Here is a 57671-nt window from a genome sequence, read left to right on the forward strand (position 1 = left end):
AATAAAAAAGCAACCCAAAACTGAGTTGCTTTAATTTTTTGCGTGAGCTTAGGATTACTTTCTGATTCCTAGTTCAGCTATGATTGCTCTATATCTGTTGATATCTTTTTTCTTCAAATAATCTAAAAGAGCTTTTCTTTTACCTACTAACTTTACAAGAGATCTTTCTGTGTTGAAATCTTTGTGGTTAGCTTTCAAGTGCTGAGTAAGGTGGTTGATTCTAAAAGTGAATAGAGCAACCTGTCCTTCAGCGCTTCCTGTGTCTTGTGCAGATTTACCGTGCTTTGCGAAAATTTCTGCTTTTTTTTCTGTTGTTAAATACATTCCAATATTGTTTAATGATTATTATGTAATTCGGGTGCAAAGATAGGAATATTTTCCGGATTAGAAACTGTAAATCAAAAAATTATCACCTCTCCTCTATCAGATAGTTTTTCACGGCTTCAAAATCAACTGGAAACTCTACAGATTTCTTTTCTTTTTTATTAAAAGCTTCCAATTTTTCAGGAATTTCAACTTTATCTTTCAGAACATCTTCCACCACTTCTACAAACTTTGCGGGATGAGCAGTTTCCAACAAAACACCAATAAAATCCCCACCTTCTTTGTCACTTTTGTCATCCTGAGCGGAGTCGAAGGACTGTCGAAGAGTTTGCAATCCAAGATAAGCAACAGCTCCGTGTGGGTCAAGCGTATAATCAAATTTATTCTTAATTTCTCGCATTGCATTTTTAGTTTCTTCATCTGAGAAAGAATAAGCTTCAATCTCTTTTTTGAATTCCGAAACATCATTATTGAATAAGCTTTTCATCCTTTCAAAATTACTTGGATTCCCAACATCCATTGCATTACTAATTGTTTGTTTGGAAGGTTTTGATTCATAATTACCCGTTTGTAAAAACTTCGGAACAACATCATTTTCGTTAGTCGAAGCTACAAAGTGATGAATTGGCAATCCCATTTTCTTAGCAAAAAGTCCGGCTGTTAAGTTTCCAAAATTTCCACTTGGAACCGAGAAAACAATCGGTTTTCCTAATTTCTGTAATTGTGCAAAAGCCCAAAAATAATAGAATGATTGAGGAATTAATCTCGCAATATTAATACTATTGGCTGATGTTAAAGTAAATTTCTGATTCAGTTCTTCATCAGATAAGATTTGTTTTGCAAGAGCCTGACAATCATCAAAAGTTCCGTCGATTTCCAAAGCTTTGATATTTCCGCCCCAAGTTGTCAATTGTTTTTCCTGCAACGGACTCACTTTTCCCTTTGGATAAAGAATATAAACTTCAATTCCCGGAACTCCGAAAAATCCTGAAGAAACCGCACTTCCTGTATCGCCGGAAGTTGCTGCAATCACTTTCATTGGTTTTCCTTCCGAGAAATAGGACATCATTCTCGCCATAAATCTCGCACCGACATCTTTGAAAGCCATAGTTGGACCGTGGAATAATTCTAATGAATAAATATCCTCTGAGATTTTGACTGTTGGAATTTCAAAATTCAAAACCTCATCAATGATTTCTTTTAAGTTTTCATCAGAAATGGATTCGCCAAGAAATTCTTTTGCTACTATAAATCCAATTTCTTGTAATGTTAGATTTGGTAAATTTTCAAAAAACTCAGCTTCTAACTGTGGAATATATTCTGGCATAAAAAGTCCGCCGTCATCCGCCAAACCTTTTAGAATGGCTGTTTTTATATTAGTTTCTTCTTGTTGTCTTGTTGATATGTATCGCATTATAATTGATAAATGATGATTGATAAATGATGATTGAAAATCTTCTGACTTCGGTCTTCCTGCTTCCGACTTTTAAACAACTCTCGCTCCTTCGTCGTTAATTTTCGTCACAAACGCTTCGCTTTCTATATTTTTTTGATTGAGTAATTCTTTGATTTTGAATGAAATTTCTTCCGCAATTTCTTCCTTTTCACATAATGCAAAAACCGATGGACCAGAACCGGAAATCCCAAAACCAATTGCACCATTATCCAAAGCCAATTGTTTCATCTCATAAAAATATGGAATCAACATCGCACGAACAGGCTCTATAATGACATCTTCCATACTTCGACTTACCAAATCCAAATCGTTGGTGCAAAATCCAGCGACCAAACCTGCGACATTTCCCCATTGCTGAACCGCAGATTTCAGGCTGATTCTTTCCTTAATGATTTTCCTCGCCTCACCTGTCGGAACATCTACGTGCGGATGAACGGAAACCACTGATAAATCTTTTGGGTAAGGCAGTTTGAGTGCATCTAAAGGTTCATAACTTCTTACCAAAACCAAACCGCCCAAAAGCGCCGGTGCAACGTTATCTGCGTGTGCATTTCCGCAGGCAATTCTCTCGCCTTCCATCGCCAATGGTAACAATTCTTGTTTTGTGTAGGGTTTTCCCATCAGCTCATTGATTGCAACCAAAGCAGCAACGCTACTCGCCGCACTAGAACCCATTCCGCTGTTGAGCGGCATTTTTTTATAAAGTTCAATATCAATTCCTTGATTGGAGTTGATTTTTTCCAGAAATAATCGGATAACGTGCGAAACAACATTCTTATTCGGGTCTTTCGGAAGTTTACCGTTATCGCCTTCGATTTTTGTAATGATGATTTGATTAGAATCGTTCTTTTTCAAGATAATTTCATCGCCGGGTTCTTCTATCGCAAAACCGAGAACATCGTAACCGCAAACGACATTAGCAACTGTAGCTGGAGCAAAAACTTTTATAGAATCCATTTTTAATAATTGATAAATGATGATTGATAAATGATTTTATTAAAACGATGAATTGCAATCAACTATCAATTATCGTTTATCTTTTATGATTATTGCGCTGTAACTCTTACCAAATCTGCAAAAACACCTGCAGCTGTAACTTCTGCACCTGCGCCAGGACCTTTTACAACTAACGGCGTATTTTTATACCTTGAAGTCGTGAACGAAATGATATTATCACTTCCCGACAATCCGAAAAATGGATGATTAGCATCTACAATCTGAACTTCGATGTTAATTTTTCCGTCTTCAAGAACACCGATTAATCTCAGTTTTCTTCCAGAATTTTCTGCTTCATTTTTGAATGATGAAAAGTAAGGTTCGTGTTTTTCCAGTTCTTCATAAAAGGCAGGAATTGATTCAGCTTTGAGGCAAGCTTCCGGAAGGAAATCTTTGATATTAACATTTGACATTTCCAACGGCAATCCAATCTCTCTTGCCAGAATCAGCATCTTTCTGGAGAAATCCATTCCATTCAAATCATCTCTCGGATCCGGCTCTGTGTAACCTAATTCTTGCGCCGTTTTCACGACTTCGGCAAAGGTTTTATCGCCAACGTAATTATTAAAAATATAAGAAATTGTTCCCGATAAAATGGCTTCGATTTTCAGAATTTCGTCACCTGAAATCCAAAGGTCATTTAAAGTTTTAATGATAGGAAGTCCGGCTCCAACATTAGTCTCATATAAGAAACTCACATTGTTCTTTTTCGCCAGTCTTTTGAATTTACTGTATTGCTCATAAGACGAAGAGTTTCCTTTTTTGTTGCAAGTTACAATCGAGATATTATTATTGAATAACAACGGATATTCTGCAACAACGTCCTCACTAGAAGTATTATCAACAAAAACTAAATTAGGTAAATTTTTACTTGAAACAAGACTTATAAATTCTTTTAAATCTGATTTTTGTAAATTATTATTAAAGTTATTATTTAAGTCAAAATCAGATTCAGGGTTGTCAAAAATTTTCATTTCCCGACTGTTGGTAATTCCTACAACATTGATTTTAATCTGATGATTTTCTTCAAGATTTTTCTGTTCTCTTTCCAACTGACGGAACAATTCTTTCCCGATATTTCCGGTTCCAGCGAACATCACATTGAAGGTTTTAACTGGTGAAAGCAACAGCGAATCGTGAACGACATTAAGCGCTTTTGAAAGTTCATTTCTTTCAATTACTGCAGAAATATTAAGTTCCGATGAACCTTGAGCAATGGCGATAATATTGATTCCGTTTTTGCCCAAAGCACTGAAAAACCGTCCGCTGATTCCTCTGGTTTTTTTCATATTCTCGCCTACGACAGAAAGAATACTTAGCTCATTATCGAACTGCGGTTCATCAATTTTATTGGCATTAATTTCGAAATCAAATTCTTCATAGATTGCTTTTTTCGCTTTTTTCTCATCATCAAAAGAAACTACAAACGAAATACTGTGTTCAGAACTTGCCTGCGTAATGAGAATTACATTGACTTCATATTTAGCTAAAGCATTGAATAACCTTCCACTGAAACCTTTCATTCCAATCATTCCGTTTCCGGTAATATTAATCAAACAAGTTTTCTCGATAGAAACAATTCCTTTGATTAAACCTTTTGAAATTTCAGATTTTTGATGAATCAAAGTTCCTAGATTTTCCGGTTTGAAAGTATTTTTGATGTAAATCGGAATCTGACTTTCAATAGCAGGAATCATTGTTGGCGGATAAATCACTTTTGCCCCGAAATATGACATTTCCATCGCTTCCTGATAACTCAATTCGGATTGAGAAAATGCATTCTTTACTAATCTTGGGTCAGCTGTTAGGAAACCGTCAACGTCTGTCCAAATCTGGATTTCATCAGCTTTTAAGCCTGAACCTAAAATGGCTGCGGTATAATCTGAACCTCCTCTTCCTAAAGTTGTTGTATCATCATTTTTATCTTTGGCGATAAAACCTGTTACAACATAGATTTGATTTTCCAGTTTCCAGTTTTTGAGATTTTCATTGGTGCTTTTAGAATCGACATTGGCGTTTCCGAAGTGAGAATCTGTTGAAATCAATTCTCTTGAATCTTGGAAAACTACTGGAAAGTTTTCGGATTGAAGGAAAGCAGAAACAATTTTGCTTGACATCTGTTCTCCGTAAGAAAGCAGTCTATCCTTGATTCTGTCTGATAATTCGCCCAAATTTTTAACACTGAATAAGATATCTTCAATCTCATTGAAACTCACTTTCACCATCATCAACAATGGATTCTGAACTGTTCTTGGCAATAGTTCTGAGATAATCTGATAATGCTTTTCTTCCGCCGTTTTGAGTATTTCTGAGAAATCATTTTGCTTCAAAGCTTCTTCTGATGCTGATAAAAGAGCGTTGGTGATTCCTGATAAAGCGGAACAGACAACTATTAAAGGTTCATTTTTATTAAATTCTTTTTCTACAATTAGCTTTACATTCTGTAATGCTTCCACACTTCCAACCGAAGTTCCACCGAATTTTAAAATTTTCATTATTTATTTTTTACTTTTTTTACAATTTCCATTAACAGATCACTCCTACGGAGTTCTCATTTTTGCACTAATATCTTTCTATTATCAGCATTCTTCACTGGAGCTTTTTTAATTAGTATATTTTAATTTTTCAAAACAAAAAGCCTTTCTGCAATCAGAAAGGCTTTTGTTAATTATTTATATTTCGCAATATCACAAACACACCTTTCTGCAACTACTAATTGTAGTTGTTGTAGAAATCGTTGTTGTTGTGAATATTGAAATCATTGTCTTGTAAAATCTTTAACGAAATTATGAAAACTTTTTTCATTCGCAAATTTTATTTGGATTTATTTGAAATTAATTTAAAAATCAGCCACTTCCTTTAATTCAGCAATTTTAACTTAAAAAATAAACATAAATTTTAATACTGATAATCAACACCTTAAATAATTATTTTAAAAATATTTACTACTTTGTATTGCATAATACCATTCTATTTATATATCTTTGCAATGTAAAGTTAGAGAAGCAGATTCGAAGTTCACTAAAAATGATGACACCAGACTTTACCTCAATCGATTAAAACCAAACAATTAATATGAATACCGAGAACACAAAAGCGCAAATGCGTAAAGGGATTCTGGAATTCTGTATTTTGAGCCTGATTCAGCAACGTGAAATGTATGTTTCTGACCTGATAGAATCTCTCAAAAAAGGAAAACTGGATGTGGTGGAAGGAACTCTTTATCCTCTACTCACAAGATTGAAAAACGGCGAATTTCTGGCTTACAGATGGGAAGAATCTACAAGCGGACCGCCAAGAAAGTATTATCAGATCACTGAAAAAGGAAGTCTCTTCTTAAAAGAATTGCAAGCAACCTGGCAGGAACTGACAGACTCTGTAAACCAAATCACATCAAACTCTCACTCTCAAAACTAATATTATGAACAAGACATTATCTATAGCACTCGCAGGGTTCTCTTTTATGATAGACGAACACGCTTATATCAAGCTTAGCGATTATCTGACTGCTCTGAGAAATTCTCTGGACGTTCAGGAAGCAGATGAAGTAATGCACGATATTGAAATCCGAATGGTCGAGATTTTCAAAGAAACTCTTGCCAAAAGAGAAGTAATTAACGATTCTGATGTAGAAAAAGTAATTGCACAGATCGGAACACCTGAACAGATCGATGAGCAGGAAGAAGCTTATTTTTCTGAAGGCAAACAAAATAAATCAAAAGCTTCTGCTGGTTATGGTAGTTATAGCAGCAATACACAGAAGCAATTGTTCCGCGATCCTGAGAGACAAAAAATTGCCGGAGTTTGTGCAGGCTTAGCCGCTTACTTCGGAATGGATATCACTTGGATGAGACTAATTTGGGTAGGTGCTTTTTTATTCCTTTGGGTTGCTCCTGGTTCATCTTTCTTAGTTGTAATACTTTACTTCATTCTGTGGGCTGTTTTACCAAAAGCGGAATCAGCGTCTGATTTTCTGAAAATGAAAGGAAAACCTTTAAACTTCGATAACTTAAAGGAAGAGTCCAGCAAAATAGTGCAGTTTGCCAATGAGACAACTACAAGAGCAGGAGAAATCTATAACGAGAATCGTCCAAAAATCGGTTCTGCAGGAGATTCTTTCTTGAAAGTTCTGAAGTATTGTCTTGCTATTTTGCTAGCGTTGATGGCAGCAGGATGCTTCATCGGATTGTTCGCAATGATGTTTGCTTACGGTTCCGATAAGTTCGGGATGAATGACAACCTTGGATTTTATCTGGAAGAAAACAATCTCGGTTACCTTTTATTAGGAATAGCAGCATTACCGGTAGTGATCATAGGAGTAGGCGCATTATTGTTATCCATCAAATTATTCTCTCCAAAGACTAAATTCAATTACGTAGGACCGGCTTTGGGTACATTAGGGATTATCTGGATCATATTGATTGCAATTCTTGCTGCAAGTGCTTCCAGACTCAACTTCCGATATACCGGAGACAATGAAGACTATGAGAATGTATCCATCACAGCTCCAAATGACACCATTTATCTTGACAGTAAGAAAATACAAATCCCTGAGAACTTCAAACCTTATGTCAATAACATCTATTCAGACAAGATAAAGATCTTCAAAAGAGATTATCCAAGTGTTGAAATTACAAGAAAAGATGACATCAAAACGCCTTATTTAATTATTAAAAAAGAAGCGGACGGTTATAACCAGCCTATGAAAATGAAAGTTCCTGTAGATGTTGTCGGAAACAGAATTTTCCTTCCAAATTACTACGAGATCCCATACGAATACAGATTCAGAGATTACAGATTGGATTATGAGATAGTGGTTCCATCTAAAATGAAGATCATTAACGAAAAAGAATATGAAGTAAGCACTCGTGGAGATGATGACGATGACGACAATGATGCAGTTGATAATAACCATCACGGAATCTCTGTTGAAGAAAATAAAATCAAAATCAACGGAACAACTATCGAGTACAATTCTGATGAAAGCGACTCTGTTAAAATCAATGGTAAAAATTACTCCAAAGATTCTGCAGATGTAGTTTTGGAAAGAATGAAATTGGATGAGCAGGTTAAGAAAAGCATCAAAGACCTGAACATCAATATCAAAGACGGAAAGAAAGAAATTTCTATCAAAACTAAATAAATTGAGAGTGGATTAGTTGAAAAGCGGGTCAAATGTCTTCGGACTTCCGCTTTTCTCCTAGTTCTCTAATCAAAGCCATCACAAAATATTAACTATGAAAACTTATATTATTCTACTTTTGATATTCCTCAACACTCTATCAAAAGCACAAACACATCGTTTTGTTTATCAATTTGATTACAAACCAGATTCAACTTCCGCTAATAAAAGACATACCAATATGGTTTTGGATGTTAATCCGGATGAAATCAAATTCTATGAATTCGGACATTTGAAAAATGATTCAATCAATAAAAGTGGAGGCAGAAGTTACAGTTGGAGCGGCGTTCCTGCTTTGAAACGTAAAAAAAACTCATCCGAAAACATCAATTATGAGATGATGAGAGATTATATGGCTTACACAACCATTGATAAGATGGATTGGAAATTGGAAAACGAAACCAAAACTTCCGGACAATACACTCTACAGAAAGCAACTACAAATTTCGGAGGAAGACATTGGACAGCTTGGTTCTGCAAAGATTTGAATATCTCAGAAGGACCTTACAAATTCCGAGGATTGCCAGGTTTGATTTTCGAGTTGAATGATGACAAAGACAATTTTAACTTCAAACTTGTGAAAAGCACCAAATTGCCAACGACTTATGAGACGTTTGATTTCCTAGAAAATTTTGGAAACAAAAAATCATTAACCGTTCCAATAGCTAAGTTCAAAAAAATGCAGTTAGATTTCTTTAATGATCCTTTAAGCGAAATGAAAGAGAAATTTGACAAAATAGAACCAGGAACTTTCCGAGTAGCAGGTGTTGAGGTTAGAAGTAAAGATCAATTCAAAGACCTAACAAAAAAGGTACAGGAACACATTTTAAAAACCTATAATCCTTTAGATTTGACTAATGCTATAAACTATCCGGTTTTAAATTAAAAAATTAATAAAATTTTAGCTTTTTAATTTAAAAAAATAACGAAATTATTATTAAATTTGTTCAAGAAATAAACTTCTAATCACAAAAACAACAAAAAATGATTCAATTAGTACTAGAAATCGCAATCAAGTTAGTTGATTTTATCAGCAACTTATTTTAGACAGACAAAGAATATCCAGATATTTCTTAAGAATAAACATATTTTGTAAATTTGTAAAGTATAACCTCCATTGGTTATACTTTATTTTTTTGTCTATGAAAAAAATCCTCGCAAAAATCATTCTGAAAATAGTTGGTTGGAAAGTTGTTTTACAAGGCGATGTCAATAATCTTGACAGATGTATTCTTGTTGTAGCACCACACACAGATAACAGCGAATATCTACTGGGAAATCTTGCTTATTGGTCTCTTGGAAAAAAACTGAAAATCATCATCAAAGATGCGCACACAAAAGCTTGGTATGGCGGGATTGTAAAAGCGATTGGTGGGATTGGGATTGACCGTTCACAAAAAAATGATTTGGTCAAATTTGTTGCCAATGAGTTCAAAAAAGATGATTTCAGTTTGGTGATTACACCAGAAGGAACAAGAAGCTGGGTTCCGAAATGGCGAAAAGGATTTTACAATATGGCTTTGGCGGCTAAAGTTCCAATTGTTTTAGCTGGTGGCGATTATAAAAGAAAAACAGTTAATTTGGGTTACATCATTCCGTACGAAAAGTTGGAGACTCATACTTATGAGGAAATTATGCAGGAGATTCAGGATTTCTACATCAAATATGATATCACGCCTAAAAAACCAGAAAACTGGAATCCACAGATATATTAATTCTAATTCCAAAATTTGGAGTCTGAATTATTAACTCTGAATTATCAATTCTAAAACCCAAAACCTGTAATGGACGAAGCTAAAAAAAAAGAAATACTAGACTATCTCAACAAAGCCAGCAAAAATACACTTGGTGAAACTTTAGACATTGTCTATACAGATGTTTCCGATGATTCTTTGACAGCAACAATGCCTGTAACTTCCAAGGTTCATCAGCCTTACGGAATAATGCACGGCGGTGCAAGCTGTGTTTTGGCAGAGACTTTGGGCTCTTGTCTTTCACTAATTAATATTGATACTTCCAAAGTTGTTCCGGTTGGAACTAATATCAACAGTAATCATTTGAGAGCAAAACGAGAAGGCATCGTGACTGGAACAGCAACTTTTATCCGAAAAGGAAATACAATGCATGTTTCTCAAATTGAAATCCGTGATGAAAAAGGAAATCTGGTCAATCACACTACGATGACGAATAATATCGTTCCTGTAGGAAAAGTCTAATTTCATTTTAGAAAACAATGCTCATTTTCAGATTACCCGATTCAGATGTTTTCCATACTTTGGAATCTTCTCAGGAAAAATTGGTTTCATTTGTCAGCTTCGATACCAAAACAGTTTTGGACTTTAAAGGAAGTATCAAAGAAATTTCTGTAGAAGATATTGAGAATCAAAATATTTCTCCAAAAAGTAAAAGCCAACTCATAGAAATAGCAAAAGAAAATCAGGAATCTTATGCTTTGAAGATTTCTCAAGCTAAAGATTTTATTGAGAAAAATGAGCTTAAAAAACTCGTCCTTTCCAGAAGGAAACTATTGATGTATCTCGATATCGATTCCGAAAAAAAATTATCATTAACCAAAAGTTTTCTCAAATTTTGTAACAGCTACCCTTCTGCTTTCTGCTATTTGTTTGAAAAAAACGGAGAAATCTGGATGGGAGGTTTTTCGGAAGTTTTAGGAAAATTCGATAAAAGAAACAATTCTTTTGAAACAATGAGTGTTGCGGGAACGCTTCCACTAGATGAAAACTGGACTGATAAAGAAATCGAAGAACAAAAAGCCGTTACAGAATATATCCAATCTATTCTTAGAAAATTTTCTTCTAATCTGAAGGTATCTTCAACAAAAGATTTAATTTCTGGGAATATCAAACATTTGAAAACTGATTTTTCGGCAGAAATAAGTCCTGAAAGTTTGGATAAAATTATTTCCGAACTTCATCCAACCCCTGCTGTTTGTGGTTTCCCAAAGGAACTTTGTGCACAAGGCATCAAAAGTATTGAGCATTTTAATAGAGAATTATACGCAGGTTACATCAAAGTTGAAACCGAAGATTTCATTTATTACTTCGTAAATCTTAGATGTGCCAGCTTCTTTAAAAATTATGCATTCTTATTCGTTGGTGGCGGGATCACATTAAAAAGTGATGCTCAAAAAGAATGGGACGAAACAGAACTAAAATCTCTGGCGATTCAAAACAATTTGGTTTTTGAATAAAATTCATTTTATTGATTTTAAATTAATTATTCAATTACAATAAAACACTAATATTGATAATTAATCAAAAAATATTTTAAAAAATTAAATTATAAACATTTAATTAGTATTTTTACAACAAATCAATAAATATGAATCAGCTTTTAAAGTTAATTCTGATAGCCGTTCTTATCTTGTGTTTTCTAAAAATGCCTTATTTATTTTACAGACTTTCTGGATATGGATTGTTTGCTGGATTTGGCTGGTTAGCTTATGATGCTTTCCAAAGAAAGGACTCCTTAGATGTTAAAATATTTGTTGTTCTTGCACTACTCTACAATCCTTTTCTTGGAATTCCAATCCCTAACTTTATACAAGTCATTATTAATATCATTGTCATCATAGGAATGATTTTGAATATCCTCTTCTCACAAGAAAATCCTTACGAAGACTACACAAAAAAAGACGACCGCTAAGTCATCTTTTTATTTTTATAATCCTACTTGAATTTTAAAGTCTGAATTAATTCTTATTTTCATTTGAGTTACAACTGGCTCCAACTCTGTTCCTTTTAATTCTAATGCAATAGAAACATCTTTGGACTTCAAATACTCCATCAACTCTTTATCTGCTGTTGGTGTAAAATTAAGCGCAGTTGGACTTACATTATTTACAACAGTAGCAATTTCAGTTTCTGCAAGAGTTGGTGTTTTAATATAGATCTTTGCATCTTGAACTTTATCTAATTTAATAGAATCTGAATTAGAAGAAGAAACAAAATTGACTACAAAACTAGACAACTTAGCTGATTTTACATTATCTATCGTTGCTCCATTAAATTGTGCTCTGATTTTTGCATCCAAATCAAGATTAAGAGGGATTGCTGGATATTTGATAGATTCTGTTGTTACAGCGAAAGGAATTTCAGTTTCAACATCAAACGGAATTGTAATCGGAACCGGAATCGTAATTTCATCTATTGTATCCTCAACTTTGCTGCAGCTATTCATACTACTTAGTCCTACAATTAAAGTAGAAACGGCTAAAGTACTTATGATTATTTTTTTCATTACTTTTATTTACTTAGATTATTATCAAATATTCGCCCAAAAATTAGTGGATGATATTTTTAACATCTTTCGCATTATGTTTATATCTAAAAACAATAGCAAATAAAACCCCAATTATCAAGGCGTAAATCGCGAAGATATACCAACTTATCTCCCAGCCTTTTAATTGTTCAATAATATCAGTTTTAGAAAAGACAAAATGATTAACAACTTCTCCAGCAACTAGCATCCCTAAAGTAGCACCAAAACCATTGGTCATCATCATAAAAACACCTTGTGCACTAGATCTGATCTCAGGTGAGGTTTCTTTATCGACGAATAACGAACCTGAAACATTGAAAAAATCAAATGCAACACCGTAAACAATCATTGATAATATAAACATCCAAACGTTGGAACCTGGATCGCCTAAACCGAAGAGGCCAAATCTCAAAAACCAAGCAAACATAGACATCAACATGACTTTTTTGATTCCGAATTTTTTTAAGAAAAACGGGATTAGAAGAATACAAAGTGTTTCCGAAACCTGCGACAGAGATATTAGCGCATTGGCATTGTTTGCTCCCCAAGTATTTGTATATTCTGGAATATCCTTAAAACTGGTTATAAAAGGATTAGCATAACCATTCGTGATCTGTAGAGAAACTCCTAAGAACATAGAAAAAATAAAGAAAATTGCCATCTTTCTTTCTTTGAACAATGCAAAAGCTTTAAGTCCCAGCGCATCAGAAATTGATTTCTTTTCTTTATTATTACTAATAGAAACATTTGGTAATGTAAAGGAATATAGAAATAAAAGTAATCCCAATATTGCAGAAACAAAAAATTGATTATAGTTATTCTGGAAACTTAAAAAATTCTTATCTCCCGCAAAGCTAATAGAAAACTGTCCATCCAAAGTTCCAGCAAAATTGACAAACAACATTGCACAGATAAAACCAACTGTACCTAGAGTTCTTATCGGTGGAAAAGCCTTAATGGTATCAAAACCATTGCTTACGAGTATGCCATAAGCAGATGAATTGGAAAGCGCAATAGTCGGCATATAGAATGCCACACTTACTGAATATAAAGAGAATAATGTAGAAAAATCAACATTGGAGCCGGAAGTCATTCCATAATAGCCAGCCGCAGCAAGAAAAACAGCAGCAACCAGATGACATATACCTAATAGCTTTTGCGCAGGAATCCATCTGTCCGCAATAATCCCCATTATCGCCGGCATAAAAATAGAAACAATTCCTTGCATCGCATAAAAAAGTCCAATTTTTGAACCTAGTCCTACTGCACCTAGATAATTACCCATAGATGTCAAATAAGCTCCCCAAACTGCAAACTGTAGGAAATTAAGTATAATTAATCGTAATTTTAAATTCATATCTTAAAATGATAATATATATTTATTCTATTTTTTTATTTCTGCGTTTGATTTCTTCCTGTAATCTGAGTGCTGTATCATAATCTTCTTCTTTTACGGCATCATTCAGCAATTGGTTTAGTTCTTCCAAAGAAACTTCGGAGAGATCGTTGAAATCTGTTGAAACTTCTTCCTCTTCTACTTCCATTTTTTGAGTTTCCTCGAGTTCTAATAAAATCCCAGCCTCGTTTAAAACATCTGAAGTTGTATAAATAGGTGCATCAAAACGAACAGCCATTGCAACAGCATCAGAAGTTCTTGCATCCAAAATCAGTTCTTCTTCTGTTAACGGATTTTTGAAATTAATATTGGAGAAGAAAACGCCGTCTTTGATTTGATAAATAATGACAGATTCTAATTTAAAACCTGTATTTTTCACAAACTGAGCGAAAAGATCGTGCGTCAAAGGACGTGGTGGATTGAGATCTTTTTCTAATCCTAACGAAATGGATTGTGCTTCAAAATTCCCGATAACAACTGGTAATTTAACCGATGTTTCTTCATGTTCCAATAACAGCGCATAAGCTCCAGATTGAGTCTGGCTGTAGGAGATTCCTCTAATGATTAATTTTTTATAATCCATTTAGCAAATATAAAATTTTTTGTTAATTTTCATTTAGGATTTGTAGATTTTTCCAACGTTTGCGTTATAAAATCATTATATTTTTGAGCATTTTCTTTTCCGAATCCTTAAAGCGTTGAATTGCAGCAGCCCGACTTGAGCGAAAATCCTTTTTACGCAACGTAGTGGAGTGAAAAGATTGGGAGCGGAAGGCGGAAATAGCTGCCCAAATAATGATACTTATTAAAACAAAAAACCTGAATCATTGACTCAGGTTTTATATTTGATCGAAAATCGGATTAAGCTTTCAATGCTTTGATTTTCTCTGTTAATGCAGGAATAATTTGGAAAGCATCGCCCACTACTCCATAATCTGCAGATTTGAAGAAAGGAGCTTCTGCGTCATTATTAATCACAACTATGGTTTTGGAACTGTTAACTCCTGCCAAATGCTGAATTGCACCGGAAATACCAACGGCAATGTAAAGATTTGGAGAAATTGCTTTTCCAGTTTGTCCAACGTGCTCGTTGTGTCCTCTCCAACCGATATCGGAAACCGGTTTTGAACAAGCTGTTGCGGCGCCAAGAACATTAGCAAGATCTTCGATCATTCCCCAGTTTTCTGGGCCTTTCAAACCTCTTCCCGCAGAAACTACAATTTCTGCTTCTTTAAGGTCTAATTTTCCTGAAGACTGCTCGTGATTAATCACTTTTGTATCTTCGTTTGCAATGCTTAATTCTTTCACTTCTTCTGAACCGGAAGCTGCATTTTCTTTAACACCGAAAGCATTTTGAGAAACTGTTACAATAACGCCAGCTGCATCTGCTTTTGCGTGCATAAAACCTTTTCCGGAGAATGCTCTTCTTTTTACCTGAAACGGTGCAGTGCTTTCTGGAACATCAATCACATTCGTAATCAATGAATAATTTTTCTGAATTGCCAACATTGGCGCTACAGAAGATGCATCTGTTGTATGTGGGAAAACGATGATGTTTCCATCTGCAATTTGGCTAACTGCTTCTGCATAAGCCTTAGCACTGAAGTTTTTAAGACCAGCGTCTTTTACATTCACCACTTTATCTGCTCCATATTTATAAAGCAAATCTGAAGAATCTGTTGGGTTGATAGAAATTGCAGTTACTGAATCTCCAGTTTTTGCTGCGATAGCTTTTGCGTAAGAAACGGCTTCAAATGCTGCTTTTTTGTAAACTCCGTTTATATTTTCTGCGTATACGAATACTGCCATTTTGTTTGATTTAAGGATTAAGAATTAAATTACTTTCGCTTCTTCGTGAAGTAGTCTTACCAACTCGTCTAGGTTATCTGCAGAAACTAATTTCACAGCCGCTCTTGGCGCAACACTGTCAAAAGAAACTGCTTCCACTTTCACTTCAGAATTGGAAGGTTCCACCACCTGAAGAGGTTTTGTTCTGGCAGACATGATACCTCTCATATTCGGGATTATCAAATCTTTTTCATCTACCAAACCTTTTTGTCCTGCAACAACAGCTGGTAGCTTAACCGAAATAGTTTCTTTACCACCTTCGATTTCTCTAACCGCAGTCGCTTCTGAACCATTCACTTCTAATCCAACACTTGCATTAACGAAAGCATAATTCAGTAATTGAGCAACCATTCCTGGAACTGCTCCTCCATTATAATCTATGGATTCTTTTCCTGTTAGAATCAGATCGTAACCGCCATCCTGAGCAACTTTTGCAATTTCTTTTGCTACAGAGAAACTGTCTTTCGCTTCTGTGTTTACTCTTACAGCATCATTTGCTCCGATTGCCAAAGCTTTTCTGATAACTGCTTCTGTACCTGCATCTCCAACATTCAGGACTGTAACGGTTGCCCCTTGAGATTCTTGTAACTTTATAGCTTTTGTTAAAGCAAACTCGTCTAATGGATTAATCACCCACTGAATTCCGTTTTTGTCAAAAGCAGATTTATCTGCTGTAAAATTAATCTTACTTGTAGTGTCTGGTACACTACTGATACAAACTAATATTTTCATCGTATTATTGATATATTTTGTTATATGAATGTCGCTAATTTATATAAAAAATACTATGCATGCATAATTTATTGTTATTTATTAAATAGTTTTCTGAAACGCTTTATTAATAGGGTATTTAGAATCTTTACAAATAATATTTACTATTAAAGTTGTATTAATCGATATAAATTAATGACGATTTCATTGACTGATATCACGAAATTTGAATTAATTAAATTATTTCTTTACCTGACTCGCTCTGAATTCAATTTTACTTGGCAAAACACGAGGATTCATATTCAGCATATCAAGGACAAGATTTCCCATATCTTCCGGCTGGATTTTCCATTCGTCTTTTTCTGATGGAACATTTCCGTTAAAATAAGTAGCTACAGAACCTGGCATTATGGTTGAAACTTTGATATTGTATTTTCTAAGGTCAATCATGGCTGCTTGTGTAAAGCCAATAACGCCAAACTTCGAAGCGTTGTAACCTGAGCCATTTTCAAAGAAATTAGTTCCAGCAAGACTTGCAATTGTAATATAGTAACCTTGAGATTTTTTCAATTCTTCTACCGAAGCTTTTAACGTGTAGAAAGCACCGGTCAAATTGGTTTCCTGCATTGCGTTCCAGTCTTCAATATTTAATTCGTCAACTGGTTTAAAAATCCCTAAGCCTGCATTAGCAATCACAACATCTAAACTTCCGAATCTTTCCACTATTTTGGAAACCGCATTTTCTTCATCTTCAAAATTTCTAACATCAGAACTTATTCCAAAAACACTTTCTGAAATAGTTTTAAGTTCAGAAACGGCTTTATCAAGATCTTCTTGTTTTCTTCCACTGATTGCTACTTTGTGACCATTTTTCAACAATACTTCTGCAATTCCGAAACCGATTCCTTTGGTTCCACCTGTGATATAAATAACTTTCGACATAATTTTTTTGATTTAATATTAATAAAAAAGACAGCCTAAACTGTCTTTACATTTTTATCCTTTTGCATAAAACTCAAAGAAATAAGGAATACTTTCGATTCCTTTATAATAGTTATATAAACCGTAATGTTCATTTGGCGAGTGAATCGCGTCCGAATCCAAACCGAATCCCATTAATACAGATTTAGCTCCAAGAACTTTCTCAAATAAAGATGTGATAGGAATACTTCCACCGCTTCTGTATGGCAAAACTTCTTTTCCAAAGGCTTTTTCCATTGCTTTTTTAGCCGCCAAAAATTCTTTGGTATCGCTTTCTAGAACATAAGGCATTCCACCGTGATGTGGTGTTACTTTTACTTTAACACTTTTTGGAGCAATTTTCTCAAAATATTGAGTGAATTTTTCTGTAATTTCTTCAGGTGTTTGATTTGGAACTAGTCTCATTGAGATTTTAGCAAAAGCTTTAGAAGCAATCACTGTTTTTGCGCCTTCGCCAGTGTAACCGCCCCAGATTCCGTTAACATCCAAAGTTGGTCTGATAGAAGCTCTTTCCAATGTCGTATAACCTTCTTCTCCCTGAATATCATTCAGATCAATTGATTTCTTATAAGCTTCTGGGTCGTCTTTCAGTTTGTTCATTTCCTTTCTGTCTTCGTCGGAAACAATTAGGACGTTGTCATAAAAACCATCAATAGTGATGTGTCCTTTGTCATCAATTAATTCGCCAATCATTTTTGACAAGACATTAATTGGATTCGGAACTGCACCACCGTAAAGTCCAGAATGTAAATCACGGTTTGGACCTTCTACTTCAACCTCAACATAACTTAGACCACGTAAACCTGTTGTAACAGTTGGCTGCTCATTAGAATAAATATGAGTATCTGAAATCAAAATAACATCACAGCTTAATTTTTCTTTATTTTCTTCAAGGAAATCTGCCAAACTTGCCGAACCTACTTCTTCTTCTCCTTCAATCAAAAACTTGACATTACAAGGCAAAGAATCTGTTTTCATCATCGCTTCAAAAGCTTTGACGTGCATAAAGAATTGTCCTTTGTCATCCGCAGAACCTCTTGCGAAAATTGCACCTTCTGGATGAAGTTCAGTAGTTTTAACAATCGGTTCGAAAGGATCGCTTGTCCATAATTCTAAAGGATCAGCAGGCTGAACGTCATAATGACCATAAACCAAAACAGTCGGCAAATTAGCATCAATGATTTTTTCTCCAAAAACGATTGGATAACCTTTTGTTTCAAGTATTTCTACGTTATCTGCTCCGGCAGCTTCAAGATGTTTTGCAACCTCATCTGCACATTTCAGAACTTCTGATTTATAAGCCGGATCTGCACTGATAGAAGCAATTCTAAGGATATCAAATAATTCATCAAGGAATCGCTGCTTGTTTTCTTGGATGTATGTTTGTGTTGTACTCATTTTATATGAATGATATAGTTTATTTTTAAACGCAAAGTCCGCAAAGATTTTTTTAAATTATTGAGGATATTTCTAAGTTCGCAAAGGTGTAAAACTTAGCAAAGAAAATATCGCTCAATATTAAATCTAATTATCTATTTGAGGTTCGTAAAAATAAAAAATGTCCTGCAAACGCAAGACATTTTTTATTATAATATTTTTATAAAATTCTTAGTGATGCTCAGCAGTAGCTTCAGCTGTTGCAGCTGGTTTAGCTTCCGAAGTTACTGTCTTTGCAGAATCTGCTACAACGTGAGAAACAGCTTTTGTAGAATCTGTAGTTGGATGATAAGTTCCGTGAGGCGCGTTTGGATCATCATATCTTACTACTTCATCCGTTTTTTTCAAACGTCCTTTGTTCCCGCCAGCAGGAAGATCACAAGACACAACTAAAATAGCAGAAGCCAACAATATTACAGATTTTTTCATTTTTTATTATTTAACGTGTCAAAAGTAGTGAAATTGAGATTTTCTGCAAAATTATTTTTCAATTTTAGAGTGTTTATAAATTATTTATGAAATCTGAGGAATGTTAAAGGTTCAAATTGATGACAAAACTACTTTTGAAAGACAAAATTTCTATCGTGCGAAGCGCGCCCCGACCTGAGTGGAGCTCTTTTTCTGTTATTGCGATTATACAATAGTACTACAGATTGCTTCACTTCGTTTGGCAATGACAGAAAAAAGCGGGAACGGAGGGCGGATAAAGGCGCCCAAATTATTACAAAAGAAAAAAACCTGACTCTGGTGAATCAGGTTTTGAAAATTATATTTCTGTAATTATTTTTTTCTTTCGAGAACTTCGTCTACCATTCCGAATTCTTTGGCTTCGGTAGAGGTCATCCAGTAATCTCTGTCAGATGCTTTTTCTACCCATTCGTAAGTTTGACCAGAATGGTTAGAAATGATGTCATACAATTCTTTTTTCAACTTCAACATCTCTCTCAAGTTGATTTCCATATCAGAAGCTACACCTTGTGCGCCGCCTGAAGGCTGATGAATCATTACTCTAGAATGCTTAAGAGCAGAACGTTTTCCTTTTTCGCCTGCTACCAAAAGAACTGCGCCCATAGAAGCAGCAATTCCTGTACAGATTGTCGCTACATCTGGCTTGATGATTTGCATCGTGTCATAAATTCCCAATCCTGCATAAACACTTCCTCCAGGAGAGTTGATGTAAATCTGAATATCCTTCGCAGAGTCTGAACTTTCTAAGAACAATAACTGAGCAGTAATGATATTCGCAACCTGATCATCGATTCCTGTTCCAAGGAAAATGATTCTGTCCATCATCAATCTAGAAAAAACGTCCATCTGTGCAACGTTCATTCTTCTTTCCTCCATAATGTAAGGTGTAAGATTGGTAGGGTTGAACATTCCCATATATTGGTCTGTAACAAGACCGTTATTTCCCATATGTTTTACCGAGAAATCTCTGAATTCTTTTTTAATGTCCATATTATATTTGGTTATTTTAAAATCTGTATTGAGTTTGCAATTTCTATTCCTTTGCTAAAGTAGGACTTTCTGTCACAAAATACGAAATAATTCGCTGTCTAATTTGTTTTTGAGTTGAGTCAAGAGAATTATTTTTTGATAAATATGTGTGTTATCTTGTTCATTAGCTGTTGTATTCTTGAGGTCATTGATTAACTTCACAACATATTCTCTTTTATGTCTTAAAACAATATCAGAAACTAATTTTGGAACCACTTCTTCCTCTGAACTGAAATAAATATTGAACTTGTTCCAATTACTTGTATGATAGTTTTCTATGAGTGCATTGGCTAGTTTCCCAGAGATTTCCTCATCCATCATATTGAAGAAAAAATTACCAGATCTTATTTCGTTTTGAAGAATCCCTTCTTTGATTTCGGAAATAATGGTTTTGTGAATGTCCAATTGAATTTCACATTCATCTTCTTCTAAATGATTTAGAATTTCTTCAATGACTGTAATTTTATAATCATTCCCTTCGGAGTCTTTTCTTTCTAAAACAAAATCGCCATATTTTAGCATCAAATCAACCAATTTTTCCTCCTGCAGCACCAATGGATTTACCGAAAAAGTACTTTCCTGAACGATTTCTAATTTTGGAGCAACCTTTTTCTCTTCAAATTTAGGTTTTGATTCCTGCTGTTGTGTAACATTAGTCTGAATCTGAAGTTCATTAAACAAACTTTGTTCGCTGAGTCCAAATTTATTAGAAACTTCTTTCAAATAAACTTCACGTTTCAGAGCATTTTGAACAAACGCAACCGATTTTACAATATCACGGATTGATTCAGCCTTTCTTATTGGATCATTGCCTGCGTCTTTCAGAAGAATTTCGGCTTTGAAATCGATGAAATCTTTCGCTTCTTTATCAATGAAATTTTCCACATATTCCTGTGGATGTTTTCTCGCAAAAGAATCGGGATCATCGCCATCTGGAAAGAGAAGAACACGGATATTCATTCCCTCAGAAAGCAACATATCGATGCTTCGGAAACTCGCTTTAATTCCTGCTTTATCACCATCGAAAAGGATGGTTACATTTTCCGTTAATCTTTTGATGAGTTTGATTTGTTCTGTTGTCAAAGAGGTTCCAGAACTCGCCACAACATTTTCAATTCCAGACTGATGAAGTGAAACCACATCCATATAACCTTCTACCAAAAGGCAAAGATTTTTTCTGGAAATCGCTTGTTTCCCTTGATTTAGACCGTAAAGAACGTTGGATTTATGGTAAATTTCTGTTTCTGGAGAGTTAAGATATTTGGCCGTTTTGACATTATTTTTGAGAATCCTTGCACCAAAACCCAAAACTCGCCCCGAAAAACTATGAATCGGAAAAACTACTCTATCACGGAATCTATCAATCCCTGAAGGCGAATTTTCCGGAAAAATAGATAGTCCTGATTTTTCTAAAATATCTTTGGAATAAGCTTTTTCTAGAGCAAACTCGGTAAAAGCATTTTTCTTTTCAGGAGAATAACCGAGTTGAAATTTCTTGATAATAACATCCCGAAGTTCTCTTTCTTTAAAATACGAATAAGCAATCATTTTGCCTTCTTCCGATTCCCAAAGCTGATTTTGGAAAAAATCATTTGCAATTTCGTGGATTTTATAAAGTAAATCTCGTTCGGTTTGTGACTGCTTTTCTTCTTCAGAATATTCGCGGATATTTTCTTCAATCTCAATACCATACTTTTTCGCGGCGTGGCGAAGTGCTTCGGGATAAGTAAAACTTTCGATTTCCATCAGGAAAGAAATGGCAGTCCCGCCTTTTCCTGTGGAGAAATCTTTCCAAATCTGCTTGCTCGGAGAAACCACAAAACTTGGCGATTTTTCCTCATGAAAAGGACTCAAACCCTTGAAGTTGGAGCCTGCTCTTTTCAGTTGAACATATTCACCAATGATTTCTTCTACACGGATGGTAGAAAATATTTTATCAATCGTCTCTTTCGTAATCACGATGTAAAGGTAATAATTAGTTTTAATTTTTATTCTGAAATAAAATCTGCAGAAACCTTATTTTTGTAAAAAATTTAAGATGCAATTTAGGATTCATCAGCTCGAAGAATGGAAAGATATTGTCAATCAAATCATTCCGACTCTTCAACATAACATTCTTCTTCTCAAAGGAAATCTAGGAGCTGGAAAAACAACTTTTTCTCAATTTTTGCTTAAAGAATTAGGAAGTTCAGACGAAATCTCTTCTCCAACCTACTCTATTGTGAATGAATATGATACACCGAAAGGAAAAGTTTTTCATTTTGATTTGTACAGATTAAAATCTGTGGAAGAAGCTTACGATTTCGGAATTGAGGAGTATCTTGATAATGGTTTTTTGTCAATTATAGAATGGCCAGAAATCTATATGGATGAACTAGAAGGTTACGATTTTCACGAAATGACCATCACTAATACAGAATCCGGAAGAGAAATCGAATTTAATTAACAAATACTGTAATTTGTTTTATCTTTGCCTAATGTTTTTGATTAATGTTTTGATTTTATGAGCAGCACATCAACCATATTTACGCCTTTTTCCGAAGAAGAGCTGATTCCGAAGGAAGAAAAACTGGAAGTGGTCAAAAAAGGAAAAACCTTCAGCATCGGTGTTCCCAAGGAAACTTGCCTGAGCGAAAAAAGAACGTGCATCATTCCAGATGCAGTTCAGATTTTGGTAAATAATGGACACAAGGTCATCATAGAAAGTGGCGCAGGAGAAGGCTCGCACTTTTCGGATATTTTATATTCTGAAGCTGGAGCTGAAATTACAAACGACCCAAAAGTTGCGTTTTCGCAGGACTTAGTTCTTAAAATAAATCCACCAACAGAAGAGGAAATTGATTATCTAAGACCGATGACTTATTTGATTTCGGCTTTACAAATCAACCTTCGTGACAAAGAATATTTCCTGAAATTAGCTTGTAAAAAAGTCAATGCTATTGCTTTCGAATTCATAATGGATGAGTACAAACAATTGTCATTGGTAAGATTAATTGGCGAAATCGCTGGAAGTGTTTCCATACTTTACGCCTCTGAACTTTTGGCAATGTCCAACGGATTGATGCTTGGTGGAATCACTGGTGTTCGCCCTACAGAAGTTGTGATTTTGGGAGCAGGAATTGTTGGAGAATTTGCTACCAAAGCGGCAATTGGACTTGGAGCAAGTGTCAAGGTTTTTGATAATTCATTATCGAAACTTCGAAGACTTCATACTTTGGTGGACAGCCGCGTTCCAACATCTGTCATCGACCCAAAAGAACTGACAAAATCGCTTAGAAGAGCCGATGTTGTTATCGGAGCTTTACCTAGACTTAATCTTCCACCAATCGTTACAGAAGATATGGTGATGAAAATGAAAAAAGGAAGTGTCATCATCGATATCACCATCGATAACGGAAAAGTGATTGAGACTTCTGAACTCACAACAACAGAAAAACCTTTTATTGTAAAACACGACGTTATCCACTGCGGTTTACCGAATTTGACTTCAAGAATGCCGAGAACGACGACGAAAGCTGTAAGCAATTTCTTCCTAAGTTATCTCTTAGGCTATGACGAAGAAGGCGGTTTCGAGAATATGTTGATTCATAAAAACGAAATCAAACAATCTCTTTACATGTACAAGGGAAGACATACGAAACAATTGATTTGCAACAAGTTTGACCTTCCTTATCACGATATCAATCTTTTGATTTTCTAAATTTCATTAATGCTAAAAAAATTAAAATTCTACGCTATCGGTCTGGTTCCAGGCTTGTTAATCGTATTTTTCATACTTAATCAAAAAGGGACAAGTTGTTCTTATTTCCCTAATGACAGAGTAATTGCGGAAACTTTGACCAAAGATTTTACCTATAGTCCAACTTTCAAAACGGAAATGGAACTTAACAAAATCTCAGAACAATTCTTAAAAGACAGCATTATTGCTGGTGGAAAAATTGATTTTGACCGAAGCAAAGCCCAAGAAAAACCTTGTCCAAAATATCTTTTGCTTTATCCAAAAAATAATCCTAGAATCGAGGTTAATTATACTAAATGCAAGGAAAACGCTGAGTTTACTGCCTTGAAAAAATTAAAATAATGGTCTGACAAAATATTCTTCTACCCGATTATCTATTATTTGGTGGGATTTTTGTCCTATTTTTTCTGATTGATACAAAAAGTCTTTGGTTATCTGATATTCAATCCACATTAATTGTTTCGAATCCATAATTTTTTTGAATTTTAGAAAATTAATTTCTATCTTCGTTTTGTGAAAACAATAAACAGAGCATATTATTACGTTATTCAAACCCTGAAGTAGGATTAGGATTCGTATGTACAAATATCAAAACCTCGTCCTGATGACGGGGTTTTTTGTTTTAAATTATTAATAGAAAAATATTATAGATGAAACGCTTTGCTTTCCATCTGACAGAATAATAAATAGGAATTTACAGATGAAAATAGGAATTATAGGAACCGGATTAATTGGAGGTTCCATTGCACTGAAATTAAAAGAAAAAAACTTAACAGACTTTGTTTACGGAATAGACCAAAATGAAGAAAACCTCAACAAAGCTATCGAACTCAATATCATTGATGAAAAAGCAGATTTTGAAGCAGGAATCAAGAATTCAGAATTAATTATCATTTCTATTCCCGTAGATTCTGCCAAGAAAATATTACCTGATGTTTTGGATTTGATTAATGAAAAACAGGTGGTGATGGATGTTGGCTCTACGAAATCCGGAATTGTAGATGCTATCAAAAATCATCCAAACAGAAAACGTTTCGTAGCTTTCCACCCGATGTGGGGAACGGAAAATTCCGGTCCAAAAGCTGCAACCAAAGACAGTTTTACAGGAAAAGCTGCTGTAATTTGCAACAAAGAAGAATCCGACGAAGATGCTTTGGAAATTGTAGAAAAAGCGATTGAAGCTTTGGAAATGCATCCCATTTATATGAATGCTGATGCTCACGATATTCATACAGCTTACATTTCACACATTTCGCATATTACTTCTTACGCATTAGCCAATACAGTTTTAGAAAAAGAACGTGAAGAGGATACAATTTTTCAATTGGCGAGTTCTGGTTTTTCAAGCACCGTTCGTTTGGCAAAATCTCATCCTGAAATGTGGGTTCCGATTTTCCGTCAAAACAAGGAAAATGTTTTGGATGTTTTGAACGAACATATTTCGCAGCTTAGAAAATTCAAATCTGCTTTGGAGAAGGAGAATTTTGATTATCTAGAAGAATTGATTTTGAATGCTAATAAGATTCGGGGGATTTTGGATAAATAGCTTTATTTGTCATTCCGAAGGAATCTAGACGTAGAAATTTTTACAGAATGACAATATTGCGTGTTTGTGTGAAAATATTGTTTTTATGTCTAATCTGCAGCCCGGCTTGAGCGGAGCTCTTTTTCTTTTTTCACAAAAAAGAAAAAAGCGGGAGCGGAAGACGGATTAAGCTGCCCAAATCATTCTATTTATCAAACTGATTCGGATGCTGTTTCTTGATGTCTTCAACTGTTCCAAGAACTTTATCTTTCAGCGAATCCTGATATTTTTGTAATCTTTCAGAAACTTGAGAATCGGAAGTTCCAATGATTTTCGCAGCGAGAATTCCGGCATTGGCAGCGCCATTCAGAGCAACTGTCGCAACAGGAATCCCAGAAGGCATTTGCAGAATCGATAAAACAGAATCCCACCCATCGATAGAATTGCTGGACAAAATAGGAACGCCAACAACGGGCAAAGTGGTACAACTGGCAACCATCCCGGGAAGATGCGCCGCTCCGCCAGCTCCTGCTACAATAACTTTCAGACCTCTTTCTTTCGCTGTTTTTGCATAATCGAACATACGTTCCGGCGTTCTGTGCGCAGAAACGACTGTTAGTTCGTAAGGGATTTCCAGAGATTTTAGAAAATCTGCAGCTTGCTGCATTATTGGCAAATCACTTTGACTGCCCATTATTATTCCGACCATTTCAATTTTTATTAGATGTTCAAAGATAAAGATTTATGCGCAAAAGCGAAGTTTTTGAAATATCTTTGTTACTTATATTTTCAGCTTTGAATTCCAAAATCATTATCGCTATTTGCATTGTCGCCATCGTTTGGGGAACTACTTTCCTCGGCATCAAAATAGGTGTAGAAACTGTTCCGCCTTGGTTTGTTGCGGGTTTTCGTCAGTTTTTAGCATCATTGATTTTATTACCTATCCTGATTTACTCCAAAAACCTGAAATGGATTGGCTGGAAAAACTTCAGAGTTCAAATCACGTTAGCTTCATTGATGTTGATTGGTGCCAATGGTTTGACAACGGTTGCAGAGAAAGAATTGACCAGTAGTTTAACGTCATTAATCAGTGCACTTTCCCCAGTTTTTATCTTCATCGGAAGTATGATTATCGGAATGGAAAAATTCACTATCAGAACTTTAATTGGTCTATTGATGGGATTTTCTGGCATTTTATTTATTTTCTGGGACGGAATCAACGATTTGATGATTCCGGAATACAGAAATGGATTATTAATTCTCATTTTAGCTATATTTTGCTGGGCAAGCGGAACGATTTACACGAAAAAACTGCACGTTCAAAACAACAATCTTTTCTTGAATCTGTTTTATCAATTCGCTTGGGCTGGGATTGTTCAGTTGATTTTCGCGTTCACATTTTCTGATACGATTGATGTTTCAGCTTGGTCTGTAAAAAGTATTTCTGCGATTGTTTATTTAGCAGTTTTCGGTTCTGTTTTGGCATTTTATGCTTACAATTATTTACTTAAAACACTTCTGCCTACGCAGGTTTCCATTTTGTCTTATGTCAATACAACATCAGTATTTTCCTGAGTTGGTTGATTTTGGATGAAGTTATTTCTGCAAAATTCATCACTGCCGCAGTATTAATTATTTGTGGCGTTTTCATTATCAATTATAAACCTGGGATGTTCAAGCAACAAAAAATTAATCATTCATAAAAAATTGGCAATTAAATTGATAAGTAAAAATTACAAACAACATTTATAAATTTCTTACTATGAAAAATTTAATGCTTACAGCTTCCGCAGCTGCATTATTGTTCGCAACATCTTGTACCAAACAGGAAAAAACGGTTGTTACAGATAATAACAACGATACAGTTGCGGTCGTAACTTCAGAAACTTCTACCCTATCAGAAACTGATGCAAAAGCAGCTGTATACAAAGCTCAAGCTGATCTAGACGCTGCCATAAAAAGAGGAGACAAACAAGCTGAAGCTGCTTCCAGAAAAGCTTTAGCTGATGCTAATACGGCTTGGGACAATGCAAAAGCAGCAATGGGAAATGCCGCCCAAGATGCTAAAGATGGAGTAGATCAAGCTGTAGACAAAACAAAAGTTGCCGCTGAAAATGCCAAACAAGACATGAAAGATGCTGCTCAGGATACCAAAGAAGCCATCAATAAAACAACGCAAGATGCAAAAGCAGCCAGCAAGAAAGCAGCAGATGATACTAAAGAAGCTTACAATAATACACTTGAGAAAATGAAAGCAAAATAATTTTCATTTTTTATAACAAAAAAAGCAAGGTCTAAAACCTTGCTTTACTTTTTTATGCAATAACTCGCACCAGAGATTTTATATGAATTAGTTTTTTCATCAACTCTTCCTTGGAATCTGCCAGAACATTAATGTGTCCCATTTTTCTTCCGGGTTTGGTTTCTTTTTTTCCATAAAGATGAACATAGGTTTTTGGAAGTTTGAGAACTTCTTCCAGACCTTCATATTTCACTTTTCCTGAATAATTGTCTTCGCCGACAAGATTCAGCATTCCTGAAAACCCGAAAACTTCTGTATCCGCTAAAGGCGAGTTGGTCACAACTCTATAAAATTGCTCAAACTGAGAATTTGAGTTACCTTCTTGTGATTGATGTCCAGAATTGTGAAGTCTTGGAGCCGTTTCATTGACCCAGACTTTTCCATTTTTGTCAAGGAACAATTCGATGGCGAAAAGCCCTGCAGAATCTGCACTTTTGATGAATTGATTCGCAATTACATCAATTTCTTTTTGGGTTTCATCAGAAATATCAGCTGGACAAATATTGAAATCAAGAAGATTCAGTTTTGAATCGGCAACCATTTCTGTCACAGGAAATGTTTTGATTTCTCCGTTTTCGTTTTTAGCAACAATCACGGATAATTCTTTATCAATATCAACAAGATTTTCCAAAACAGATTCTTGAGTCCAAAGATTTCTCCAATCGTCATTGGAACGAAGTAGCTGAACACCTTTTCCGTCGTAACCGCCTGTATTCAGTTTTTGGACAAATGGAATTTGGATTTTGATTTCATCTTCACTTCCATCCATAATTTCAAATTCAGGAGACGGAATTCTATTTTCCTCATAAAATTGTTTCTGGAGAATCTTCTGCTGAATAATTTTGATAATTTTAGAATTAGGAACGACTTTTACACCTTGATTTTCGAGTTCTTCAAGTGCATCTGCATTTACGTGTTCTATCTCGATTGTTACAACATCTTTGTCTCTTCCAAATTCCAAAACAGTGTCATAATCATTGAAATCACCTTTTGTGAAATGCGAAATATTTGCACAAGAACATTCTGGATTTGGGTCTAGAACATAGAATTCATCATCATATTTCAATGCTTCCTGAATGAACATTCGACCGAGTTGTCCACCTCCTAAAATTCCGATTTTCATTTTTTACTTTATTTTTAGATTTATTTTTAAACGCAAATTTCGCAAATTATTTTTTGACTAAAGTCAATTGATTTTTAAATTAAAAAATGGGCTAAAGCCCATTCCTATTGATATTATTTCCTACAATTATCTTTTCTTCTTGTATCGATGATGTATTGGATTTTCCATTCGCTATTCGATTTTACCAATTGAAAAGAATTGACTCCGCAATGCGAGAATTGGCTTTTGTAATAAAAATCATAAGGCGTCCAAACCGAAGCCAGATTTCCGTCAATCAAGATATTTGAAAATTTGATTCTTTCATCCAGACTTTGCTTTTCAGCTTTAGAAATACTTAACACAAAATCATTAATATTTTCATTTTTGACTTGGCCAGTCTTGGTTATCGTCTGCAAAACAGCATTTTTAGAAAACGATTTTCTAATCAATACAGAATCAGAAGTTTTCATTCCATTAAATAATTGATTAACCGTTGCTTTAACCCAATCCTCTTCTGAAGTCTGAGAAAACCCAAAAATGGGCAGAATACTCAATAACAAAAATCCGATTTTCATCTGTCAATATTTTCTACAAAAATAGAGATTTTTTTGCTGGTGTTGCTTGGTTTAAATGACATAAAATTGAAGCTAAAGTCTCTCATTTCATATGAATTTGGTAGAAATTATAGGAATCAAAAACATAGAAATTTATTCAATTTTAAGACAAAATTCTTCTCAAAGGTTTTATATTTGTCGGATGTCAGAAATCATAATTCTCTTTATTGGAGCGATTGCTGCCGGATTGATGGGTTCTCTTACAGGTCTGGGTGGCGGTGTCATCATTATTCCTCTTCTCACACTTGGTTTTGGTGTTCCGATGCATTATGCGATTGGCGCTTCTCTTATCTCGGTTATTGGAACTTCTTCTGGCGCAGCAGTGGCTTTTGTAAAAGAAGGTTTTACCAATATGCGAATCGGAATGTTTTTGGAGATTGCAACCACAACGGGAGCTGTTTCCGGAGCTTTGGTCTCAGGATTTCTAAATCCGAATACAATTGGGATTATTTTTGCGAGTATTCTAATTTTGACAGTTTTATTAAATCTTAAAGGAAAACCTGACCATCAGGAAGAATTAATCAAAGGTAGTTTGGCTGATAAACTCAAGCTTTATGGAACTTTCCCAGATAAAGACGGCATCAAACATTATGCTTCCCGAAATACAATCCCAGGATTTTTGATGATGGTTTTTGCAGGCGCAATGTCTGGGCTTTTAGGAATTGGTTCTGGTGCTTTGAAGGTTTTGGCAATGGATAATATGATGAAATTACCTTTCAAAGTTTCCACTACAACAAGTAACTTTATGATTGGTGTAACGGCTGTTGCTGGCGCCTTGATTTATTTTCAAAGAGGACAGATTATTCCAGTAATCGCCGCACCGGTTTTGATTGGTGTAGTTGTAGGAAGTTTTATTGGTTCTAAAACTTTAATGGTTTCTAAAACGAAGAAACTGAAAGTATTTTTCGCAATCGTAATCACGATTCTTTCAATTTATATGATGTACAACGGTGTCAATAAAAATTTCCATTAATGAGAACAAAACCATTTACAGACGTTGATTTAAACCGTTCCGTTGGAAATCTTTTAAGATTGGGCGTAATTCTTTCCGTAGTAACTTCTCTAATTGGCTTTATTAAACTCTTTTCAGAAGGTTTTGTGATGCCAAGAAAATACAGACTTTTGGAAATGGGAGATTCCTCCGAAAAAGTCTGGGGAAGCTTCTGGGATTCGCTTTGTAAAGGTGAAGGAATGGCGATTATTCAATTGGGAATTTTGCTTTTGATATTAACGCCATTAGTCAGAATTATCTTTGCATTAATCGGATATTTGAAAGAAAAAGATTACACTTATGTCATCATTTCTCTCATTGTTTTGACAATTATGGTTGTAAGTTTTCTAACTGGTTACGCTCATTAGTATAATTGATAATCGATAAATGATAATTGATTTTCAAAGTCTTTTATCTATCCGTCTATTATCTCAAGTTTAATTTTCATAAAACTCCAAAGGTAAATTATCAGGATCGGTTGTAAAGAAGAATTTCTTATCCGTAAATTCATCAATTCTGATTTCTTCGCATTCTAATCCCTTTGAAATTAATTCGTTTCTTTTTTCTTCTAAATTTTCAACTGAAAAAGCGAGATGACGAAGTCCACAACTTTCCGGTCTTGAAGGTCGAGCTGGCGGATTTGGGAAAGAGAATAATTCAATCACATAATGTTCTCCGATTGCTAAATCCAGTTTGTAAGACTGTCTTTCTTCACGATAAACTTCCCGAATATTATTAAGTCCTAAAACTTCTGTATAGAATTTTTTTGAAACTTCGTAATCTGAACAAATGATGGCGATATGATGGATTTTCATTTTATTTTATTTTGATTCCTCTTTCAATTTTTCCAAATAATCAGTTTCCAATTCTTTCAGCTGTTTGAAATAATTTCCCTTATCCATAAACAATTTCGGATTATAAGCATCTCCAGATTTATGTCTCTCGTGCAAATTGAATTGGCTTGCATGCGAAGCTACCCAAACATCAAAATCAAGTTTTTTCATTATTAATTATATTGATTTTAACTTCTGACTTCTAACATCTAGCTTCTGACTTCTTAAAACCTCATCACATCTTTCACTACTCCACCTTTCTGAGTCAATGGAATCAGTTCTGTTTTGATGAAATCTGTGATTCTGTCGTTGTCGATATCATTCGGGAAAAGAAGATGAACATTTGCACCTGCGTCTAAAGTGAAAAATAATGATAATCCTGTAATTCTTCTGAAATCCCAAATCTTATTAATAACTTCCAGAGTTCCCGTTTTCATCAGAATAAATGCCGGCTCGCTCATCATCATCATTGCGTGAAGTGTCAAAGCCTCGTGCTCGACCAATTTGATGAAACCTTCCATATCGCCAGATGAAAGAATAGTTTTTAGTTTGGTAAAATTCTCGTGTGCTTCTTGGAAACGTCTTTCTGCATATGGATTGGTGTCCATCAAACCGTGACCAACCGTTGAAGAAACCGATTTCTGACCTTCGTGAATCAGTAATACCCAATCGTTAAAGTTTTTGAAAATCGGATGAATCTCATCATTATTATAAGGAACTGCAAACAAATCTGAACTACCTTCCACTTCTTCAGTTTTTCCCCAAACAACCAAACCTTCATAAAGACTTCTGCAAGCACTTCCGCTTCCTAATCTTGCAAGAAAACTTTCTTTTTTCTCTTTTGTCAGGCTGAGGCTCTCGAAGCCTTCTTTATTAAAAATCTCATCCAGATTCATCAGACATTTTGCAATTGCTCCAAAACCGGAAGCTGAACTTGCGATTCCTGAGCTGTGGGGAAATGTATTTTCGGTTTTAATGATATACTTTCCTTTCAGAATCCAAGGCAGATATTGCTCGATGTTTTTGAAATATTTTTCAATTTTCTCAGCGAATTTTCCCTCTTCATTTCCCGCCAAAAAAGTTTGTACAGAAAAGTCTTCTCCAGCAAAAAACTCCATCGTCGTGTTGGTTCTGCAATGGTTCAAAGTATAGCTGATACTTGGATTGGCCGGAATTTGATTTTCGTATTTTCCCCAATATTTGATGAGTGCAATATTGGAAGGACAGCTTGCAGAAACGAGTTGATTGGATATCTGGAATTGGGAACTTCCCAAAAATTCTTGAGTCATAGTTTGGATTTTAGCAAATTGCTTTTGTAGCGCAAATTTAATTATTTTAAATTCGACTTTGGGGTTTTGAATACAAAGTCCACAAAGATTTTTTGAACTTATTAAAAATATTTTGTAGATAGCTAAGAATATAATCTCAAAGCAATGGGATTACTTCTACGGAGCTTTGACTATATCAGTTAACTCCTAAAGAGCTTGGATAAGCTCAAAACACATTTCGAAGAGTGGTTGATCCATTACAAAGTCTTGTTGATTAAGTTAGTAATGCCTTTGATTTAATTAGTTAACTCATTGATTTATTACGTTGAAGCGTTGATTCATTTCGTTAGGTCGTTGATTCATTACGTTGAGGCGTTGATTCATTACGTTGAGGCAAATGCACGGATTTCATTACAAATCAGCAAGTTGCAAAAATCATTAATTCTATTTTTTTATGATAAAAATTGATTAATGAATCCCAGTAAGTCGTAATTGAGTTTTGGCGTAATGATAAAGTACAGTTGAATTACAAAGTATTTATGTAACATTTTTGTCTTTTTTAAACTAATTTTGTGAGGTTTTAAAATCGTTGAGAAGAAAGACGAAACCTCAATATAGCCCCGATGGTAGCGGTATCCTTTTTTGCAAAAAAAAGATATAGCGGACAGCGGGTTGGAATAGTGAATCGAAGGACCAATCGTCTTGCTTCTAAAAAAATTAAAAAAATCTGTATGCTGAGAGCAGAACATATCAAAAAAACATACAACGCCGGGAAGAAAATTGCGCTTCAGGACTTTTCTATTGAAGTTCCAACTGCGAGTATTTATGGCCTTCTTGGACCAAATGGTGCAGGAAAAACGTCGTTTATCCGAATCATTAATCAAATCACTCAGGCTGATGAGGGAAATGTTTGGATTGACGGCCAAAAACTGAATCTAGAACATATCAAAAACATTGGTTATATGCCGGAAGAACGCGGTCTTTACAAGAATATGACGGTGGGCGACCAGCTTTTGTATTTTGGTGAATTGAAAGGAATGTCCCGACAAGAAGCACTTTCACAAGCGAAATTTTGGTTCGAGCAACTTAATATCGACCAATGGTGGAAGAAAAAACTGAGTGAACTTTCGAAAGGAATGGCACAGAAAATCCAGTTTGTGGTCACGGTTCTGCATCGTCCGAAATTACTGATTCTGGATGAGCCTTTTTCAGGATTTGACCCAGTGAATGCGAACCTCATCAAAGACCAGATCATTCGCCTGAAAAACGAAGGAACGACAATAATCTTATCGACTCACAGAATGGAAAGTGTAGAGGAAATGTGTGATTTTGTGGCGCTCATCAACAATTCTAAGAAAGTCTTGGATGGGAAAGTTTTTGATGTTCGAGAACAGTTTAAACAAAATGTTTTTTCTGTGGTTTTGTCGGATGTGAATTCTGAAAACCTGGAGGAACTGACGAGAAAGTATCAAATCGAAAATCTTGGAACTGCGAATGGTCTTTTCAATTTTGAATTGAAAAATACAGAGAATCAAAACATTCTTTTGCAAGACCTTCTGAAAACGGGAACGATAAGAACCTTCAACGAGAAAATCCCGAGTATGAATGAGGTTTTCATTAATGCTGTTCGTGGTTGATAGTTGACGGATTTTACATTTTACTTTTTACTTTTTACTTAATACATTTTACTTTTTACAAAAAGAATGAAAAATATATTCCTCATAACGAAAAGAGAATTTCTGACGCAGGTTAAGAAAAAATCTTTTATTATTTTGACGATTTTGGCCCCATTGATGATAGTGGGATTTGGTGCGTTAATTGGTTTTATGTTTAAAGCCAACGAAGCTGAATACAAATTTGAAGTGGTTGACAAAAGCGGAATTTTCGCTGGTCAATTGAAATCAACAAAAGATATTACTTACACTTTTGTATCAACCAACGTAGAAAATGCTCTAGTTAAAAGCCTGAAAGAAATGAAAGGTTCTGACGGAATCCTCATAATTCCAGAACTGAAAGATAAGAATTTTGATGCGCTGGAAAGTGGAACAAAACTACTAACGAATAAAAAAATTGGCATCGATACAAAATCTGCTATTGCGACAGACCTAAGCAATATTCTGAAAAAAGAAAAAATAAAACAACTGGGAATCTCCGAAGACAGAATTGTAAATCTTGATAAAAATTTCAAAATCATTTCTCAAAATGTGACGGAAAGTGACAGCCCAGAAAGTGATCTCGCTTTCGGAATTAAAACAGCGTTGAGTTTTGGACTAATGTATGTGGTTTTTATGTTCATCATCATTTACGGCGTTCGTGTGATGCGAAGCGTTTTGGAAGAAAAAAACAACCGTGTTGTGGAAATCATCATTTCGTCCGTAAAACCTTTTGAGTTGATGATGGGAAAAATCTTGGGTGTGACTTTGGTCGCTTTGACACAGTTTATTATTTGGATTGCGATGTCTGTGACTGCTGCACTTTTCCTTAATACAGGATTTGCTGCGATGCAAAAAAATATGCCTGCAGAACAAAGCGAGATAATGAAAAATATGGATTTTCAACAAATTGCAACCGAGGTTTCTCATATCCTTTTGGATATGAATTATGTAGGAATCATTAGCGTTTTTGTATTTTTCTTTTTGTTCGGTTATATCTTTTACAGCTCGATGTATGCAGCGATTGGAAGTGCAGTTGATAATGAAACGGAAACTCAACAGTTTACGATGTTTGCGATTGTTCCGTTGATGTTGGGACTTTACGGAAGTTTCACTATTATGAATAACCCAGATGGTCCGATGGCTTTTTGGCTGTCGATTATTCCATTTACTTCGCCAGTTGCGATGATTGCGAGAATTCCGTTTGGTGTTCCGCTTTGGGAGATTTTGTTATCGATTTTCCTATTGATTGCTTCTACGCTACTGATGGTTTATATTGCTGCGAAAATCTATAGAGTTGGGATTTTGATGTACGGAAATAAGGCAAATTTGAAGGAGATCTGGAAGTGGATTAGGAGTTGATTTTCATTATTAATCAATTTTTATTTTATTTGTAGAAAATTAATACCGTGAAAAAACTTATTCTATTTGCCTTAGCTTCACTAGCAATTATTTCTTGCAGAAAAGATGATGATAATGAAGAAACAAAACCTTCATTTGTAGGAACTTGGAAGCTTATTGATTACAGGTTTGTATCTGGAAAAGATGGTTCTATAATTTATTCCAATACAATTCCAGAGTCAGATTGTAGAAAAAAGTCCAATTACATTTATAAAACTAATGGAAAATTTATAAATGAATTTTTTCTAAATCCTATTACTGGAGAATGTGGCAATATCGCTTTCCAAGATGAAATGGATTACATCTATAATGAATCTACAAAAACAATGACCTATAAAGCTGATGGCTTAACCCGAGATATTGTTACTGTAAATTCTCTTTCCAAAACTGAACTTCAAATTGTCGTAAGTGACAAAGCCGACCAAAATTCGGATGGAATTATTGATAAAGTAATTGGTATTTATATCAAACAATAAAACTAAAGACGCCTCATAAAATCCTGAGGCATTTTTTTTATTTCTTTCTCTTAGCTTTTGACTTTGCTTTCTGTTGCGCTCTATTCGCTCCAAATTTCTTCGGTGGTTTTCTCTTACTTGGTCCTCCAAGATTAATTTTCTTGTTCTTATCCTTTTTCTCGTGGAAAGCAGATTCGCCTTCGTTGAGTTTTGCTGTGGTTAGGAATTTCATTTTCACTTCATCCTGTTCAGACGCGATTTTGACTTTAGAAATAGTAACTTCTTCTGGGAATTCGGTTTTATTGATTTCTTTATCCATCAATAATTCGATGTCGAGAAGTTGAGCTTCTTCTTTTTTGGTGTAGAAAGTAATAGCGATTCCGTCTTTATCTGCACGTCCGGTTCTACCGATTCTGTGAATGTACTGCTCCGGAACTTCAGGAACCTCGAAGTTGAAAACGTGAGAAATATCCGGAATATCCAAACCTCTCGCCATAATATCTGTCGTAATCACACCTCGCAATTCTTCATTACTGAATTCCTGCATTACTCTTAATCTGAAATTCTGAGATTTATTCGAGTGAATGACTCCAAATTCATCTGGAAATTCAACATTTAGTTTATCAAAAATTAAATCTGCGTGTTTTTTATTATTAGCGAAAATCAAGATTTTTTCAAGATTATCTTCGGTTTTCAAAAGATGAATTAATAGATTCAATTTGGTATTGAAATTATCTACAGGAATCGCAGACTGCGCAATTTTTTCCAAAGGTGTTCCCGATCTTGCCAAGGAAATCTCGATTGGAGAAGCGAAATATTCGTTCAATATTTCGTCTAGAGCTTCCGTCATTGTTGCGGAGAAAAGAATGTTTTGTCTTTTCTCTTTCATCATTTCGAAAATGTGCGTGAGTTGCGGACGGAAACCAAGATTCAGCATTTCGTCAAATTCATCAATGATTAATTTATTAACTTCTCTGAGAGAAATCGCATTATCAATCGACAAATCCATTACTCTACCCGGAGTTCCAACCAAAATATCACATCCGTCATTGAACAACAATTTCTGCGTATTGATATTTTTCCCACCATAAACTCCGATAACTCTTGCAGTGATATTTTCCGTCAGTTTTTCAAGAACTTCCGTCACCTGAACCACCAATTCTCTTGTAGGAACGAGAACCAAAACCGTCGGATTTCCCGTTTTGTTATATTTCCAAGTTTTGAGAACAGGAAGCAGATAAGCCAAAGTTTTTCCGGTTCCGGTCTGTGCAATTCCCATTACATCACGACCTGAAAGAATCGGTTTCAAACTTTTTTCCTGAATCGGCGTCGGTTCAAATAAATCTAAATCGGCTAGAACATCAAGAATCTTTTCCGGTAAATCGAAATCTGCAAAAGTGGTTTTATTCATTTTGCAAAGATATGGATTTTGAAATCAAAGGGAATTAGGATTATGTTAGACTTTTATTGATATTCAATTATTCAATCCTTGTTTACTATATCAATAAATTTAACTCTAATAATAAAATAAAATTGTATTTCTTAAATATATTAATACTAATTTTTTAATCATTTGACCTTTGAAAGGTTTTAATAATTTCATATTGAAATTCATTATAGCTTCCTTTATCGTAATTAATATTTAAAAAATATAAGACAATCAAGTTATCGTTGTCATAAAAATAAATATAATTCGCGAAATCATTGTGTTCCGCAATTTCATAGCTTAAAAAATTAATATTATTAGTTTTATAAAATTTAAAATCCGTCCTATTTGTCACATTATTATTTTTAATGTTTTTAATAATTTTTTCTTTAGTTAAATCATTTATATTTTCATTTAATCCAACATTAAAATTAATCTTCTTTTTAAAATACATAAATAAAAGACTAAAATTTTTATTTTTTGAAATTATATAAGCTTTGTTATCTATATCAAATTCTTGTTTCTTAAAATTTGCTTTGATAATATTAAATTCACTATCAGAAAAAGAAATTTCTTTAAATTCCTTAGGAATTCGAAATTGAAATCCATTTTCAAAAATAATTTTTTTAGATGGCGGTGGTGGTGGAGTATAAATAGGATAATCTTTTTTTTGAGAATAAAAAAAACAACAACAAATTAAAAAAAACATTGATAAAAATTTTTCCATATTTAATTTTTTAAATTATAATTTCAATATCATTTCTGCTCTTCCTTCAAAATAATCCTAAAAGTCGTTCCTTTTCCAAGCTCGGAACTTGCAATTCTCACATCGCCTTTGTGATACTCTGACACTACTCTTTTCGTTAAAGACAATCCCAAGCCCCAACCCCGTTTTTTGGTAGAAAATCCAGGTTTGAAGGCATTTCGGATTTGTTGTTTTGTCATTCCGCTTCCGGTATCGGTGACATCGATATAAACACTTTTATTTTTTTTGTAAAGTGACAATTCTAATTTTCCTTCTCCTTTCATTGCATCAACTGCATTTTTTACTAGGTTTTCAATCACCCAACTCATCAGGATTCTGCTGTGTGGAACAAGAACTGGTTCATAAGTTTTCCTTAAAGTGAATTCAACTTTTGTGGAAATTCTGGATTTCAAATAATCGAAATTTTGCTGAACAGTTTCATTGATATCCAAATCATTAAGCGTAGGAATTGAACCGATTTTAGAAAATCTTTCGGAAATGGTTTTCAGTCGGTTAACATCCATTTCCAATTCTTTCACGCCTAATCCGTTTTCATCTTCCAGCTTCATAATCTCGACCCAGCCAATCATTGACGACAATGGCGTTCCAATCTGATGTGCGGTTTCTTTTGCCAAACCTGCCCAAACGAAACCTTCGTCGGTTTTCTTCAGTAATCGTAGAAACCAAAATGAAAAAACGAGATATAATGAAATGAACAATGCTAATAGTAAAGGATAATAACGCAGATAATTCATCAAATCAGAATTATCATAATACAAATATTGATTGTTAAAATCCGGCAACTGAATCTCGAATGGCGGATATTTATTTTCCATTTCGTTAATTTTAGCTTTCAGTTTGGATTTGTCTGCTAAAATGTCTTCTGAAATTCCTCTACTTTCTAAAACTTCTCTTTTTTTATTGGTCAAAATGATCGGCAAATCCTCGTTTTCGCTAATGACATAAAGAGCTAATTCATTGAATCTCGGGTCTACATCACTATCCTGAAGATAACGCATTGCCGTCGCCAGAGATGTGATTCTCTCGGTTTCTTTGCCTCTAAGGTGTTGAATGAGGAAATTGGAAGAAATAATAATTCCTACAACAATGGAAGTCAGTATAATATATACGACCCAGCTATTGATGCGTTTCAGAAAATTAAGACCTTTCATTATTGCTTATTAAACGGCAATTTAGGAATTTATTATATAAAAATTAGATGTTAGATTTTAGACATTAGATATCAGCGTAAAATTTGAAGATTAATGTTGATATTTGTATTAGATAAATTAAAAAAATGATAACGATTCAAAATAATAAACTAAAAGCGACTTTCAATGAACTTGGAGCGGAATTGACATCTCTCATTAATCTAGAAACCGGAAAAGAAATAATGTGGAGCGGGAATCCTGATTTTTGGGGCGGACAAAGTCCTGTGCTTTTTCCAACTGTTGGCGCTTTGAAAAATGAACAATTTATTTTTGAAGGTAAAACTTATGAATTGCCTCGCCACGGTTTTGCAAGAAGACGCGTTTTTGAAATTAAAAATTCTTCTGAAACCGAAGTTATTTTTGAATTGAAGTCTGATGAAGAATCTTTGAAAATCTATCCTTTCGAATTCAGTTTGGAAATCAAATATACTTTGGTTGAGAACAAACTGACTGTTTCTTATCAAGTGAAAAATCTGTCTGAAAAAGAAATGTATTTTTCACTTGGAGCGCATCCTGGATTCGCCATCGACACAGAAAATGGTTTGACTTATAATGATTATGAAATTGCTTTTTCTGATGATGAAAAACTGGAAATCCATCCTTTGGTTGATAACCTTATCAGCAATGAAACAAAAACCATCGAACTTAACAATAAAACGTTGCCTTTATCTTACGAATTATTCTCAAAAGACGCTTTGGTAATGACCACAATGAAAAGTCGGGAATTGATTTTGAGAAATAAAAAGAATAATCATAAAGTGATTTTTTCTTATTCTAATTTTCCATATTTCGGGATTTGGGCAGCGAAAAATGCAGATTTTGTTTGTCTGGAACCTTGGCAGGGAATTGCAGATTTGGAAAACCACAATCAGGAATTGACGGAGAAATTTGGGATTTTGAAATTGGAAAAGAATGAAGATTGGAAAGCTGGTTGGGCTGTTGAGATTGAGTAATTTTTATTGCAAAGTCGCTAAAATTTTATTAATATCTTTTAAAAGAGTCGTAAAATAAAACCCCTACAGAATTTGAAACTCTGAAGGGGTTTTATTTTTCCAATGTAACTAGATTAATAAAAAAATGTGGAATTGAAAATCAGCAGCGAGAAAATATTATAAAATTTTCAATTTAGACTTTTAACCCCGTATTTTGCCAATACTATCTATGTGCAGTTCTTTTTACCAGAATTTCCATTTATTTTTCTTAGTTAAGTTCTTAATTGAGTTTTTATCATTCGGTTTGATATTTTCTTTTCTAGATTTTAGTTGCGTTTCAATGTCAAGTCTGAATTTCCCTAACGTTCCATTATAATAAAATCCACTATTATAATCATTCTCAGAGTAATTAATTTCAACTTTAATTTTGCCTATTATTTCAATTTCTTCTGTAATTTTTCTAAAAGAAATTTTGTAGCACCAACCAATATTGAATCTATTCGATGAATTTGGAAATTTGGAAAATAAAGCTTCTGCATTCTCAAAATCTGCAATTGTGGGTTTACTATTTTTATAAATGTTTGTAGCAACAATCAAATTCAATCCTAATTCGGTATCTCTAACTTCCTCTAAAACTATAAGTCCACCAAAGAAATTATTTTCAAGTTTTATAGAAATGCAATCACCTTTTTCGAAGTAAGGCTGTCTTATTATCTTTTTTTTTCTTGCTTTTGGTTTTTCTTTTTCTGTACTAAGAGTTTCAAGAAATTTATCAAGCAAGTTTTCTTTTCTTTATATCTTTTTCATTAGCACCAAGTTCTTTCCAGACAACAATGTCAGAGTCTGATTCAATGATTTCTTTTACTTTCTTGTATATTTTTGGTTCAAGTTTTTGACATTCCCATTGTGCTTTTGCTAATGCAAACCAAAAATTATTTGAATCTTCATTACTGTTAATTTCTTCATTGTAGCTAATGATTAGTTTTTCAGTTATTTCTGTAGTTTCTAATCCATCATTATATAGTTGAAAAAAATCTTGATATACATCTTGAAAAGAATCATTTGATGAAATTGAAGTTCCCCAAGCTCCCATTTAACACACGGTTTTTATAGAATTGCACATAACACTTCTCAATTATAAAGTTTCCTTCAGCCAATCAAAAAATTCTCTTTGCCAAACCAAACCGTTTTGCGGATGAAGAACCCAGTGATTCTCGTTCGGAAAGTAAAGAAATTTCGTTTTAAGACCTTTCAGTTTTGCTGCTTGGAACGCTTCCTGACCTTGCTCATAAGGAACACGGAAATCTATTCCGCCTTGGATAACCATAATTGGCTTATTCCATTTGTCTACAAAATTGCTTGGATTAAATTCTGAATAAGCTTTCGGCGTTGGTTTTTGCCAGTAATTTCCACCTAAATCCCAATTCGCAAACCAAAGTTCCTCTGTCGTTCCGTACCAAGATTTCATATCAAATAACCCATCATGTGCGATAAAAGTCTTGAATCTATTCTCGTGAACACCAGCTAACATAAACACAGAATAACCACCATAACTTGCGCCAACAGCTGCTACTCTGTTTCCGTCTACATAAGGTAGAGTTTTTGCAAAATCTGTCGCTGACAAATAGTCTCTGATTGGTTGTCCGCCCCAATCTCCACTGATTTCTTCATTCCATTTTACGCCCCAACCAGGCATTCCTCTCCTGTTCGGCGCGACTACGATATAACCGTTTGCTGCCATCAAAGCGAAATTCCATCTTGTGGAGAAAAACTGCGTCAATCCAGATTGTGGACCTCCTTGACAATAAACCAAAGTTGGATATTTTTTATTCGGGTCAAAGTTCGGTGGATAATGGAACCAAACGCCCATTTGTTTTCCGTCCGTGGTTTTTATCATTTTCAGTTCAGATTTTCCCTGCACCAATTTGGAATAATTATCTTTGTTAATGTCAGTAATCTGTTTCAAAGAACCTTTAGCATCAACCTCGAATAAATCAGCACTGTGATTGATATCGGTTTTTGTGACCCAAAGTTTTCCTTTGTTCTCCAAAACAACATCATTGATATCAAAATCTCCTTTTGTCAGTTGTTTAACAGTTTTATTTTTGACATCAACCGAGAATAACTGTTTTGTTCCTCTGAAAGCCGAAGTGAAATAAATCAATTTGGAATCCGAAGCCCATTTTACATCGCCCGTTACACTTTCGTCCCAAGCTTTGGTCAAATTGGTTTTAGCTTTGGACTTCCAATCCATAATTACGATATCATTTTTATCAGCTTCGTAACCATCTCTTTCCATCGAATTCCAAAGCAAAAATTTCCCATCATTACTGAATTTCGGATTAACATCGTAACCCATCATTCCTTCTGTCAGATTCGTGGTTTTTCCAGAAGCTAGGTTGTAAGCGAAAATATCTGTGTTGGTACTTTGAGCGTATTCCGCTCCTGATTTCGCTTTAGTCACATAAAGCAATTCCGAAGAATCTGGACTCCAGACAAAATCTTCTGCACCACCAAATGGTTTCTGTGGTGAATCAAACGCTTTTCCTTCTAACAAATCTTTCGCTTTATCCGCAGATTCTGTTGCATTAACCACAAAAACGTGATTGTAAGAACCTTCATTCCAAGCGTCCCAATGACGGTGGTTAAGGTCTGTATAAATTTGAGCTGTTGTTTTTGGTAAGTCTTTGTATTTATCTTTTCCAAGAAGATTTTCAATTTGAACAGCCTTACTAAAAGCTACTTTTTTACCGTCAGGAGAAATTACAATATTATCAACTTCGCCAACATTATAAAACTCTGACCAAGTTTTCCCTAAATCTTTTGACAAGAAAATCTTGTTGTTTTCTAGAGCATATATTCCGTTTTTATCCCATTGAATCAGGCTTTTCTTGCCCAAATCAATTTTCGTAGATTTTCCAGAAACATCCAACCAGAAAGTTTCTGAGTTAGATTTTTCGGTTTTAAGATCTGTTTTGCTGATTTTGTAAATCAGAGAAGAATTATCCGGAGAAACGGACTGAACCCCAAGTCGGTTGAGTGTCCACATTATTTCCGGTGTCATTACCTGTTGTGCATTCATCATAAAAGGTGCTGCGGTTGCAACAAGAATATGTTTTAGTTTCATTAATAACAATTTTAAAAACTTAGCGAAGGTATTAAATATTGCTGTAAATGTAACAATGAGTAATTTCATCTATTTAAATTCTCTCATCAACGAAAACGATATTGTGAAGTTTCTTAAGAAATAAGTTTTTATTTATTGATTTATAATCATTATATTTGCGCTTCAAAATTTATTATCAAGACAATACTATGAGCACAATATTTACGCTGTTTATGATTCTAATTATCATTGCTAGCATTTTATTAGTTATCATCATTATGGCGCAAAATCCAAAAGGAGGTGGACTTTCCGGAACTTTTGGAGGTGCATCTGCTGCTAATTTCGGGGTTCAGAGAACCAATGATTTTATGGAAAAGGCAACTTGGACTTTAGGAACTACAATTGTAGTTTTGATTTTCTTAAGTATCATTCTTACAGGAAAGCCATCGCAAATAGCACCATCTCTTCCTACACCAACGAAATCTGAGGCGCCTGCAAAAGCACCAGCAAATAGTGCTCCTCCTACACAAGCTCCAGCGACTAAATAATTAAAACTTATTTATAAAAATAAAAACGCTTCCAAATTGGAAGCGTTTTTTGTATAATGTTTCAAGAAAATTTTTTCTCATCAAAACATTTTTTCATCAATAATTGGAAACAATCTCCCATATCATCTGAAGCTCTGCAAATAGCATTTTCTAACATATTTCTAACCTGCTTTTCTGTAACGCCAGCTTCTGTCCAGCTTTTACCAGATGTGTATGTATTGAGAATAAAGGGCATCATCCTATCAATAGCACAAGCGAAAATAGCATCGGGTGTTTCTTCTTCTTCAAATTCTATCCAAAGATTGTAGAATTCTGATGACAATGGTTCATCCAAAATTCCGAATATTTTTTTTGCGGCGAGTTTTTCTCTTTCGAACTTACCTTTCATCCCTTCTTCATCAAACAGGAAAGTGTCGCCTGCATCTATCTCTACCAAGTCGTGAATGGACAACATTCTGATAACTCTCAACGAATTAATTTCTGTATTGTTTTTGGCATAAGGAAAAAGAATCTGAGCTAATATGATGATCTGCCAGCTATGTTCCGCAGTGTTTTCTCTTCTGGAATCGTCTGCGTTGTAATTTCTCCTTTGTACATTTTTCAAGGCATCTACTGCCAAGATGAAATCTATTTCTTTTTGGATTTTCATTTTAAATGATGATTATAAAGTACCAATATATCGGAGCTTCGCTCCTTTGGATTTTTGTATCAATTATATTCTAACAGTATGTCGCAACTTCGTTGCTAAGAATCACAATTGGGTTTCGGGCTCCACTTCGTAAGGCTCTTTTCCTTTTTCAAAGATTCTTGTGAGTTCTGAACCTTCGACAGTGATTTTGTCATTGATTCTTCTAATCCAGTTACCTTCTCTCAGTCCAACCACTTTGATATCATTTTGAGTCAGGAATTCTTTGATTCTGGTTTCTCTTGTTTCTCCGTTGTGTTTGACTTCTGGATTGGGGTCGAGGTAATGTGGATTGATATTGAAAGGAACAAGTCCCATACAATCGAAGCTTGATGGATAAACAATAGGCATATCGTTAGTCGTTTTCATATTGATTCCGCCGATGTTGCTTCCTGCACTACAACCAAGGTATGGTTTTCCTGATTCTACATTTTGTTTCAAAACATTCATCAAGCCTAATTCGTGGAGTGTTTTCACTAAAAGGAATGTGTTGCCACCGCCTGTGAAAAAGGCTTTGCCTGAATTAATAGCTTCTTTTTTATCATCAAACTCGTGAAGACCTCTAACATTGATATTAATTGTCGCAAAAAATTCTTTTGCTTTGGCTGTATAATCTTCGTGGGAGATTCCGCCTGGTCTTGCAAAGGGAATGAATATTAACTCATTAATACCATTAAAAAGACTCTGAAGTTCTGGCTTGAGATATTCTAAATATTGACCACCGAAAAGTGTGGATGTGGATGCGAGGATGATGTTCATTGGTGGATGTTATGATTTGCTTGCAACAAATTTCGGAAAATGTTTTGTTTTTTGAATGCTCCAGACGCTAGAATATAACTTATTAGCTGCTACAATATTATTTCCAGGTGCAAGAATATAACTTACGGAAGCTCCAATATTAAATAAAAAACCTGCAGAGGACCTGCAGGTTCAAAAATTTTTTTGATTGATATGAAGAAAAAAGAATTTTTCTAGATTAGGATCTTACAATCCTGACCATCCGTTTGCCCAAGATGGTGTAGATGTACCGCTACCTGCCCCAGTTGCATTAGCATTTTCTGTATAAGTTCCTTCAGCAGCTGGCTGTGCTGTAGATCCAGATGCAGAAGCAATTGTCACAGCTTTTGTAATTACATTATCGAATTTGATATTTGTAAATTTGTTTTTACCATTAAGTAAAGCAACAGACTCATCGTGTTGAATTGTAATGGCATTAGCCCATCCTGAAAAAACGATATTATCTAATGTTGCACTAGTTCCTTCTCTGAAGATGTTTGTTCCTACACCTTCTGTATCACTAGTTGTATATCCAATAAACGTTGCGTTTTTGATTGTAGGATTTGATAATGGTGAAGCAGATCTGTTTTTTGAATTGTTATCAGCTTCAATCCCTCTGTTTCCTACAGTTGCAGAAGTTCTTTTTGTAAAGATGTTTGTAGCAGTACCATTCCAACCTTCTGTCCAGTCCAAAGCGTCATCATCATTATTAACAGAAACGATATTACTAACATTAACAGTTCCTCCGAAGAACTCGATACCATCATCAGCACCATCTATAACTGATACACCATCAATTTTTGTTTTGTTTCCAACACCAAATAAAGAAAGACCATTATATTCTTTAGTATCGTTGAATCTCGCACCAGCATATCTTATTTGTGTATAAGTAATAACTCCACTATCATCATCTGCAATTGCACCTCCGTATGTTAAATTTGCAACTTCTGATGTTGCAGATCCACCTGCAGTAGCACTAGCATTGATCGGTGCTTTCCCACAGATTACGATACCACCCCAATCTGCTTTTTTAGCAGTTGTAGAAGAGAAAACTACCGGACTAGAAGCTGTACCGTTGATATAAATCTTACCTCCTTGTGCTACAGCAACGTATGTAGATGTTCCACCAACACAATTGATTTTAGTTCCTGCAGGGATAGTCAATTCAGCTCCATTATTTACGATAACAGCACCTGTCATTGTGTAAGTTTTTGTAGCATCAAGAACCAATTTATCTCCTGAGTTAAGAGCAACTTTGAAATTGTTTGGGTCGATATTTACATTACTTGGGTTAGGAACAACTTCTGTATCATCGTCAGACGAACAAGAATTGAAAACTGTAACTGTCGTTAAAGATAATGTGCAGATAATAATTGCACTTGAAAAAAACTTTTTCATTTCGATTTATTTTTATAGATTGATTTATATTAAAATTTGTATCCTACATTGACTCCGATAATTTGTCCTCTTTTGAAATTGTAGATTTCTGAGTTTAGTAAATTTTGCTGCACTCTTTTGATTTCAGGATTTAGAAGGTTTTTGAGAGAGATTCCAAAATCTATATTGTTTTTGAATCTTAGTTTGGCTGTAAAATCTAACATATTGATAGGTTTCTGTTCTATATTACCACTTCCCAAGGATCCAATTGAATATATATAACTTCCTACATAAGAATAAGAGGCTACCAAATCCAACTCGCTTCCGCTATTCCATTTATGATTAAGTCCTAAATTGGCATTACCTACAAAATCTGCTGCACCTTGCAACTTATCTTCTTTGGTGTCAAAACTTACAGTAAATACGCTACTTCCTGAACGAGGATCATAAGTATCTTTGGTTACCTTATCACCATCTAACTCTGCTTTAGAATTCATATAGGTTGCGTTGATGAATGTGTAAAGCTTTGAACCATTACCAAAGTTGAAAATGTCTTTTCTAATTTCTGCTTCTATCCCATATACATAAGCCCAGTCACCAGCATTAAGGTAAGAGAGTACCTGATCCGAAGAATTGATAAGTGTTCTGGAAATAGGATTTTGAATGTATTTTCCGAAACCAGATAATGAAATAACCTCCCCAGATTTTGGAAAATACTCCCATTTTAAATCTAAGTTGTTATTATCCGAAGGTTTCAAGTAATAATTGCCCAACGTTGTTTCGGTAACATCTATATAAAGATAAGGTGCCATTTCCTTTAGCTGAGGTAGAGTATAAGTTCTGGAAGCAGCTAACCTAATGTTTTGTTTATCGTTTATAGAATATTTTAAATTGAAAGCAGGCAAGAATTTGTTGTATACTTTTTCAATTTCGTTGATTGGCGTATAGTAGTTAACGTTCCACTCTATGAATTGCCTAACACGATCATATCTAACACCTAACTGTGCCATAAATTTATCCGAAAATTTGTAATCTATATTTGCAAACCCAGAATTAACATCCTGATTACCATTATAAATTATAGGTTGTAATTCTGTTGAAAGCCCAAAACTACTTGTAATGTCAAAAAAACCTTTTGCATAATTATAAGAATTGAAAATAGCATCAACATTATTTGGATCTGTTATTCTAATAGGGTCAGAAACATCATTTCTCCATTTGAAATCCATTTGTCTTGACAAAAATTTTCTTTCTTTGAAACGTCCTTGATAACCTGCTGCAATTTTTGCTTGATCATTCAAATTATAATTAAGCGTTAGATTACCAGTATATTCTTTATCATCCAAGTTATCAAAATAACGGTTGTTGAGTCCTGATTCTCTAGTTGCACTATAAGAACCATCCCCATTACTCACTAAAGTGTTAGTAATCCTATCAGGTCTTTGACTATTAAGATAATTGTAGCCCGCTATCCAGTTGATTGAGAATTTATCTGTCAGTTTATGATCTCCTCCTAATTGATTAACTAATGTATTAGTTACTTTATAGTCCGCTCTTCTTACGTATGCACCGCCATCTTCTGCATAATCTCTGATTTTCCCTTCATAGATTTTTGCCTCTTGATTGGTAGAATGGATGTAGTTTGTAATCCACTTCAACTGATGATTAGAATTTATTTTGTAGAACAAATTCAACATACCAGTAGTATTGGTTGTGTAAGAATATTTTTGAACTTTATTATATTCTTTAAACATTGTTTCTCTACCAAATTGGCCTTCAGAACCTTCTCTATATGTAAAATCGTTGTTAAAGCCTACATAAGCATAGGTATTAAGTCTCCCTTGCTCGCCTACTTTGAAAGATTTACCAGCTTGCAAATTCAGACCCGTATTAATTGGCATTGTCATAGAAGGACCAAATGCATCTTTGAAGTTCCAACTCGTTTTATAGTTATAAGCAGCAAGAGCATTAGCCGGAACTTTCTGAACTTTGGTTCCAAAGTAATTAGGCCCATCTTGCAATAAGAATTTATCTGTTTTAGAATTTTGAAGGTTATAACCACTCTCCATTCCCAATGTAATAAAACCTTTACCAGAATATTCTTTAGAAACAATATTGATATTTGCACCACCAAAATCACCTAATAATCTTGGGTTGAAAACTTTTTCTAGAGAGATATAATCAATGATATCAGTTTTCAGTAATGACAAATCAATGTTTTTATTTTCTGGATCATCTGACGGAATTGGCAGACCGTTCATTGTAGTTGCATTATAACGGTCTAGAAGTCCACGTACAGAAATAGTATTACCACCTTCTTGTTTTACTGTTCCAGTAGCTTTGGTAACAGCAGTAGCAACATCACCAACTCCTTGTTTGGATAATTGGGCTGCTCCTACTCTTTCGATAATCTCAGCTGATTTTCTCTGAGTTGCGATAATGTTGGATTCGCTACTTTTTTTAGTGTTTCCTATGATTTTAACTTCGTCGATTTTCTTTTCACCCTTCAGAGTATCTTGGGTATTTTGTGCCAACAAAAGAGACATTGGCATACAAAGAAACAAAGCACTAATGCTTATGGTTTTTGCTTTCATTTTTTTCTTTCCTTTTTCTTCGTTGCCAAAGAAATGATATGGAAAGCAATCGTAATGTATAAGAATTTTTAAATAATCTTTAATTAAGCATTACGAAAATCAGGGTTATGTTAAATCAAGTTTAACAGGTTAATACTTTTTAAAAATCTGTTCATTATTTGTTAAATTTGCAATAGATAATTTTATCTGAAATTTTCAATCAAAACAAACAAATAATTGAAAATCAATATTTTAAAAATCTTAACAGACATTAATATTTGATTTTCCCCAAAATTTGCACCCAAATGGATTTAACTCAGGCAATAGAAACTTTACAATCCGGCGGAACCATACTTTACCCAACAGATACAATCTGGGGAATCGGTTGTGATGCGACCAATCCGGAAGCGATTAAAAAGATATTCGATATCAAAAAAAGAGAACAAAACAAATCTCTTATTATATTAGTAGAGTCCGAAAAAAGATTGCAGGATTTGGTAGACGTTCCTGAGATGGCTTGGCAAATCATCGATTTGAGTGAAAAACCCGTAACCATTGTTTATGAAAACCCAAAGAATCTTCCAAAAGAACTCTTAGCTGAAGACGGAAGTGTCGGAATCAGAATCGTAAAAAATGATTATTGCAAAAAACTGATTTCAAAACTCAACAAACCTTTAGTTTCAACTTCAGCTAATCTAAGTGGGCAAAAATCTCCAATGAAATTTAGCGATATCTCTGAGGAAATAAAAAATTCGGTTGATTATATAGTAGAAGACAATCACGATAAGGTTTCAGAATTTTCTGGTTCGTCTGTTATCAAAGTCTGGAACAACAACCAAATCAAAATCCTAAGAGAATAAAAAAACCGGCGGATGATCTTTTACAAAACCATCCGCCGGAAAATAAACTATGAAAAAAAACTACTTTTTGTATTATCTCTTATCGCAAGAAAAATACCAATACTATATATAGGACAAAATAGCTTGTTTTTTAGATTTGATTTCCTATCAAAAGTCAAAATGTCTTGAATTTCAGAATATTGACTTTACACAATTGATTATTTAAGTCAAATTTTTCAAAAAACTTATCTTTGCGACTTAATCATTGACTCTTTATTATTAAAGATTTTTTTTAATGTTCATCAACCTCAACCAAAATAAAAACCTCAAACTTTTCAAAATCATTTCTGAAGTCGCTGGCAGAAACGGACAATCTGTTTATGCTGTAGGCGGATTCGTAAGAGATTTGCTGATGAAAAGAAAAGCACCAACCGACATCGATTTTGTTACAGAATCCAGCGGAATAGAACTCGCAGAAAGCATCGCCAAAGAAATCGACCCAAAAACAAAAGTGGCGGTTTTCAAAACTTATGGAACAGCGATGTTTAAATATAAAGATTTGGAACTGGAATTCGTTGGTGCTAGAAAAGAAAGCTACAGCGAGGATTCCAGGAAACCTTCTGTTGAAATTGGAACTTTGGAAGACGACCAAAAACGCAGAGATTTCACGATTAATGCAATGGCGATTTCTCTTAACAAAGATAATTTTGGAGAACTGATTGACCCTTTTGGCGGAATGCAGGATTTGTCTAATAAAATTCTGAGAACGCCTTTGGAACCTCATCAAACTTATTCCGATGATCCTTTGCGGATGATGAGAGCAATTCGTTTTTCCACCACTTTGGATTTCGATATCGAAGAAAATTCTTTGAAAGCGATTAAAGAAGAAGCTGAGCGAATGAAAATCGTTTCAATGGAACGGATTATGGTTGAGTTCAACAAAATAATGCTTTCCGACAGACCTTCCAAAGGTTTAAAATTATTAGAAGAAACTGGACTTTTGAATTACATTCTTCCAGAATTGATTGCTCTGAAAGGCATCGAAGATATTGATGGACAAACGCATAAAGACAATTTTTATCACACGCTAGCAGTTGTAGATAATATCTCTGAAAATACAGATAAACTTTGGTTGCGCTGGTCAGCTTTGCTTCACGATATTGGAAAAGCGCCGACTAAGAAATTTGTTGAAGGAACTGGCTGGACTTTCCACGGTCACGAGTTTGTTGGTTCGAAGCAAATCAAAAACATTTTCAAACGTCTGAAGCTTCCACTTGGAGCCGAACAAAAATATGTTGAAAAATTGGTAAGAATGCACGCACGACCAATTGCATTGATTACAGATGATGCTTCGGATTCCGCATTAAGACGATTACTTTTTGATTCTGGAGAAGATATGGAAGACCTTTTCACGCTTTGCAAATCAGATATCACAACTAAAAATTATTCTAAACAAGCTCGTTTCAAAAAGAACTTCGAGTATGTTGCAAAAAAAATAAAAGAAGTTGAAGAAAAAGACCAGGTTAGGAATTTTCAACCACCAATTTCAGGTGAAGAGATTATGGAAATGTTCAACCTAAAACCTGGAAAAGAAATTGGAATCCTGAAAGAAAAAGTAAAAGAAGCTATTCTGGAAGGCGAAATCAAAAATGACAAAACAGAAGCGAGAGAATTTGTAATTGCTGAAGGAGAAAAATTGGGATTAAAACTATTATAAAATGTTTTTAGGGCAATTTGATTATATCATATTATTAATTATTTTTATTTTTAATATTGGAATTTGGAAATACAAAATAATTAAAAACAGCAACCGTGTTTTTTACTTAGTTATTTTTCTGTTATTTGGATTTACAATTCCATATTTCTCTATTGATTTTGAAATACAAAAAGTCACTAAAAATCTTAAAGAAATTGACAGCTTTACTTTATTATATACATATTTTAGGTTTCCTATTTGGTGGTTTTTGGGAATTTTAGAAATAATCTATTTAAGATATCAAATAAAAACTTTAGAGACTATCGATGGACAAAACAGAATTAATTAAACTAATCAATCAAAAACTCTCCGAAAAAATCCAGAATTTCGAAAAACTGATTGCTGAAACCCGAGCTTCCAACAACGATACAAAAAGTTCAATGGGCGACAAATACGAAACCGGAAGAGAAATGCTTCAGCAGGAAATCAATAATCTGCAAGTTCAGCTGAATGAAGTTATGAAACAGCAAGATTTTCTGAAAACAATTCTCATAAAAACTAATGATAAAGCTGAGAAAGGAGCGATTGTAAAAACAGAAAGAGGATTATTTTTCATCTCCATTTCTTTAGGCGAAATCACTTTTGAAAATCAAAAAATCATCTGTATTTCTCCTGAATCTCCTTTGGCAAAAGCAATGAATGGGAAATTGAAAGATGAAACTTTTTCTTTGAATAATATGAATCAAAAGATTATAGATATTCAGTAATTACAAACTTTTCCCGCCAATATATTCCATCAAAGAATCTTTGTAATTCGGAGCAATAGCGATTTGTTCTTTTCCAATGACGATGTGGTTTCTTTCGATTGCTTCGATTTTGTCAAGGGCGATAATGTAAGAACGATGAATCCTCATAAAATTATTCGAAGGCAATTCTTCCTCCAGTTTTTTCAAACTCATCAAAGTCAAAATTGGTTTCGGATTGTCTTTCAGATAGATTTTCACATAATCCTTCAAGCCTTCGATATAAAGGATTTCTGAGAAATTGATTTTAATTTGTTTATATTCTGATTTTACAAAGAAAAACTCCTGCTTTTTTTCAGTTTTTGAGGCAGAAACTGGTTGCTGAGATTCAAAATAATTTCTTGCTTTGGTAGAAGCATTCAGGAATTCGTTATAATCAAAAGGCTTCAACAAATAATCCAAAGCATTTACTTTATAGCCATCAATTGCATATTGATCAAAAGCAGTTGTGAAAATCACTCGGCTGTTTTGAGGAAGTAATTTTGAAAATTCCAGACCTGTCAAATCCGGCATTTGAATATCAAGGAAAAACAAATCAATATCTTTATTTTCTTCCAAAATCTGCATCGCTTCAATTGCGTTGTTGCATTTGGCTTTCAGTTCCAGAAAAGGCGTTTTCAGGACATAACTTTCTATTAAGTTCAAAGCCATTGGTTCGTCATCGGCAATTAGACAGGTTATTTTTTTCATTTTTAATTATTCTTTCGAGTCTTATCATTCTGAACGAAATGAAATGTAGTGAAAAATCTAATTATTAATGTCGAGATTCCTCGTTCCTCGGAATGACAAAATTCTAATTATTTCGTTTTCAATTTCACTTCTGCGATGTACATCCCGTCGTTTAGGCAATGATGAAATTCGTGTTTTTCGGGATAAAGCAAGTTAAGTCTTTTTTTCAAATTTTCAACGCCGATTCCCGAACCGCTTTTGTCAGCATCTGTTTTTGGGAAATTGGAATTGGAAGCTGTAAACTGAATTTCGTCATCCAAAACTTCCATTTTAAAATGAATATCCGAAGGCTGTGTTGCAGAAACGCCGTGTTTAAAAGCATTTTCTACAATCGATATAAACAGCAACGGCGCTACTTCAAGATTCGGAATTTTTGTTGGAAAATTGGTGTAAACTTTCGTTTTGTCATTTAATCTGAGTGACATCAACTCGATATATTTATTCAAAAACTCGATTTCTTCGGAAAGATTGATTTTCTCAACATCGGTTTTGTATAAAAGATGTCGCATCAGTTTACTCAAACTGTGAATGCTCTGTTTCGCTTTTTCGGAATCAAAATCAATTAACGAATAAATATTATTAAGTGAATTAAAGAAAAAATGGGGTTGTAACTGATATTTAAGATGTTGAAGCTCAGACTGCAATTTGATATTATCCGCTTCGATTTTCATTTCTTCCGCTTTTTGCATTTTTTTACCGGCATTGATGGCAATCGAAAACGCAACAGGAATCAAATAAATCAGAAAATCGAAAAAGTAACGCAAAGCTTCTGGCGGACGTCTTCCTGGCATTTTTGGACGGTCAGGTTCCAACCATTCGAAAATCTGACCTTTTACGTAAATCAATAAAATCAAAAGAACTGTATTTGTAATGAAAAACCAGATTTTTTTATCCTCAAAAAGCCATTTGACAATGATAAAATAATTGAGATAAAATATAATCGCAAGGAAAAACAGCTGCAACCAAAAGTGTCTGAAAATCGCACTCCAATCCGTTTCTGAACCAATCGTAAAAGCAGCCGGAAGGAAGAACAAAACCAGCCAAATCAAAAGATGAAGGCTGATTTCTAGGTTTTTATTTTTAAGGTTAATCATTGTAAATTATTGATTTTCAAAATTTAAACTTATTCAATCCTTTAAAAATTGAGGATTTGTGAAAGTTTTGAAGTAGTGAATTTAAGATTTTTTCCAGCATAATTCTTTTTCATTTTTAAAATTACTAACAACTATAAACCAGCAACTGCCAACAATTATTCGTATCTCAACGCATTGATTGGGTCGCTCTGAGCTGCTTTTCTCGCAGGATACCAACCGAAGAAAACACCTGTAATCGTACAAACTACAAAAGAAATCACAATAGAAATCATCGTCACACTTACCGGCCAACCAGCGAATTGTTGGATACAAAATGTCGCAATCAGTCCGATTAAAACACCGAGAACTCCGCCTGTGATAGAAATCAAAACTGATTCTATTAAAAATTGCATCAAGATATCATTTCCTTTGGCACCGATTGCCATTCTCAAACCAATTTCTTTGGTTCTTTCTTTTACGGAAACGTACATAATATTCATAATTCCGATTCCACCGACGAGTAAGGAAATACTTGCGATTGCCACCAAAAGTATCGTCAACATTTCGCTGGTTGAACTAAACATCGAGATGATTTCCTGCTGTGAAGAAACATTGAAATCATTGTCTTCATCAGGTTTTATCTTGTGTTGGTTTTCCATTATGGATTTCACTTCGTTAACCGCAGCTTCAGAATCTTCTTCGCTCAAAGATGAAGCGACAATAGACTGAAGATAAGTTTGCGCCAAAATCCTTTTCTGAACAGCTGTATAAGGGGCAATGATAATGTCGTCCTGGTCTTGCCCAAATGTGTTTTCGCCCTTTTCTTTCAAAACGCCAATCACTTTGAACGGAATATTTTTGAAACGAATCATTTTCCCAATCGGGTTTTCATTCGGGAAGAGATTTTCCTGAACGGTTTTCCCGATAACAGCAACTTTCGCATACGATTCGATGTCGTCTTCTGTGAACATAGAACCTTCATCTACGCCCCAATCTCGGATTTTCAGATATTCCGGAGAAGCGCCATAAATAGAAGTTGGCCAGTTGTTGGAACCCGCGATACTTTGTCCGCTTCCATTGACCAAAGGCGAAATTTCTTTGATCAATTTTGCCTGAGATTTCAAAGCGTTGTAATCTGCCAAAGTCAAAGTCTGCATGGCCGAAGGGTCGGAACGAACCCCGCCCATCATTCCTGCACCTGGACGAATCGTGATGAGATTAGCACCCATACTGGAAATATTATTCTTGATGCTTTCTTTGGAACCTTCTCCAATTGCCAACATCGCAATAACGGAAGCCACACCAATGATGATTCCGAGCATTGTCAACATTGCTCTGGTTTTGTTGAGGAGAATGGCTTTCCAAGCTATTTTTAATAAATTGGTGAAATTCATTTTCTTGATTTTTGTTTTTTAACGCAAAGTCCGCAAAGATTTTTTTACAGTCTCCTGTTTTTAAGTTCGCAAAGGCGTTACACTCAGCGAAGAAAAATAAATCATTTTCTCGCAGATTTTTTAGATTTTGCAGATTTATTAAATCCGTTTTAATGATATTTTTTGTTTTAATAAAACTTTTCGCAAACCTGACTTCTTCATTATTCTTTTCATTGTCGGGTTCATTTTTTCTGCTTCAATTCATCAACATTTTCGTCTGCATTGTAGGTTTGCAAAAAGTTCACAACATTAATACCTCTTTATTTTTTTAAACTATGATTGAACTATCATTTTAATTTTTAAAACTTTTGTAAACCAGCCTCTTCATTGTCTTTTTCATTGTCGATTTCATTTTACTTCTTCATTGCATCTGCATCTCTGTCTGCATTTTAGGTTTACAAAAGTTTACTTCATTAATCCATCTTCATTGGTTTCTAAATATATCTGAAAAAGTTTATTATTTCGTTGAATCTCTCGCAGCCCGACTTGAGCGGAAATCCTTTTTTGCCAACCTTCAAGTTCTATTGAATCTGAAATCGTCTTGCAAAAAAGATTGGGAGCGGAAGGCGGATTAAGCTGCCCAAACCTAACGCAGTGGTTCGACAAAGTCAAATCATTATTCTGCTTTTGGAAGTTTTAATAATTCTTCTTTGGCAATCAGTCGGTTTTCTACGGCTTTGTCTTCTTTAATTAATCCGTCCCGCAAAATCACGGTTCGCTTGCTGAATCTCGCAATATCGTCCTCGTGTGTTACGAATCCAATCGTGATTCCTTGGTCGTTGAGTTCCTGAAAAAGATTCATCACTTCGTAGGAAGTTCTGGTATCTAGATTTCCTGTTGCCTCGTCTGCCAAAAGGATTATTGGATGATTGACCAAGGCTCTCGCAATCGCAACTCTCTGCTGTTGTCCGCCTGAAAGCTGACTCGGAACGTGTCCCATTCTGCTTTCCAAACCGACTTGTTTCAAGGCTTTCACAGCGCGCTCCCTTCTCTCTTCCGCCGACACTTTGGAATTGTAGAGCAAAGGCAACTCTACATTTTCCAGCGCACTGGTTCTAGCTAATAAATTATATGATTGAAATATGAATCCGATTTTGGTATTCCTGATTTCCGCCAGTTGGTTTTTGTTTAAATCTTTGACCAAAACGCCGTCCAGTTCATAAGTTCCAGAAGTTGGCTGGTCGAGACATCCTAAAACATTAAGGAATGTTGATTTTCCAGAACCGCTGGTTCCCATAATCGTCACAAATTCGCCTTCGTTGATGGTCAAATCGATGCCTTTCAAAGCGTGAACGATTTCGTCGCCCATTTTGAATTCGCGTTTTAGGTTTTCTATTTTGATGATGGGTTTCATTGTAGTTGTTGGTTTACAGTTGATGCTTGTTGGATTTCTTTAAGTTTGAGATTTGAAGTTTGAAGTTTCTGTCAACTATCAACCGACAACTCTCAACTCAATTAATTCGGTGGACCTTGGTTTGAACTAGACTTTTTGTTGTTATTATTTGGTCTTTTCGGCATAAATGGGCTGCTTCCTTCTTCACTAGAACTTGCGACCGCCTCAGTTTGTTCCTCAAGTGAGCTTACAATTTGTTCATTTCCTGAAAGTCCACTTACAACCTGAACATTGATTCCGTCATTGATTCCGATTGTGATTAATTTCTGGGAAAGACTTCCGTCATTATTTTTAATCCAAATGTATTTTTCTTTGCCTTTGCCGGTTTTGATTT

The 57671-nt window shown here is 34.6% G+C and carries 58 protein-coding genes and 1 pseudogene (1 of these 59 running past the window's edge); 24 read left to right on the plus strand and 35 right to left on the minus strand.

The features are described from left to right. Positions 1 to 54: 54 nt before the first annotated feature. From rpsO to thrA, 4 genes are all read right to left on the minus strand, one after another. Positions 55 to 324 carry a 30S ribosomal protein S15 gene (gene rpsO, locus V7P73_RS11725; RefSeq protein ID WP_123280631.1) on the minus strand — a complete coding sequence of 90 codons (270 nt, stop codon included), beginning with the start codon at positions 322 to 324 and terminating at the stop codon, positions 55 to 57. Positions 325 to 409: 85 nt separating this feature from the next. Then, entirely contained in the window at positions 410 to 1738 is a 1329-nt protein-coding gene (gene thrC, locus V7P73_RS11730; RefSeq protein WP_333853914.1) for a threonine synthase, read from the minus strand. Between the two features lie 72 nt (positions 1739 to 1810). Next, on the minus strand, positions 1811 to 2737 hold the full coding sequence (locus tag V7P73_RS11735) for a homoserine kinase (protein ID WP_333853916.1): 927 nt from the start codon (positions 2735 to 2737) through the stop codon (positions 1811 to 1813). An 89-nt stretch (positions 2738 to 2826) separates the two neighbouring features. Continuing rightward, positions 2827 to 5271, minus strand: a complete 2445-nt coding sequence (gene thrA / locus V7P73_RS11740) for a bifunctional aspartate kinase/homoserine dehydrogenase I (RefSeq protein ID WP_333853918.1) — start codon at positions 5269 to 5271, stop codon at positions 2827 to 2829. A gap of 580 nt (positions 5272 to 5851) precedes the next feature. On the opposite strand from thrA, the gene V7P73_RS11745 reads away from it, so the two are divergent. From V7P73_RS11745 to V7P73_RS11775, 7 genes are all read left to right on the plus strand, one after another. After that, entirely contained in the window at positions 5852 to 6193 is a 342-nt protein-coding gene (locus V7P73_RS11745; protein ID WP_312082234.1) for a PadR family transcriptional regulator, read from the plus strand. A 4-nt stretch (positions 6194 to 6197) separates the two neighbouring features. Further along, a complete protein-coding gene (locus V7P73_RS11750; protein WP_333853920.1) occupies positions 6198 to 7919 on the plus strand; it encodes a PspC domain-containing protein in 1722 nt (573 codons plus the stop codon). A gap of 94 nt (positions 7920 to 8013) precedes the next feature. Further along, positions 8014 to 8844, plus strand: a complete 831-nt coding sequence (locus V7P73_RS11755) for a GLPGLI family protein (RefSeq protein ID WP_333853922.1) — start codon at positions 8014 to 8016, stop codon at positions 8842 to 8844. Positions 8845 to 9100: 256 nt separating this feature from the next. Continuing rightward, positions 9101 to 9673 (plus strand): 1-acyl-sn-glycerol-3-phosphate acyltransferase, encoded by a 573-nt coding sequence (locus V7P73_RS11760; protein WP_333853924.1) that lies wholly within the window; start codon positions 9101 to 9103, stop codon positions 9671 to 9673. Between the two features lie 69 nt (positions 9674 to 9742). Continuing rightward, the gene (locus V7P73_RS11765; RefSeq protein ID WP_333853926.1) at positions 9743 to 10174 is read left to right on the plus strand and encodes a PaaI family thioesterase; all 432 of its coding nucleotides are present in this window, start codon (positions 9743 to 9745) and stop codon (positions 10172 to 10174) included. A 17-nt stretch (positions 10175 to 10191) separates the two neighbouring features. Further along, complete coding sequence (locus V7P73_RS11770; RefSeq protein ID WP_333853928.1) at positions 10192 to 11169, plus strand: chorismate-binding protein; 978 nt, start codon at positions 10192 to 10194, stop codon at positions 11167 to 11169. Between the two features lie 131 nt (positions 11170 to 11300). Beyond that, a complete protein-coding gene (locus V7P73_RS11775; RefSeq protein WP_333853930.1) occupies positions 11301 to 11624 on the plus strand; it encodes a DUF6804 family protein in 324 nt (107 codons plus the stop codon). 15 nt (positions 11625 to 11639) lie between these two features. On the opposite strand, the gene V7P73_RS11780 is transcribed toward V7P73_RS11775, so the two are convergent. From V7P73_RS11780 to dnaG, 10 genes are all read right to left on the minus strand, one after another. Then, complete coding sequence (locus tag V7P73_RS11780) at positions 11640 to 12218, minus strand: hypothetical protein (protein WP_333853931.1); 579 nt, start codon at positions 12216 to 12218, stop codon at positions 11640 to 11642. A gap of 43 nt (positions 12219 to 12261) precedes the next feature. Then, complete coding sequence (locus V7P73_RS11785) at positions 12262 to 13596, minus strand: MFS transporter (RefSeq protein ID WP_333853933.1); 1335 nt, start codon at positions 13594 to 13596, stop codon at positions 12262 to 12264. Positions 13597 to 13618: 22 nt separating this feature from the next. Next, a complete protein-coding gene (locus V7P73_RS11790; protein WP_313100411.1) occupies positions 13619 to 14218 on the minus strand; it encodes a bifunctional nuclease family protein in 600 nt (199 codons plus the stop codon). Between the two features lie 278 nt (positions 14219 to 14496). Beyond that, positions 14497 to 15444, minus strand: a complete 948-nt coding sequence (locus tag V7P73_RS11795) for an electron transfer flavoprotein subunit alpha/FixB family protein (protein WP_333853934.1) — start codon at positions 15442 to 15444, stop codon at positions 14497 to 14499. A gap of 24 nt (positions 15445 to 15468) precedes the next feature. Next, the gene (locus tag V7P73_RS11800; RefSeq protein WP_312750453.1) at positions 15469 to 16215 is read right to left on the minus strand and encodes an electron transfer flavoprotein subunit beta/FixA family protein; all 747 of its coding nucleotides are present in this window, start codon (positions 16213 to 16215) and stop codon (positions 15469 to 15471) included. 219 nt (positions 16216 to 16434) lie between these two features. After that, the gene (locus V7P73_RS11805) at positions 16435 to 17136 is read right to left on the minus strand and encodes an SDR family oxidoreductase (RefSeq protein WP_333853937.1); all 702 of its coding nucleotides are present in this window, start codon (positions 17134 to 17136) and stop codon (positions 16435 to 16437) included. Between the two features lie 54 nt (positions 17137 to 17190). Beyond that, complete coding sequence (locus V7P73_RS11810) at positions 17191 to 18573, minus strand: dipeptidase (RefSeq protein WP_333853939.1); 1383 nt, start codon at positions 18571 to 18573, stop codon at positions 17191 to 17193. A 210-nt stretch (positions 18574 to 18783) separates the two neighbouring features. Next, entirely contained in the window at positions 18784 to 19041 is a 258-nt protein-coding gene (locus tag V7P73_RS11815; protein ID WP_333853940.1) for a hypothetical protein, read from the minus strand. Between the two features lie 351 nt (positions 19042 to 19392). Beyond that, positions 19393 to 20070 (minus strand): ATP-dependent Clp endopeptidase proteolytic subunit ClpP, encoded by a 678-nt coding sequence (gene clpP, locus V7P73_RS11820; protein ID WP_027382678.1) that lies wholly within the window; start codon positions 20068 to 20070, stop codon positions 19393 to 19395. Between the two features lie 72 nt (positions 20071 to 20142). After that, entirely contained in the window at positions 20143 to 22068 is a 1926-nt protein-coding gene (gene dnaG / locus V7P73_RS11825; RefSeq protein WP_333853943.1) for a DNA primase, read from the minus strand. A 79-nt stretch (positions 22069 to 22147) separates the two neighbouring features. Here dnaG and tsaE point away from each other — a divergent pair, with 79 nt between their 5' ends. The 4 genes from tsaE (at position 22148) to V7P73_RS11845 (ending at position 25394) form a co-directional block, all read left to right on the plus strand. Beyond that, positions 22148 to 22555 carry a tRNA (adenosine(37)-N6)-threonylcarbamoyltransferase complex ATPase subunit type 1 TsaE gene (tsaE, locus tag V7P73_RS11830; RefSeq protein ID WP_333853945.1) on the plus strand — a complete coding sequence of 136 codons (408 nt, stop codon included), beginning with the start codon at positions 22148 to 22150 and terminating at the stop codon, positions 22553 to 22555. A 57-nt stretch (positions 22556 to 22612) separates the two neighbouring features. Beyond that, on the plus strand, positions 22613 to 23809 hold the full coding sequence (locus V7P73_RS11835; RefSeq protein ID WP_333853947.1) for an alanine dehydrogenase: 1197 nt from the start codon (positions 22613 to 22615) through the stop codon (positions 23807 to 23809). Between the two features lie 9 nt (positions 23810 to 23818). Further along, the gene (locus tag V7P73_RS11840; RefSeq protein ID WP_333853949.1) at positions 23819 to 24190 is read left to right on the plus strand and encodes a hypothetical protein; all 372 of its coding nucleotides are present in this window, start codon (positions 23819 to 23821) and stop codon (positions 24188 to 24190) included. A 358-nt stretch (positions 24191 to 24548) separates the two neighbouring features. Further along, positions 24549 to 25394: a prephenate dehydrogenase gene (locus V7P73_RS11845; RefSeq protein ID WP_333853951.1), complete on the plus strand. Its 846-nt coding sequence runs from the start codon at positions 24549 to 24551 to the stop codon at positions 25392 to 25394. 184 nt (positions 25395 to 25578) lie between these two features. Here the strand turns inward: V7P73_RS11845 and purE are convergent, their stop codons facing one another. Further along, the gene (gene purE / locus V7P73_RS11850) at positions 25579 to 26082 is read right to left on the minus strand and encodes a 5-(carboxyamino)imidazole ribonucleotide mutase (protein ID WP_333853953.1); all 504 of its coding nucleotides are present in this window, start codon (positions 26080 to 26082) and stop codon (positions 25579 to 25581) included. Between the two features lie 35 nt (positions 26083 to 26117). On the opposite strand from purE, the gene V7P73_RS11855 reads away from it, so the two are divergent. Together V7P73_RS11855 and V7P73_RS11860 are read left to right on the plus strand one after the other, a co-directional pair. After that, a complete protein-coding gene (locus V7P73_RS11855; RefSeq protein WP_333853954.1) occupies positions 26118 to 26948 on the plus strand; it encodes a DMT family transporter in 831 nt (276 codons plus the stop codon). A 187-nt stretch (positions 26949 to 27135) separates the two neighbouring features. Continuing rightward, positions 27136 to 27636 carry a hypothetical protein gene (locus V7P73_RS11860; protein ID WP_333853955.1) on the plus strand — a complete coding sequence of 167 codons (501 nt, stop codon included), beginning with the start codon at positions 27136 to 27138 and terminating at the stop codon, positions 27634 to 27636. A 52-nt stretch (positions 27637 to 27688) separates the two neighbouring features. Here the strand turns inward: V7P73_RS11860 and V7P73_RS11865 are convergent, their stop codons facing one another. After that, positions 27689 to 28798, minus strand: coding sequence for a 5-(carboxyamino)imidazole ribonucleotide synthase (locus V7P73_RS11865; RefSeq protein ID WP_333853957.1), 1110 nt, complete (start codon positions 28796 to 28798; stop codon positions 27689 to 27691). Between the two features lie 113 nt (positions 28799 to 28911). Continuing rightward, a complete protein-coding gene (locus tag V7P73_RS11870) occupies positions 28912 to 29352 on the minus strand; it encodes a nuclear transport factor 2 family protein (RefSeq protein ID WP_333853959.1) in 441 nt (146 codons plus the stop codon). 181 nt (positions 29353 to 29533) lie between these two features. Between V7P73_RS11870 and V7P73_RS11875 the strand changes: the two genes are divergently transcribed. Both V7P73_RS11875 and V7P73_RS11880 read left to right on the plus strand, forming a co-directional pair. Next, positions 29534 to 30364, plus strand: coding sequence for a sulfite exporter TauE/SafE family protein (locus V7P73_RS11875; protein WP_333853960.1), 831 nt, complete (start codon positions 29534 to 29536; stop codon positions 30362 to 30364). Further along, positions 30364 to 30750, plus strand: coding sequence for a DUF1634 domain-containing protein (locus V7P73_RS11880; RefSeq protein WP_333853962.1), 387 nt, complete (start codon positions 30364 to 30366; stop codon positions 30748 to 30750). The genes V7P73_RS11875 and V7P73_RS11880 overlap by 1 nt, the downstream gene beginning before the upstream one ends. Positions 30751 to 30819: 69 nt before the next feature. Here the strand turns inward: V7P73_RS11880 and gloA2 are convergent, their stop codons facing one another. The 3 genes and pseudogenes from gloA2 to V7P73_RS11895 form a co-directional block, all read right to left on the minus strand. After that, the gene (gloA2, locus tag V7P73_RS11885) at positions 30820 to 31197 is read right to left on the minus strand and encodes an SMU1112c/YaeR family gloxylase I-like metalloprotein (protein ID WP_333853964.1); all 378 of its coding nucleotides are present in this window, start codon (positions 31195 to 31197) and stop codon (positions 30820 to 30822) included. A gap of 6 nt (positions 31198 to 31203) precedes the next feature. After that, positions 31204 to 31386, minus strand: a pseudogene (locus V7P73_RS11890) (GOB family subclass B3 metallo-beta-lactamase); the annotation flags it as partial. Positions 31387 to 31439: 53 nt separating this feature from the next. Next, positions 31440 to 32504 carry a diphosphomevalonate/mevalonate 3,5-bisphosphate decarboxylase family protein gene (locus V7P73_RS11895; RefSeq protein ID WP_333853966.1) on the minus strand — a complete coding sequence of 355 codons (1065 nt, stop codon included), beginning with the start codon at positions 32502 to 32504 and terminating at the stop codon, positions 31440 to 31442. Positions 32505 to 33214: 710 nt separating this feature from the next. Between V7P73_RS11895 and V7P73_RS11900 the strand changes: the two genes are divergently transcribed. The 3 genes from V7P73_RS11900 (at position 33215) to V7P73_RS11910 (ending at position 36012) form a co-directional block, all read left to right on the plus strand. Next, entirely contained in the window at positions 33215 to 34120 is a 906-nt protein-coding gene (locus V7P73_RS11900; RefSeq protein ID WP_333853968.1) for an ABC transporter ATP-binding protein, read from the plus strand. A 66-nt stretch (positions 34121 to 34186) separates the two neighbouring features. Then, positions 34187 to 35497 carry an ABC transporter permease gene (locus tag V7P73_RS11905; protein ID WP_333853970.1) on the plus strand — a complete coding sequence of 437 codons (1311 nt, stop codon included), beginning with the start codon at positions 34187 to 34189 and terminating at the stop codon, positions 35495 to 35497. 47 nt (positions 35498 to 35544) lie between these two features. Continuing rightward, positions 35545 to 36012: a lipocalin family protein gene (locus V7P73_RS11910; RefSeq protein WP_333853972.1), complete on the plus strand. Its 468-nt coding sequence runs from the start codon at positions 35545 to 35547 to the stop codon at positions 36010 to 36012. 37 nt (positions 36013 to 36049) lie between these two features. Here the strand turns inward: V7P73_RS11910 and V7P73_RS11915 are convergent, their stop codons facing one another. The 3 genes from V7P73_RS11915 to V7P73_RS11925 all read right to left on the minus strand — a co-directional run bounded on the left by V7P73_RS11915 (position 36050) and on the right by V7P73_RS11925 (position 39334). Further along, complete coding sequence (locus tag V7P73_RS11915) at positions 36050 to 37402, minus strand: DEAD/DEAH box helicase (RefSeq protein WP_333853974.1); 1353 nt, start codon at positions 37400 to 37402, stop codon at positions 36050 to 36052. Between the two features lie 154 nt (positions 37403 to 37556). Then, positions 37557 to 38144 (minus strand): hypothetical protein, encoded by a 588-nt coding sequence (locus tag V7P73_RS11920; protein ID WP_333853976.1) that lies wholly within the window; start codon positions 38142 to 38144, stop codon positions 37557 to 37559. A gap of 29 nt (positions 38145 to 38173) precedes the next feature. Next, complete coding sequence (locus tag V7P73_RS11925) at positions 38174 to 39334, minus strand: sensor histidine kinase (protein ID WP_333853977.1); 1161 nt, start codon at positions 39332 to 39334, stop codon at positions 38174 to 38176. A 125-nt stretch (positions 39335 to 39459) separates the two neighbouring features. Here V7P73_RS11925 and V7P73_RS11930 point away from each other — a divergent pair, with 125 nt between their 5' ends. Continuing rightward, positions 39460 to 40326, plus strand: a complete 867-nt coding sequence (locus V7P73_RS11930) for an aldose 1-epimerase family protein (RefSeq protein WP_333853978.1) — start codon at positions 39460 to 39462, stop codon at positions 40324 to 40326. 222 nt (positions 40327 to 40548) lie between these two features. Here the strand turns inward: V7P73_RS11930 and V7P73_RS11935 are convergent, their stop codons facing one another. From V7P73_RS11935 to V7P73_RS11945, 3 genes are read right to left on the minus strand one after another with little or no spacing between them, the layout of a single operon-like run. Further along, the gene (locus V7P73_RS11935) at positions 40549 to 41085 is read right to left on the minus strand and encodes a hypothetical protein (RefSeq protein ID WP_333853980.1); all 537 of its coding nucleotides are present in this window, start codon (positions 41083 to 41085) and stop codon (positions 40549 to 40551) included. After that, the gene (locus tag V7P73_RS11940; RefSeq protein ID WP_333853982.1) at positions 41078 to 41398 is read right to left on the minus strand and encodes a hypothetical protein; all 321 of its coding nucleotides are present in this window, start codon (positions 41396 to 41398) and stop codon (positions 41078 to 41080) included. Before V7P73_RS11940 ends, V7P73_RS11935 begins: the two co-directional genes overlap by 8 nt. 42 nt (positions 41399 to 41440) lie before the next feature. Then, the gene (locus V7P73_RS11945; RefSeq protein WP_333853984.1) at positions 41441 to 43432 is read right to left on the minus strand and encodes a S9 family peptidase; all 1992 of its coding nucleotides are present in this window, start codon (positions 43430 to 43432) and stop codon (positions 41441 to 41443) included. A gap of 188 nt (positions 43433 to 43620) precedes the next feature. On the opposite strand from V7P73_RS11945, the gene secG reads away from it, so the two are divergent. After that, positions 43621 to 43959 (plus strand): preprotein translocase subunit SecG, encoded by a 339-nt coding sequence (gene secG / locus V7P73_RS11950; RefSeq protein WP_333853986.1) that lies wholly within the window; start codon positions 43621 to 43623, stop codon positions 43957 to 43959. A gap of 61 nt (positions 43960 to 44020) precedes the next feature. On the opposite strand, the gene V7P73_RS11955 is transcribed toward secG, so the two are convergent. The 4 genes from V7P73_RS11955 to V7P73_RS11970 form a co-directional block, all read right to left on the minus strand. After that, a complete protein-coding gene (locus V7P73_RS11955) occupies positions 44021 to 44608 on the minus strand; it encodes an HD domain-containing protein (RefSeq protein WP_333853988.1) in 588 nt (195 codons plus the stop codon). Between the two features lie 102 nt (positions 44609 to 44710). Continuing rightward, on the minus strand, positions 44711 to 45403 hold the full coding sequence (gene pepE, locus V7P73_RS11960; protein WP_333853990.1) for a dipeptidase PepE: 693 nt from the start codon (positions 45401 to 45403) through the stop codon (positions 44711 to 44713). Between the two features lie 225 nt (positions 45404 to 45628). After that, entirely contained in the window at positions 45629 to 46819 is a 1191-nt protein-coding gene (locus V7P73_RS11965) for a hypothetical protein (RefSeq protein ID WP_333853992.1), read from the minus strand. A 29-nt stretch (positions 46820 to 46848) separates the two neighbouring features. Further along, positions 46849 to 49392, minus strand: a complete 2544-nt coding sequence (locus tag V7P73_RS11970; RefSeq protein WP_333853994.1) for a TonB-dependent receptor domain-containing protein — start codon at positions 49390 to 49392, stop codon at positions 46849 to 46851. Positions 49393 to 49676: 284 nt separating this feature from the next. On the opposite strand from V7P73_RS11970, the gene V7P73_RS11975 reads away from it, so the two are divergent. The 4 genes from V7P73_RS11975 (at position 49677) to V7P73_RS11990 (ending at position 52673) form a co-directional block, all read left to right on the plus strand. Continuing rightward, positions 49677 to 50231 carry an L-threonylcarbamoyladenylate synthase gene (locus V7P73_RS11975; RefSeq protein ID WP_333853996.1) on the plus strand — a complete coding sequence of 185 codons (555 nt, stop codon included), beginning with the start codon at positions 49677 to 49679 and terminating at the stop codon, positions 50229 to 50231. Between the two features lie 274 nt (positions 50232 to 50505). After that, positions 50506 to 51927, plus strand: coding sequence for a CCA tRNA nucleotidyltransferase (locus V7P73_RS11980; RefSeq protein WP_333853998.1), 1422 nt, complete (start codon positions 50506 to 50508; stop codon positions 51925 to 51927). A gap of 1 nt (position 51928) precedes the next feature. After that, positions 51929 to 52255 (plus strand): hypothetical protein, encoded by a 327-nt coding sequence (locus tag V7P73_RS11985; protein ID WP_333854000.1) that lies wholly within the window; start codon positions 51929 to 51931, stop codon positions 52253 to 52255. Further along, positions 52233 to 52673, plus strand: a complete 441-nt coding sequence (locus V7P73_RS11990; protein ID WP_333854002.1) for a hypothetical protein — start codon at positions 52233 to 52235, stop codon at positions 52671 to 52673. Before V7P73_RS11985 ends, V7P73_RS11990 begins: the two co-directional genes overlap by 23 nt. Here V7P73_RS11990 and V7P73_RS11995 read toward each other — a convergent pair whose 3' ends face one another. The 5 genes from V7P73_RS11995 to V7P73_RS12015 form a co-directional block, all read right to left on the minus strand. Continuing rightward, positions 52674 to 53399, minus strand: coding sequence for a LytR/AlgR family response regulator transcription factor (locus tag V7P73_RS11995; protein ID WP_333854004.1), 726 nt, complete (start codon positions 53397 to 53399; stop codon positions 52674 to 52676). 107 nt (positions 53400 to 53506) lie between these two features. Then, entirely contained in the window at positions 53507 to 54532 is a 1026-nt protein-coding gene (locus tag V7P73_RS12000) for a sensor histidine kinase (protein WP_333854006.1), read from the minus strand. Between the two features lie 155 nt (positions 54533 to 54687). Further along, on the minus strand, positions 54688 to 55905 hold the full coding sequence (locus V7P73_RS12005) for an ABC transporter permease (RefSeq protein ID WP_333854008.1): 1218 nt from the start codon (positions 55903 to 55905) through the stop codon (positions 54688 to 54690). Positions 55906 to 56560: 655 nt separating this feature from the next. Continuing rightward, entirely contained in the window at positions 56561 to 57298 is a 738-nt protein-coding gene (locus tag V7P73_RS12010; protein ID WP_312824531.1) for an ABC transporter ATP-binding protein, read from the minus strand. A 101-nt stretch (positions 57299 to 57399) separates the two neighbouring features. Further along, on the minus strand, positions 57400 to 57671 hold the 3' end of the coding sequence (locus tag V7P73_RS12015) for an efflux RND transporter periplasmic adaptor subunit (RefSeq protein ID WP_333854012.1). 982 nt of this gene lie beyond the right edge of the window; 272 of the gene's 1254 nt are visible here — the last part of the coding sequence; its start codon lies beyond the right edge, outside the window — the gene reads right to left on this strand; the stop codon is at positions 57400 to 57402.

This window comes from Epilithonimonas sp., assembly GCF_036780765.1.
In the GTDB taxonomy this organism is placed as follows: Bacteria; Bacteroidota; Bacteroidia; order Flavobacteriales; family Weeksellaceae; genus Epilithonimonas.

What these genes read in the sequence shown, in the direction of transcription:
- V7P73_RS11940 (WP_333853982.1), bottom strand. Translation starts at nt 41,398, where the DNA reads ATGGGAGCTTGGGGAACTTCAATTTCATCAAATGATTCTTTTCAAGAT.
- purE (WP_333853953.1), bottom strand. Translation starts at nt 26,082, where the DNA reads ATGGTCGGAATAATAATGGGCAGTCAAAGTGATTTGCCAATAATGCAG.
- V7P73_RS11925 (WP_333853977.1), bottom strand. Translation starts at nt 39,334, where the DNA reads ATGAAAGGTCTTAATTTTCTGAAACGCATCAATAGCTGGGTCGTATAT.
- V7P73_RS11900 (WP_333853968.1), top strand. Translation starts at nt 33,215, where the DNA reads ATGCTGAGAGCAGAACATATCAAAAAAACATACAACGCCGGGAAGAAA.
- V7P73_RS11860 (WP_333853955.1), top strand. Translation starts at nt 27,136, where the DNA reads ATGAAAAATTTAATGCTTACAGCTTCCGCAGCTGCATTATTGTTCGCA.
- V7P73_RS12005 (WP_333854008.1), bottom strand. Translation starts at nt 55,905, where the DNA reads ATGAATTTCACCAATTTATTAAAAATAGCTTGGAAAGCCATTCTCCTC.
- pepE (WP_333853990.1), bottom strand. Translation starts at nt 45,403, where the DNA reads ATGAACATCATCCTCGCATCCACATCCACACTTTTCGGTGGTCAATAT.
- V7P73_RS11975 (WP_333853996.1), top strand. Translation starts at nt 49,677, where the DNA reads ATGGATTTAACTCAGGCAATAGAAACTTTACAATCCGGCGGAACCATA.
- V7P73_RS11865 (WP_333853957.1), bottom strand. Translation starts at nt 28,798, where the DNA reads ATGAAAATCGGAATTTTAGGAGGTGGACAACTCGGTCGAATGTTCATT.
- V7P73_RS11760 (WP_333853924.1), top strand. Translation starts at nt 9,101, where the DNA reads ATGAAAAAAATCCTCGCAAAAATCATTCTGAAAATAGTTGGTTGGAAA.
- V7P73_RS11855 (WP_333853954.1), top strand. Translation starts at nt 26,118, where the DNA reads ATGCGCAAAAGCGAAGTTTTTGAAATATCTTTGTTACTTATATTTTCA.
- V7P73_RS11785 (WP_333853933.1), bottom strand. Translation starts at nt 13,596, where the DNA reads ATGAATTTAAAATTACGATTAATTATACTTAATTTCCTACAGTTTGCA.
- V7P73_RS11775 (WP_333853930.1), top strand. Translation starts at nt 11,301, where the DNA reads ATGAATCAGCTTTTAAAGTTAATTCTGATAGCCGTTCTTATCTTGTGT.
- V7P73_RS11800 (WP_312750453.1), bottom strand. Translation starts at nt 16,215, where the DNA reads ATGAAAATATTAGTTTGTATCAGTAGTGTACCAGACACTACAAGTAAG.
- V7P73_RS11915 (WP_333853974.1), bottom strand. Translation starts at nt 37,402, where the DNA reads ATGAATAAAACCACTTTTGCAGATTTCGATTTACCGGAAAAGATTCTT.
- V7P73_RS11840 (WP_333853949.1), top strand. Translation starts at nt 23,819, where the DNA reads ATGCTAAAAAAATTAAAATTCTACGCTATCGGTCTGGTTCCAGGCTTG.
- tsaE (WP_333853945.1), top strand. Translation starts at nt 22,148, where the DNA reads ATGCAATTTAGGATTCATCAGCTCGAAGAATGGAAAGATATTGTCAAT.
- V7P73_RS11905 (WP_333853970.1), top strand. Translation starts at nt 34,187, where the DNA reads ATGAAAAATATATTCCTCATAACGAAAAGAGAATTTCTGACGCAGGTT.
- V7P73_RS11920 (WP_333853976.1), bottom strand. Translation starts at nt 38,144, where the DNA reads ATGGAAAAATTTTTATCAATGTTTTTTTTAATTTGTTGTTGTTTTTTT.
- V7P73_RS11750 (WP_333853920.1), top strand. Translation starts at nt 6,198, where the DNA reads ATGAACAAGACATTATCTATAGCACTCGCAGGGTTCTCTTTTATGATA.
- V7P73_RS11985 (WP_333854000.1), top strand. Translation starts at nt 51,929, where the DNA reads ATGTTTTTAGGGCAATTTGATTATATCATATTATTAATTATTTTTATT.
- V7P73_RS11755 (WP_333853922.1), top strand. Translation starts at nt 8,014, where the DNA reads ATGAAAACTTATATTATTCTACTTTTGATATTCCTCAACACTCTATCA.
- V7P73_RS12010 (WP_312824531.1), bottom strand. Translation starts at nt 57,298, where the DNA reads ATGAAACCCATCATCAAAATAGAAAACCTAAAACGCGAATTCAAAATG.
- V7P73_RS11930 (WP_333853978.1), top strand. Translation starts at nt 39,460, where the DNA reads ATGATAACGATTCAAAATAATAAACTAAAAGCGACTTTCAATGAACTT.
- V7P73_RS11780 (WP_333853931.1), bottom strand. Translation starts at nt 12,218, where the DNA reads ATGAAAAAAATAATCATAAGTACTTTAGCCGTTTCTACTTTAATTGTA.
- V7P73_RS11995 (WP_333854004.1), bottom strand. Translation starts at nt 53,399, where the DNA reads ATGAAAAAAATAACCTGTCTAATTGCCGATGACGAACCAATGGCTTTG.
- V7P73_RS11895 (WP_333853966.1), bottom strand. Translation starts at nt 32,504, where the DNA reads ATGACTCAAGAATTTTTGGGAAGTTCCCAATTCCAGATATCCAATCAA.
- V7P73_RS11970 (WP_333853994.1), bottom strand. Translation starts at nt 49,392, where the DNA reads ATGAAAGCAAAAACCATAAGCATTAGTGCTTTGTTTCTTTGTATGCCA.
- V7P73_RS11965 (WP_333853992.1), bottom strand. Translation starts at nt 46,819, where the DNA reads ATGAAAAAGTTTTTTTCAAGTGCAATTATTATCTGCACATTATCTTTA.
- V7P73_RS11815 (WP_333853940.1), bottom strand. Translation starts at nt 19,041, where the DNA reads ATGAAAAAATCTGTAATATTGTTGGCTTCTGCTATTTTAGTTGTGTCT.
- V7P73_RS11790 (WP_313100411.1), bottom strand. Translation starts at nt 14,218, where the DNA reads ATGGATTATAAAAAATTAATCATTAGAGGAATCTCCTACAGCCAGACT.
- V7P73_RS11880 (WP_333853962.1), top strand. Translation starts at nt 30,364, where the DNA reads ATGAGAACAAAACCATTTACAGACGTTGATTTAAACCGTTCCGTTGGA.
- V7P73_RS11770 (WP_333853928.1), top strand. Translation starts at nt 10,192, where the DNA reads ATGCTCATTTTCAGATTACCCGATTCAGATGTTTTCCATACTTTGGAA.
- V7P73_RS11765 (WP_333853926.1), top strand. Translation starts at nt 9,743, where the DNA reads ATGGACGAAGCTAAAAAAAAAGAAATACTAGACTATCTCAACAAAGCC.
- thrC (WP_333853914.1), bottom strand. Translation starts at nt 1,738, where the DNA reads ATGCGATACATATCAACAAGACAACAAGAAGAAACTAATATAAAAACA.
- V7P73_RS11810 (WP_333853939.1), bottom strand. Translation starts at nt 18,573, where the DNA reads ATGAGTACAACACAAACATACATCCAAGAAAACAAGCAGCGATTCCTT.
- V7P73_RS11845 (WP_333853951.1), top strand. Translation starts at nt 24,549, where the DNA reads ATGAAAATAGGAATTATAGGAACCGGATTAATTGGAGGTTCCATTGCA.
- V7P73_RS11795 (WP_333853934.1), bottom strand. Translation starts at nt 15,444, where the DNA reads ATGGCAGTATTCGTATACGCAGAAAATATAAACGGAGTTTACAAAAAA.
- V7P73_RS11735 (WP_333853916.1), bottom strand. Translation starts at nt 2,737, where the DNA reads ATGGATTCTATAAAAGTTTTTGCTCCAGCTACAGTTGCTAATGTCGTT.
- clpP (WP_027382678.1), bottom strand. Translation starts at nt 20,070, where the DNA reads ATGGACATTAAAAAAGAATTCAGAGATTTCTCGGTAAAACATATGGGA.
- V7P73_RS11990 (WP_333854002.1), top strand. Translation starts at nt 52,233, where the DNA reads ATGGACAAAACAGAATTAATTAAACTAATCAATCAAAAACTCTCCGAA.
- V7P73_RS11955 (WP_333853988.1), bottom strand. Translation starts at nt 44,608, where the DNA reads ATGAAAATCCAAAAAGAAATAGATTTCATCTTGGCAGTAGATGCCTTG.
- secG (WP_333853986.1), top strand. Translation starts at nt 43,621, where the DNA reads ATGAGCACAATATTTACGCTGTTTATGATTCTAATTATCATTGCTAGC.
- V7P73_RS11980 (WP_333853998.1), top strand. Translation starts at nt 50,506, where the DNA reads ATGTTCATCAACCTCAACCAAAATAAAAACCTCAAACTTTTCAAAATC.
- V7P73_RS11870 (WP_333853959.1), bottom strand. Translation starts at nt 29,352, where the DNA reads ATGAAAATCGGATTTTTGTTATTGAGTATTCTGCCCATTTTTGGGTTT.
- V7P73_RS12000 (WP_333854006.1), bottom strand. Translation starts at nt 54,532, where the DNA reads ATGATTAACCTTAAAAATAAAAACCTAGAAATCAGCCTTCATCTTTTG.
- V7P73_RS11875 (WP_333853960.1), top strand. Translation starts at nt 29,534, where the DNA reads ATGTCAGAAATCATAATTCTCTTTATTGGAGCGATTGCTGCCGGATTG.
- V7P73_RS11745 (WP_312082234.1), top strand. Translation starts at nt 5,852, where the DNA reads ATGAATACCGAGAACACAAAAGCGCAAATGCGTAAAGGGATTCTGGAA.
- rpsO (WP_123280631.1), bottom strand. Translation starts at nt 324, where the DNA reads ATGTATTTAACAACAGAAAAAAAAGCAGAAATTTTCGCAAAGCACGGT.
- V7P73_RS11805 (WP_333853937.1), bottom strand. Translation starts at nt 17,136, where the DNA reads ATGTCGAAAGTTATTTATATCACAGGTGGAACCAAAGGAATCGGTTTC.
- V7P73_RS11945 (WP_333853984.1), bottom strand. Translation starts at nt 43,432, where the DNA reads ATGAAACTAAAACATATTCTTGTTGCAACCGCAGCACCTTTTATGATG.
- V7P73_RS11835 (WP_333853947.1), top strand. Translation starts at nt 22,613, where the DNA reads ATGAGCAGCACATCAACCATATTTACGCCTTTTTCCGAAGAAGAGCTG.
- gloA2 (WP_333853964.1), bottom strand. Translation starts at nt 31,197, where the DNA reads ATGAAAATCCATCATATCGCCATCATTTGTTCAGATTACGAAGTTTCA.
- thrA (WP_333853918.1), bottom strand. Translation starts at nt 5,271, where the DNA reads ATGAAAATTTTAAAATTCGGTGGAACTTCGGTTGGAAGTGTGGAAGCA.